Annotated in this window: 58 protein-coding genes and 1 pseudogene (2 of these 59 cut by a window edge); 19 read left to right on the forward strand and 40 right to left on the reverse strand. The window is 42.1% G+C overall.

Annotated elements, in window-relative coordinates; translation table 11 throughout:
- Together Len3610_RS14080 and Len3610_RS14085 are read right to left on the reverse strand one after the other, a co-directional pair.
- Window positions 1–62 carry the start of an L-threonine 3-dehydrogenase gene (locus tag Len3610_RS14080; RefSeq protein WP_176448516.1) on the reverse strand. Its footprint begins 871 nt before the window's first position, so 62 of the gene's 933 nt are visible here — the first part of the coding sequence; it begins with the start codon at window positions 60–62; the stop codon falls past the left edge of the window.
- A gap of 172 nt (window positions 63–234) precedes the next feature.
- Window positions 235–1,425, reverse strand: a complete 1,191-nt coding sequence (locus Len3610_RS14085) for a glycine C-acetyltransferase (RefSeq protein ID WP_176448517.1) — start codon at window positions 1,423–1,425, stop codon at window positions 235–237.
- 233 nt (window positions 1,426–1,658) lie between these two features.
- On the opposite strand from Len3610_RS14085, the gene Len3610_RS21150 reads away from it, so the two are divergent.
- Window positions 1,659–1,790, forward strand: a complete 132-nt coding sequence (locus Len3610_RS21150; protein ID WP_255259630.1) for a hypothetical protein — start codon at window positions 1,659–1,661, stop codon at window positions 1,788–1,790.
- A 52-nt stretch (window positions 1,791–1,842) separates the two neighbouring features.
- On the opposite strand, the gene Len3610_RS14090 is transcribed toward Len3610_RS21150, so the two are convergent.
- From Len3610_RS14090 to Len3610_RS14130, 9 genes are all read right to left on the reverse strand, one after another.
- On the reverse strand, window positions 1,843–2,646 hold the full coding sequence (locus Len3610_RS14090) for a 3D domain-containing protein (RefSeq protein ID WP_176448518.1): 804 nt from the start codon (window positions 2,644–2,646) through the stop codon (window positions 1,843–1,845).
- A gap of 255 nt (window positions 2,647–2,901) precedes the next feature.
- Window positions 2,902–3,522, reverse strand: coding sequence for an MFS transporter (locus tag Len3610_RS14095; protein WP_176448519.1), 621 nt, complete (start codon window positions 3,520–3,522; stop codon window positions 2,902–2,904).
- A 118-nt stretch (window positions 3,523–3,640) separates the two neighbouring features.
- On the reverse strand, window positions 3,641–4,543 hold the full coding sequence (opp4C, locus tag Len3610_RS14100; protein WP_176448520.1) for an oligopeptide ABC transporter permease: 903 nt from the start codon (window positions 4,541–4,543) through the stop codon (window positions 3,641–3,643).
- Window positions 4,544–4,560: 17 nt separating this feature from the next.
- Window positions 4,561–5,526: an oligopeptide ABC transporter permease gene (gene opp4B / locus Len3610_RS14105; RefSeq protein WP_176448521.1), complete on the reverse strand. Its 966-nt coding sequence runs from the start codon at window positions 5,524–5,526 to the stop codon at window positions 4,561–4,563.
- Between the two features lie 33 nt (window positions 5,527–5,559).
- Window positions 5,560–7,329: an oligopeptide ABC transporter substrate-binding protein gene (opp4A, locus tag Len3610_RS14110; RefSeq protein ID WP_176448522.1), complete on the reverse strand. Its 1,770-nt coding sequence runs from the start codon at window positions 7,327–7,329 to the stop codon at window positions 5,560–5,562.
- Between the two features lie 21 nt (window positions 7,330–7,350).
- Window positions 7,351–8,364 carry an ABC transporter ATP-binding protein gene (locus Len3610_RS14115; protein ID WP_176448523.1) on the reverse strand — a complete coding sequence of 338 codons (1,014 nt, stop codon included), beginning with the start codon at window positions 8,362–8,364 and terminating at the stop codon, window positions 7,351–7,353.
- Window positions 8,361–9,395, reverse strand: coding sequence for an ABC transporter ATP-binding protein (locus tag Len3610_RS14120; RefSeq protein ID WP_176448524.1), 1,035 nt, complete (start codon window positions 9,393–9,395; stop codon window positions 8,361–8,363). Before Len3610_RS14120 ends, Len3610_RS14115 begins: the two co-directional genes overlap by 4 nt.
- Window positions 9,396–9,656: 261 nt before the next feature.
- Window positions 9,657–11,273, reverse strand: coding sequence for a glutathione ABC transporter substrate-binding protein (locus Len3610_RS14125; RefSeq protein WP_176448525.1), 1,617 nt, complete (start codon window positions 11,271–11,273; stop codon window positions 9,657–9,659).
- Between the two features lie 208 nt (window positions 11,274–11,481).
- Window positions 11,482–13,083, reverse strand: a complete 1,602-nt coding sequence (locus tag Len3610_RS14130) for a glutathione ABC transporter substrate-binding protein (RefSeq protein WP_176448526.1) — start codon at window positions 13,081–13,083, stop codon at window positions 11,482–11,484.
- Window positions 13,084–13,748: 665 nt separating this feature from the next.
- On the opposite strand from Len3610_RS14130, the gene Len3610_RS14135 reads away from it, so the two are divergent.
- Genes Len3610_RS14135 through Len3610_RS14150 form a run of 4 tightly spaced genes read left to right on the forward strand, consistent with a single transcriptional unit; the run spans window position 13,749 to window position 17,584 of the window.
- The gene (locus Len3610_RS14135) at window positions 13,749–14,591 is read left to right on the forward strand and encodes an ABC transporter permease (protein WP_255259912.1); all 843 of its coding nucleotides are present in this window, start codon (window positions 13,749–13,751) and stop codon (window positions 14,589–14,591) included.
- Window positions 14,592–14,606: 15 nt separating this feature from the next.
- Window positions 14,607–15,527 (forward strand): ABC transporter permease, encoded by a 921-nt coding sequence (locus Len3610_RS14140; RefSeq protein ID WP_176448528.1) that lies wholly within the window; start codon window positions 14,607–14,609, stop codon window positions 15,525–15,527.
- 25 nt (window positions 15,528–15,552) lie between these two features.
- A complete protein-coding gene (locus Len3610_RS14145) occupies window positions 15,553–16,575 on the forward strand; it encodes an ABC transporter ATP-binding protein (protein ID WP_176449688.1) in 1,023 nt (340 codons plus the stop codon).
- Window positions 16,553–17,584 (forward strand): ABC transporter ATP-binding protein, encoded by a 1,032-nt coding sequence (locus Len3610_RS14150; protein ID WP_176448529.1) that lies wholly within the window; start codon window positions 16,553–16,555, stop codon window positions 17,582–17,584. The genes Len3610_RS14145 and Len3610_RS14150 overlap by 23 nt, the downstream gene beginning before the upstream one ends.
- A 91-nt stretch (window positions 17,585–17,675) precedes the next feature.
- On the opposite strand, the gene Len3610_RS14155 is transcribed toward Len3610_RS14150, so the two are convergent.
- The gene (locus Len3610_RS14155) at window positions 17,676–18,569 is read right to left on the reverse strand and encodes a DUF1002 domain-containing protein (RefSeq protein WP_176448530.1); all 894 of its coding nucleotides are present in this window, start codon (window positions 18,567–18,569) and stop codon (window positions 17,676–17,678) included.
- A 262-nt stretch (window positions 18,570–18,831) separates the two neighbouring features.
- Here Len3610_RS14155 and Len3610_RS14160 point away from each other — a divergent pair, with 262 nt between their 5' ends.
- Together Len3610_RS14160 and Len3610_RS14165 are read left to right on the forward strand one after the other, a co-directional pair.
- Window positions 18,832–20,049 (forward strand): MFS transporter, encoded by a 1,218-nt coding sequence (locus Len3610_RS14160; protein WP_176448531.1) that lies wholly within the window; start codon window positions 18,832–18,834, stop codon window positions 20,047–20,049.
- 101 nt (window positions 20,050–20,150) lie between these two features.
- On the forward strand, window positions 20,151–20,396 hold the full coding sequence (locus Len3610_RS14165; protein WP_176448532.1) for a YuzB family protein: 246 nt from the start codon (window positions 20,151–20,153) through the stop codon (window positions 20,394–20,396).
- 149 nt (window positions 20,397–20,545) lie between these two features.
- Here Len3610_RS14165 and Len3610_RS14170 read toward each other — a convergent pair.
- The 7 genes and pseudogenes from Len3610_RS14170 to Len3610_RS14200 form a co-directional block, all read right to left on the reverse strand.
- Window positions 20,546–21,710 (reverse strand): annotated as a pseudogene (locus tag Len3610_RS14170) (iron-containing alcohol dehydrogenase).
- 16 nt (window positions 21,711–21,726) lie between these two features.
- Complete coding sequence (locus Len3610_RS14175) at window positions 21,727–22,104, reverse strand: RidA family protein (protein WP_176449689.1); 378 nt, start codon at window positions 22,102–22,104, stop codon at window positions 21,727–21,729.
- A gap of 58 nt (window positions 22,105–22,162) precedes the next feature.
- The gene (locus Len3610_RS14180; protein WP_369693584.1) at window positions 22,163–22,783 is read right to left on the reverse strand and encodes a lysozyme family protein; all 621 of its coding nucleotides are present in this window, start codon (window positions 22,781–22,783) and stop codon (window positions 22,163–22,165) included.
- A gap of 89 nt (window positions 22,784–22,872) precedes the next feature.
- Window positions 22,873–24,216, reverse strand: coding sequence for an MATE family efflux transporter (locus Len3610_RS14185; RefSeq protein WP_176448533.1), 1,344 nt, complete (start codon window positions 24,214–24,216; stop codon window positions 22,873–22,875).
- A 261-nt stretch (window positions 24,217–24,477) separates the two neighbouring features.
- Window positions 24,478–26,655 carry a TRAP transporter permease gene (locus Len3610_RS14190; RefSeq protein ID WP_176448534.1) on the reverse strand — a complete coding sequence of 726 codons (2,178 nt, stop codon included), beginning with the start codon at window positions 26,653–26,655 and terminating at the stop codon, window positions 24,478–24,480.
- Window positions 26,656–26,689: 34 nt separating this feature from the next.
- The gene (locus Len3610_RS14195; RefSeq protein WP_176448535.1) at window positions 26,690–27,112 is read right to left on the reverse strand and encodes a DUF1850 domain-containing protein; all 423 of its coding nucleotides are present in this window, start codon (window positions 27,110–27,112) and stop codon (window positions 26,690–26,692) included.
- Window positions 27,113–27,224: 112 nt separating this feature from the next.
- Window positions 27,225–28,262, reverse strand: a complete 1,038-nt coding sequence (locus Len3610_RS14200) for a TAXI family TRAP transporter solute-binding subunit (RefSeq protein WP_255259631.1) — start codon at window positions 28,260–28,262, stop codon at window positions 27,225–27,227.
- 235 nt (window positions 28,263–28,497) lie between these two features.
- Here Len3610_RS14200 and Len3610_RS14205 point away from each other — a divergent pair, with 235 nt between their 5' ends.
- Window positions 28,498–29,790: a helix-turn-helix domain-containing protein gene (locus tag Len3610_RS14205; RefSeq protein WP_176448536.1), complete on the forward strand. Its 1,293-nt coding sequence runs from the start codon at window positions 28,498–28,500 to the stop codon at window positions 29,788–29,790.
- A 514-nt stretch (window positions 29,791–30,304) separates the two neighbouring features.
- Here the strand turns inward: Len3610_RS14205 and Len3610_RS14210 are convergent.
- The 6 genes from Len3610_RS14210 to Len3610_RS14235 all read right to left on the reverse strand — a co-directional run bounded on the left by Len3610_RS14210 (window position 30,305) and on the right by Len3610_RS14235 (window position 37,126).
- Window positions 30,305–31,093: a hypothetical protein gene (locus tag Len3610_RS14210; RefSeq protein ID WP_176448537.1), complete on the reverse strand. Its 789-nt coding sequence runs from the start codon at window positions 31,091–31,093 to the stop codon at window positions 30,305–30,307.
- A gap of 61 nt (window positions 31,094–31,154) precedes the next feature.
- Entirely contained in the window at window positions 31,155–31,877 is a 723-nt protein-coding gene (locus tag Len3610_RS14215) for a hypothetical protein (RefSeq protein ID WP_176448538.1), read from the reverse strand.
- A gap of 253 nt (window positions 31,878–32,130) precedes the next feature.
- Window positions 32,131–35,295: a DEAD/DEAH box helicase gene (locus Len3610_RS14220; protein ID WP_176448539.1), complete on the reverse strand. Its 3,165-nt coding sequence runs from the start codon at window positions 35,293–35,295 to the stop codon at window positions 32,131–32,133.
- A 327-nt stretch (window positions 35,296–35,622) separates the two neighbouring features.
- Complete coding sequence (locus Len3610_RS14225) at window positions 35,623–35,757, reverse strand: YvrJ family protein (RefSeq protein WP_176448540.1); 135 nt, start codon at window positions 35,755–35,757, stop codon at window positions 35,623–35,625.
- A gap of 93 nt (window positions 35,758–35,850) precedes the next feature.
- A complete protein-coding gene (locus Len3610_RS14230; RefSeq protein WP_176448541.1) occupies window positions 35,851–36,075 on the reverse strand; it encodes a DUF1659 domain-containing protein in 225 nt (74 codons plus the stop codon).
- Window positions 36,076–36,409: 334 nt separating this feature from the next.
- On the reverse strand, window positions 36,410–37,126 hold the full coding sequence (locus Len3610_RS14235) for a sulfite exporter TauE/SafE family protein (RefSeq protein WP_176448542.1): 717 nt from the start codon (window positions 37,124–37,126) through the stop codon (window positions 36,410–36,412).
- Between the two features lie 824 nt (window positions 37,127–37,950).
- On the opposite strand from Len3610_RS14235, the gene Len3610_RS14240 reads away from it, so the two are divergent.
- Complete coding sequence (locus Len3610_RS14240) at window positions 37,951–39,195, forward strand: hypothetical protein (RefSeq protein ID WP_176448543.1); 1,245 nt, start codon at window positions 37,951–37,953, stop codon at window positions 39,193–39,195.
- Between the two features lie 194 nt (window positions 39,196–39,389).
- Here Len3610_RS14240 and Len3610_RS14245 read toward each other — a convergent pair whose 3' ends face one another.
- Entirely contained in the window at window positions 39,390–39,569 is a 180-nt protein-coding gene (locus Len3610_RS14245; RefSeq protein ID WP_255259632.1) for an NAD(P)H-binding protein, read from the reverse strand.
- 221 nt (window positions 39,570–39,790) lie between these two features.
- Between Len3610_RS14245 and Len3610_RS14250 the strand changes: the two genes are divergently transcribed.
- The 3 genes from Len3610_RS14250 to Len3610_RS14260 all read left to right on the forward strand — a co-directional run bounded on the left by Len3610_RS14250 (window position 39,791) and on the right by Len3610_RS14260 (window position 43,363).
- On the forward strand, window positions 39,791–40,243 hold the full coding sequence (locus Len3610_RS14250; RefSeq protein WP_176448544.1) for a CBO0543 family protein: 453 nt from the start codon (window positions 39,791–39,793) through the stop codon (window positions 40,241–40,243).
- Between the two features lie 726 nt (window positions 40,244–40,969).
- Complete coding sequence (locus Len3610_RS14255) at window positions 40,970–41,833, forward strand: TetR/AcrR family transcriptional regulator (protein WP_255259913.1); 864 nt, start codon at window positions 40,970–40,972, stop codon at window positions 41,831–41,833.
- 120 nt (window positions 41,834–41,953) lie between these two features.
- A complete protein-coding gene (locus Len3610_RS14260) occupies window positions 41,954–43,363 on the forward strand; it encodes an MDR family MFS transporter (protein ID WP_176448546.1) in 1,410 nt (469 codons plus the stop codon).
- A gap of 105 nt (window positions 43,364–43,468) precedes the next feature.
- Here the strand turns inward: Len3610_RS14260 and Len3610_RS14265 are convergent, their stop codons facing one another.
- The 12 genes from Len3610_RS14265 to Len3610_RS14320 all read right to left on the reverse strand — a co-directional run bounded on the left by Len3610_RS14265 (window position 43,469) and on the right by Len3610_RS14320 (window position 51,325).
- The gene (locus Len3610_RS14265; RefSeq protein WP_176448547.1) at window positions 43,469–43,714 is read right to left on the reverse strand and encodes a DUF3923 family protein; all 246 of its coding nucleotides are present in this window, start codon (window positions 43,712–43,714) and stop codon (window positions 43,469–43,471) included.
- A 68-nt stretch (window positions 43,715–43,782) separates the two neighbouring features.
- Complete coding sequence (locus Len3610_RS14270; RefSeq protein WP_176449692.1) at window positions 43,783–44,304, reverse strand: GNAT family N-acetyltransferase; 522 nt, start codon at window positions 44,302–44,304, stop codon at window positions 43,783–43,785.
- A 150-nt stretch (window positions 44,305–44,454) separates the two neighbouring features.
- Window positions 44,455–44,850, reverse strand: coding sequence for a VOC family protein (locus Len3610_RS14275; protein WP_176448548.1), 396 nt, complete (start codon window positions 44,848–44,850; stop codon window positions 44,455–44,457).
- A gap of 76 nt (window positions 44,851–44,926) precedes the next feature.
- Window positions 44,927–45,268: a hypothetical protein gene (locus tag Len3610_RS14280; RefSeq protein WP_176448549.1), complete on the reverse strand. Its 342-nt coding sequence runs from the start codon at window positions 45,266–45,268 to the stop codon at window positions 44,927–44,929.
- A gap of 423 nt (window positions 45,269–45,691) precedes the next feature.
- The gene (gene fosM, locus Len3610_RS14285; protein ID WP_176448550.1) at window positions 45,692–46,114 is read right to left on the reverse strand and encodes a FosM family fosfomycin resistance protein; all 423 of its coding nucleotides are present in this window, start codon (window positions 46,112–46,114) and stop codon (window positions 45,692–45,694) included.
- An 85-nt stretch (window positions 46,115–46,199) separates the two neighbouring features.
- A complete protein-coding gene (locus Len3610_RS14290; protein ID WP_176448551.1) occupies window positions 46,200–46,841 on the reverse strand; it encodes a GNAT family N-acetyltransferase in 642 nt (213 codons plus the stop codon).
- 122 nt (window positions 46,842–46,963) lie between these two features.
- Window positions 46,964–47,314, reverse strand: coding sequence for a hypothetical protein (locus Len3610_RS14295; protein ID WP_176448552.1), 351 nt, complete (start codon window positions 47,312–47,314; stop codon window positions 46,964–46,966).
- A gap of 81 nt (window positions 47,315–47,395) precedes the next feature.
- On the reverse strand, window positions 47,396–47,653 hold the full coding sequence (locus Len3610_RS14300) for a hypothetical protein (RefSeq protein WP_176448553.1): 258 nt from the start codon (window positions 47,651–47,653) through the stop codon (window positions 47,396–47,398).
- A 144-nt stretch (window positions 47,654–47,797) separates the two neighbouring features.
- Window positions 47,798–48,103 carry a hypothetical protein gene (locus Len3610_RS14305; protein WP_176448554.1) on the reverse strand — a complete coding sequence of 102 codons (306 nt, stop codon included), beginning with the start codon at window positions 48,101–48,103 and terminating at the stop codon, window positions 47,798–47,800.
- A 145-nt stretch (window positions 48,104–48,248) separates the two neighbouring features.
- Window positions 48,249–48,722, reverse strand: a complete 474-nt coding sequence (locus tag Len3610_RS14310) for a GNAT family N-acetyltransferase (protein WP_038246276.1) — start codon at window positions 48,720–48,722, stop codon at window positions 48,249–48,251.
- 204 nt (window positions 48,723–48,926) lie between these two features.
- Window positions 48,927–50,213: a YopA family protein gene (locus Len3610_RS14315; protein WP_176448555.1), complete on the reverse strand. Its 1,287-nt coding sequence runs from the start codon at window positions 50,211–50,213 to the stop codon at window positions 48,927–48,929.
- A 518-nt stretch (window positions 50,214–50,731) separates the two neighbouring features.
- Window positions 50,732–51,325 (reverse strand): superoxide dismutase family protein, encoded by a 594-nt coding sequence (locus tag Len3610_RS14320; protein WP_176448556.1) that lies wholly within the window; start codon window positions 51,323–51,325, stop codon window positions 50,732–50,734.
- Window positions 51,326–51,447: 122 nt separating this feature from the next.
- On the opposite strand from Len3610_RS14320, the gene Len3610_RS14325 reads away from it, so the two are divergent.
- Window positions 51,448–51,825: a PH domain-containing protein gene (locus tag Len3610_RS14325; protein WP_176448557.1), complete on the forward strand. Its 378-nt coding sequence runs from the start codon at window positions 51,448–51,450 to the stop codon at window positions 51,823–51,825.
- Between the two features lie 101 nt (window positions 51,826–51,926).
- Here the strand turns inward: Len3610_RS14325 and Len3610_RS14330 are convergent, their stop codons facing one another.
- Window positions 51,927–52,439 carry a DoxX family protein gene (locus Len3610_RS14330; protein ID WP_176448558.1) on the reverse strand — a complete coding sequence of 171 codons (513 nt, stop codon included), beginning with the start codon at window positions 52,437–52,439 and terminating at the stop codon, window positions 51,927–51,929.
- Between the two features lie 189 nt (window positions 52,440–52,628).
- The gene (locus Len3610_RS21155; RefSeq protein ID WP_255259633.1) at window positions 52,629–52,763 is read right to left on the reverse strand and encodes a hypothetical protein; all 135 of its coding nucleotides are present in this window, start codon (window positions 52,761–52,763) and stop codon (window positions 52,629–52,631) included.
- A gap of 206 nt (window positions 52,764–52,969) precedes the next feature.
- Here Len3610_RS21155 and Len3610_RS14335 point away from each other — a divergent pair, with 206 nt between their 5' ends.
- The 6 genes in view from Len3610_RS14335 to Len3610_RS14360 are tightly spaced (at most 18 nt apart) and all read left to right on the forward strand, a layout consistent with a single transcriptional unit that may run on beyond the window.
- Entirely contained in the window at window positions 52,970–53,692 is a 723-nt protein-coding gene (locus Len3610_RS14335) for a hypothetical protein (RefSeq protein ID WP_176448559.1), read from the forward strand.
- A gap of 10 nt (window positions 53,693–53,702) precedes the next feature.
- Window positions 53,703–54,092: a GntR family transcriptional regulator gene (locus Len3610_RS14340; protein ID WP_176448560.1), complete on the forward strand. Its 390-nt coding sequence runs from the start codon at window positions 53,703–53,705 to the stop codon at window positions 54,090–54,092.
- A gap of 3 nt (window positions 54,093–54,095) precedes the next feature.
- Window positions 54,096–54,950 (forward strand): ATP-binding cassette domain-containing protein, encoded by an 855-nt coding sequence (locus Len3610_RS14345; protein ID WP_176448561.1) that lies wholly within the window; start codon window positions 54,096–54,098, stop codon window positions 54,948–54,950.
- An 18-nt stretch (window positions 54,951–54,968) separates the two neighbouring features.
- Window positions 54,969–55,874 (forward strand): M23 family metallopeptidase, encoded by a 906-nt coding sequence (locus Len3610_RS14350; protein WP_176448562.1) that lies wholly within the window; start codon window positions 54,969–54,971, stop codon window positions 55,872–55,874.
- Window positions 55,875–55,889: 15 nt separating this feature from the next.
- The gene (locus Len3610_RS14355) at window positions 55,890–56,816 is read left to right on the forward strand and encodes an ABC transporter ATP-binding protein (RefSeq protein WP_176448563.1); all 927 of its coding nucleotides are present in this window, start codon (window positions 55,890–55,892) and stop codon (window positions 56,814–56,816) included.
- Window positions 56,809–57,671, forward strand: partial view of an ABC transporter permease gene (locus Len3610_RS14360; RefSeq protein ID WP_369693585.1) — the 5' portion only. 148 nt of this gene lie beyond the right edge of the window; the window shows 863 of its 1,011 coding nt (coding positions 1–863); its start codon is at window positions 56,809–56,811; its stop codon lies beyond the right edge, outside the window. The genes Len3610_RS14355 and Len3610_RS14360 overlap by 8 nt, the downstream gene beginning before the upstream one ends.

Consider the following 57,671-nt stretch of genomic DNA (forward strand, 5'->3'; position numbering starts at 1 on the left):
AATTGACTGACAAGTTCCGAGCCGATTTGACCCATTGCACCTGTCACCAGAATTTTTCTCATAATCTTTTCCCCCAGCTAATCCTTTCAGTAATGATGTTTCGTCATGATGTAATCAGAGCGGCTGGCTTACCGGTTCATAATACTTTGATCAGATCATCCAAAGCGATAACCTAAGAGAGCAGGCTAATCCATCACTATTCCGGCCAGCCTGCTCGTTAAGCAGCAGCCAATATTAAATAAGCCCTAATTCCTTGCCGATTTTTTCATAGGCAGCGAGTGCATCATCCAGCATTTCTTTCGTATGTGCGGCTGTCGGCATATTGCGCACGCGTCCTGTTCCTCTTGGCACTGTTGGAAAAACGATTGATTTGGCGTAAATTCCTTCTTCATATAGGCGTTTACTGAAAGCTTGCGTATCTTTTTCATCGCCCAGTATACACGGCGTGATTGGCGTCTCACTATTTCCGATATCAAACCCGAGCTTCTGCAAACCATCTTTCAAATAATTGCTGTTCTCCCATAGCTTTTCATTGAGAACGGTGGATGCCATCAGGAGATCAACCGCTTTTGTACTCGCGACAGCGTCTGCCGGCGAAACTGCTGTGGAAAAAAGAAACGGACGGGAGCGGACTTTCAGCCAATCGATCAGTTCTGCTTTACCGGCAACATAGCCACCGATTACACCAATCGCTTTGGATAGCGTACCCATTTGAAAATCGATCTTTTCCTGCAGGCCGAAATGTTTCACGGTACCGGCACCTTTACCCAATACGCCTGAACCGTGGGCATCGTCAACATAGGTGATCAGGTCAAATTCTTCTGCAATTTCAACGATCTCCGGCAGTTTGGCGATATCCCCGTCCATGGAAAAGACACCATCCGTAATAACCATCACTTTATTGTACGCTCCGGACTCGATCGCCTCTTTAGCTTTCGCACGCAGATCATCCATGTCTGAATGGTTAAAGCGGATAATTTTTGCTCTGGAAAGACGGCTGCCGTCAATGATTGATGCATGGTTCAGTTCATCTGAAAGAATCGCATCATGTTTATCCATAACAGCAGAAATAGCTGCCATATTACAATTAAAACCGGATTGATAAGAAATAACAGCTTCCGTTCCTTTAAATTCTGCCAGTTTCCGCTCAAGCTCAAGGTGAAGGTCCATTGTTCCGTTGATGGTACGGACAGCGCCAGCCCCGACGCCATGTGAATCAACTGCCTCTTTGGCCACTTCCTTCAGTCGTTCATCGGTTGCCAGCCCCAAATAATTATTTGATGAAAGATTAACCAATTCTTTTCCATCGATGTTAATGACCGGGCCATTTGCACCTTGCACAGGATCAATTTCACTATAAAGCCCACGCTCTTTTAAATCCGATATATTCGCTTCCAAAAATGATTGCAGTGCTTTACTTGTCATGTCATGCATCCTCCTTTTATGTAAACGCTTTTATTAACTTATACTAGAAAAATTAACATATTCCATTAATGAGTTTAACACATCATTTAGCATTTCCCCACAAAAATAATCATGGTGCTATTATATCTAGTACTATAGTAAGATTTACCTATTATTTTACCACAAAAATCTATGGTCTATTTTCTTCTATTTTATTATAATTAATGTAGTTGATTACAGAGAGGAAAAAAATAATGAGGCAAATTTTAATGGCCATATTTTTTGTTTTGATAGCCTGTTTCAGTATTGTTGGTGTCGCACAAACTTTCGATCATACAGAAGATGTTGTTGAAGAAGAAGACAGTGATGCTGTTTTTGTAAACTAAATAATAAAGGGGAGACACCTCGTTAGATGCTCCCCTTTTTTGCTATCTTAAATTACTCAACAATTGTTACATCAACTGTACGGACGCCCCAGTCCATTGCTTCATCTTCTGTTGGAACATGGACGTCGATTTTGTCGCCATTAATTGCACCACCGACATCTGCTGCAGTTGCATAACCATAACCTTCAATATAAACTTCTGATCCTAATGGAATAACATCCGGATCCACTGCGATAACATTAGCGTCCGGGTTGGCATTCAGGTCAACACCTGTTGAGGTAATGCCTGAGCAGCCATCACAATCAGCCGTATAGGCTGTTGCCGTTACTGTCATCGTTTCACCATCAGGATTATCCTGGGATGATGATTGTTCCTGATTAGTATTTGATTCACCGCCAGTGTTGCTGGCTGTTTGTTCTGGTTCATTTGATTGATTGGACGAACTTTCGTTGGATGAACTTTCATTTGATGAGCTTTCCGATGTTGTTGTTTCATCCTGCTCAATGTTCACACCTTTTATTTCAAGTTCTTGTCCAATTGCAATTATATCTGATTTAATGTTATTCCAATCTTTCAAATCTGCTACAGACACATCGTATTCATCACCGATACCGATTAATGTATCACCTTTTTCAACTGTATATGTGTCGTTGATAAATAGTGTTTGTTTTGGCTGAATCGTGGTCGTGTTGAGTTCATTTATCTCAACGAGTTCATCTACTGTTGTATTATATTCGTCTGCGATACCCCACAGGTTGTCTCCTTTTTCGACTTCATATTCTGCAGCAGAAGCAGTGGTAAATGTAGCGCCAGCAATCATGGCACCAGTAGCAATTGAAGCTACCAATTTTTTCATAGGTAGTCCCCTCCTTTAAATTCTGCATTGCCCATCATACCACAGGGGTAAAGGCAGTGCAGTTACAAGACAATTAAGAGTCTATTACAAGGGTTACCAAACTACCGAAAAAATATTACAATTTTAATAGATTTATTTCATCCTGGTATTTTTCGCATATATTGTGACTTTTTGATTACCAAATTGAATTGAACTATACCTTGCAGATCGCCAGCCTTCTCAAGGGGGGATGTACTCATCATATGGAGCAGGAGGTCAGGTTCCACCCTCTTTTCCTTCCAGTCTTTGTTGCAATTCTACATTATTTTGTTCCAAAGCATTTCGAATCGGACGCTGATTACGGATCAGCTCACGATTATACCGATAAGAAAGGACTTCGCCGGACGTTGTTGTCAATTGCAGCTCCGATAGTGTCACTTCACTGTTATTCTCATTATAGTTTGAAACCGCCACAGCCTGTTCAATCTCTTCCCACTGATATAATGTTTCCTTCATAGCAAACAAATGATTGTGATAGCTTCCCTCTTCCGTCATATAGTAATAGTGATTAATGGTTATATATATCATAATAAGGGCAGGAATCGATGCAATGGCAGTTGCTGCTGTTGTTATAAGTTTTTTCCCTTCCCAATTTGACCGGTAGTACGCCAAAAGTCCGAACACTATTCCCACGTAAAGAATAGCTGCTCCACATAGGCTATAGCTCGACATGGGAGCCTGAAAGATCCAGCTGTTTTGCTGTTTCTGGTAATAAAAAACGTCCTGGAAAATGATCATGACAATAAATGGGGCAAATATACTCATAAAACACATGATAATGGCTATTGCTGTCAGCATCGGAACCGGATCCCGATTCTTTCCATTCTTTTTGAACATTGTGATCCCTCTATTACATTTAGTGAGAAATGGGCAATTTCCTAAAGATTGCCTGTATACATACATTGAAGCAACAAAAGGCCTGAGTTTAGACAAATCAACCTCAGACCTCTTTACATCATTTTTTCGTTTTAGGATTAAAGGCGTCCTTAAATCCTTCACCAATAAAGTTAATCGATAAAATGGTTAATGTGATCAATAAACCTGGTGGTATCCATATCCACCACATACTCTCAAATGTACCAGGATCACGGGCCGCCTGCAGCATATTGCCCCAGCTTGGCGTGCCAACCGGTACACCAAATCCAAGGTAACTCAATCCGGTTTCGGCCACAATCATCGCTGCCAATAACAATGTAGCCTGGACAATAATGGTTGACATGACATTTGGTAATATATGCTTTAACATGACTTTGGATGGTCGCGTACCGATTGATACAGCACTTAAAACATACTCATTTTCCTTCTCTGACATAACCTTGCTCCGAATCACCCTCGCAGCGCCTGTCCAGCTAAGGAAGCTGATAACCAGAATCAGCGCCAGTACGCCACTGTCAACGAAGATTGCTTGTAATACAATAACGAAAATCAGAAACGGAAAGTTCATCATGAAATCGGTAAATCTCATGAGGACACTATCAACCTTGCCGCCATAATACCCTGAAACCGTTCCTATTAATGTCGCAATTGAAACAATGATTGCTGTACAGGAAAAACCAATTAGTAACGACGTACGTCCGCCATAAAGCAACATGGTCACAATGTCTCTCCCTGCACCATCAGCCCCAAGCCAATGATCCGCAGAAGGTGGTGCTTCAACCAGCCTCGGGTTAATCCGGCTCGGATCAATATCGGATAATAGTGATGCTGACATTGATAATCCGGTCACAATGAACAGGAAAATAAGACTGACCATTGCGGGAATATTACGAATAAACTTTTTGCGGGCAATTCCCCATTGCGATAAACTTTTCTTTTTTGGAGGGGTTGGCTGTGCTGGTTGATTGGTTGTTGGTTCCATCTAATCTACCTCCTCCATTAATCCAGCCGTATCCTGGGATCAATTAACGCATAGAATATATCAGCTATTAAATTACCGATAAGCGTCATGACAGAAAGCAGCAAGGTGATTGCCATGACCACTGTATAATCCCGGTTATTAATCGAATCAACAAACAGCTGCCCTACTCCAGGGTACGTAAAAATCGTTTCAATAATAACAGAGCCGCCAATTATGCTGGCTAAATCAAAGCCTAAAAGTGTCACAATCGGGATAACAGAATTACGCAAAATATGCTTATTGTAAATTTGTCTGTCCGGTGTTCCTTTTGCACGTGCCGTACGGACAAAATCTTTTTGAGCACTTTCAATCATATCATTCCGTAAAAATTGGGTGTAGCTGGCGATTGGTAATAAACCCAGACATAAAGACGGCAAGATAGCATGTTCAACTTTACTGACAATATACGCCCAGCTTCCGGGGTCCAACCCTGACCCAATACTGCCTGTCGCCGGCAGCCAGCCTAACTGAAACGAAACAAAATAAATAAGCATTAAGGCTGCAACGAAACTCGGCATCGCCAGTGCCAGGTAATTCAATACCTGCACACCATAGTCGCCTAATGTGTGTGGATGACGACCTGCATATCTCCCCATTAAAAATGAAACTATGTACGTTATGACCATGGCCACCACTGCCAGCAGAATGGTATTGGGAATCCGTGACATAATTAATTCAGAGGCAGGCATTTTATGCACGAATGATTGTCCAAAATCCCCTTGTAAAAACCCGCCAATCCAGTCCAGATACTGTACATAAATCGGTTCATTATAACCGAGTTCTTCCCGCATGTCTTCAATATATTCCGGATCTGTATTTAATGGATCAATCCTCCCTGATAGGGCATCTCCCGGCATACTTTGTGCCAGGAAGAATACCACTACAGAGACAAGGAAAATAATGGGGATCATGATGGCTATTCTGCGCAATGTATAAATCAGCATATTATTTTCCCCTTATTTTAGAAAATTAAAGTCTTATTCTTCATCAGCGTCTGTTACCCACCATTCATGTGTATCCTGTTGAGAAGTAAAGGAGTTGGTGTGAACATTTTGCAGACGCTCATTGATGGCGTATACGTCCACTGGTGCGTATAGGAAAATATTCGGCAATTCATCGTTGACAATCTTCTGCCATTCGATATAAACCTCTTTACGATACTCCTGATCGAAAGCTTGGTCGCTTAGGCCTTCTTCTACTAGTTCATCCGCCTCTTCGTTTACCCAGCGGGCATAGTTCGAAATGTCCTCTTCCTTCCACAAGCCTGTTGGGTCCGGGTCGGAAGCGAGCCCCCATGCACCCATGAAGGTTTCAACAGATGGGTCGTCATTTTCCACAACATCATAGAATAAGTTAAACTCTTTTAGGCCACCATTTAATGATGCATTAATACCAACATCCTGCCAGTTTTGCAAAATGTATTGGGCACGCGGCTCGGAAATATCGGAACCTGACATCGAATCAAAGTTTACAGTAAATTCATTGCCGTCAGGATCTTCACGCCAGCCATCATCGTTAACGTCGACATAACCAGCCTCATCCAGCAGCTCTTCAGCCTTTTCCGGATCATAATTATACACTTCCAAATCATGCTCTTCCGGATCAGCATAAGCCCAGCTCACAGGCGGCATTGGTGCTTCGATTAATTCGCCCAGTCCGTTTGAGAACGACTCAAGAATTCCCTCACGATCAATGGCATAGGACATGGCTTTACGCAGCTGCTTGTTCTGGAATTTTTCATTATCCATGACGTTTACACCTGCTTCGGCATCCCAATGACCAAACTTAAAGCCGATATAGTTGAACCCGAGTGAAGGCTCTTCAACCGCCCGCACATTGTCAAGCTCCTGAATCTCGGGATATTGACTGCTTGGAGCTGCCATAATGTCCACTTCACCATTCTCAAGTGAACCTGCTGCCACGGAAGCATCGATGACCTGGTAAACGACACCATCCAAGTGTGGTTCACCCTGCCAGTAATCTTCATATTTTTCCATCTCAACCATTTCACCCGGTACAATGTTGGTCACCTGGAATGGTCCTGTACCAATCGGGTTTTTCCGTACCGCATCAGACTCTGGTAAATCAGCTACGTCGATGCCTTCATAATGGTGCTTAGGCATTGGATAGCTCCAAAGGTTCGACATCGTGTTTGGCGCAACATCATTCAATGTCAGAACGATTGTCTGCTCATCGACAATTTCAATACCGGAAATCTCATCCGCTTCACCTGCATTGTATTCCTCTACACCCTCAATCATGGAAACGTTGGCATAGCGCATCCCTTGATAATCCGGGTGTCCAATCACTTCATATGCATAAGCGATATCCTCAGAGGTTAGCGGCTCGCCGTCATGCCAGGTGATACCGTCCTTAATCGTAAATGTAACGGTATTGTTTTCTTCGTCCACTTCATAATCGGCCATACCCGGTTCAGGCTCGAGATCATCATTGGTTTCAACTAGGCTGTCTGATAAAAATCTAAGTATTTTTTCATCATCTTCACCTTCATAGAATCCCCACTCCAAAAGACCCTGGAAAGGCTGTGTAAATGCAAAAGTTACTTCACCGCCCTGTTTAGGCTCACCTGCTTCGGCATCGCCATCAGAGCCTTCTGTTTCTTCTGTTCCATCTGCGCCTTCATCGCCACTTTCTTCATCGCCGGATGTATTATCCGCACAAGCGGCCAGGACCAGTGTCAGCGAAAATACTAGTAATAAAAGCACCCAAATTTTCTTTCTCACCATTTACTCCCCCTTAATGTTTAATTACTCATCGTCATACAATAGACATGCGACCTGGTGATCGGGCCTCACCTCCTTCAATTGAGGGACAATTTCCTTGCATTTGTCCATCGCCATTGGACATCTGGTATGGAACACACAGCCACTGGGCGGGTTTTGTGGACTCGGCACATCCCCTTTTAAAATAATCCGTTCCTTTTTATTTAATGGATCAGGCTCAGGTATGGCTGATGTCAACGCTTGTGTATAAGGGTGCAGCGGTTCCCTGTAAATGGCATCATTATCACCAACTTCCACCATATTACCCAAATACATGACACCGATCCGATCACTCATGTGTTTGACAACGCTTAAGTCATGGGCAATAAATAAATAGGTCAAATCAAATTCATCCTGCAGCTCTTTCAAAAGATTAAGCACCTGTGATTGAATGGACACATCCAATGCACTGACAGGCTCATCAGCGACAACCAATTTCGGGTTCAGTGCCAGTGCTCTTGCAATTCCGATCCGCTGCCGCTGCCCTCCGGAAAACTCATGCGGGTATTTATAATAATCCTCTTCCCGAAGGCCGACGCGTTTTAATAACTGTTCAACTTCAGGTTTAAGTTGTTTATGGGACTTATGGCTATAATTACGGATTGGTTCATCCACCAAATGTCCCACCATCATTTTTGGATTCAATGATGCATACGGGTCCTGAAACACCATCTGATAATCCTGTCTTGCTTTACGGAGTGCTGCGCCGCGCAAATTGGTAATATTTTCGCCTTCAAAAATGATTTGGCCGTCAGTTGCACTCGTCAGTCTTAAAATCGTGCGGCCCGCCGTGGATTTTCCACAGCCTGATTCACCAACAAGACCAAATGTTTCGCCTTTCCTGAGTTTCAGGGAGATATCATCAACTGCCTTAATGTCGCCTACTTTCCGCCTGAAAAAACCAGCATGAACAGGATAGTATTTTTTCAGATTGTTAACTTCGAGAAGTGTTTCTTTCTGTGTCAAATCCTTTTTCTTTTCTTCTGCTGCCTGGCTCATACCTTTTCTTCCTCCTTAACACGTGATGCAAGGTCCGGATAACACGCATCGTATAACAGACATCTTGCATATTGTCCGTTTGCTACTTCCGCAAGTTGGGGCGTTACAACCGGACAATCCCCAAAAGCTTTCGGGCATCTGTCAGCAAAGCGGCAGCCTGTTTCAGGCATATTTTCCAATGATGGCACGACACCTTCAATGGTATTCAGCTTGTCGGTTGTCTGATCCATTTTAGGAATGCTCGCCAGCAACGACTCCGTATATGGGTGTTTCGGCGCTGTAAACAGTTCAACAACACCTGCCTTTTCGACTACCTGACCGGCGTACATGACAATGACCTTATCAGCCATTTCGGCGACAACCCCTAAGTCATGCGTAATCAGCATAATGGCCATATTCACTTTATCCTGTATATCCTTCAAAAGCTCCAATATTTGCGCCTGAATGGTGACATCCAATGCTGTTGTCGGTTCATCCGCAATCAATAATTTGGGATTAAGCGCGATCGCCATGGCAATCATGACACGCTGTCGCATCCCTCCGGATAACTGGTGCGGGTATTCCTCCATGACCTTTTCAGGACGTGATATCCCCACCTGGTCCAATAAGTCGATTGCTTTACTGTCTGCTTCTTGTTTCGACAATTGCTCATGATTAAACAAGACCTCCCGCATCTGCCATCCGATTGTAAAAACCGGATTCAAGGCTGTCATAGGCTCCTGGAAAATCATGGCGACATCTTTGCCGCGTATTTGATTCATTTCTTTTTCAGACTTTTTGACTAGATCTTCACCATTAAAGATGACTTCTCCCGCTGAAATCCTGGAATTTGCCTTAGGGAGAAGCTGCATAACAGACAATGACATGACACTTTTACCACAGCCCGATTCACCGACAACGCACACAACTTCTTTTGAATTAACATTAAAATTTACATCAACTACTGCATTGTGTAACTCGCCGTCAATTAAAAACCCTGTATGTAAATTATTTATATCCAACACGCTATTTTCATGATGTTCCTGCTGCAAAACGAATCCCCCTTTAACTGTATGGAGTGGAAATATTACTAATTATCAGTTTATAATACGTATTACTTTTGAACTAACTAAAGTGAAATATATCTGTAATTTGTCTGTAATTCTTAAACTTTATAATATATTATTTCAAAATGTTTAACAAGCCCTTTTATTATTTCTCTTGACAATTTTAAAATAATTTGTAGAAAAAACAGACCCGTTTGGACTGTACCAATTCGGGCCTGTTGATCACGCCTTTCTTTAGGTTAAAAATTACTCTTCAATGTAAGCATCTTTAATTTGATAAATACCTTGTGCGTCAATACCGAAGTCTTGAACGGACTCATCTACACCAAGCAAATATTCCTGGTGGTGGATATACAGCATCGGTGCCAACTCGACAAGCAGTTCCTGCGCTTCTGAGTAAAGTTCCTGGCGTTCTTCGGGATCAGTTGAGCGACGCGCTTCGTCCAGAACTTCATCTAGCTCATCGTTTGACAGGAATGAACGGTTACCAGGCGTACCATGTTGTGACGAATGGAATAATGGATACATACCATAGTCGGCATCAGATGTAACAGTCGACCAGCCAAGAATGAACATGTCATGCTCGCCGTTGGATGTTCTTTCGAGGTATGCACCCCACTCAAGCTCTTCAATCTCAACAGTAATACCAATGTCCTCCAGCTGTGACTGAACGGCTACAGCCGTGTCTACACGCTGTTCCTGATCATTTGTCCAGATCGTTGTTTCAAAACCATCTTCATACCCGGCTTCAGCCAACAATTCCTGTGCCTGTTCCGGATCATGCTCGATACCGCTGACCGATTCATCATAACCGAACACTGGTGGTGCCAATGGCCCCTCAGCAGGGATTCCTACACCATTGTAAACACCCTCGATGATTTCTTCTTTATTAATCGCCATGGAAATTGCCTGACGGACGCGTTCATCATCAAATGGTTCTTTTTGTACGTTGAAACCAATGTAAGACAAGCCTACACTTGGTTCCTGCAATAGACTCGCATTTGGCATACCTTCTACTCGTGATATATTATCCGGCCCAATTGCATCAGCTACATCCGATTCACCGGTTTCCAGTTCAGCAATACGTGTGCTTTGCTCAGACACAACTTTGAAAGTTGCCGAATCAAGGTTTGCCGGTTCTCCCCAATAGTCGTCATTACGGGTTAAAACCACACTATCGCCGGGTGTCCATTCTTCAAATACAAAAGGACCTGTTCCAACCGGGTTTTGGTTAATGTACGTATCTACATCGCCGCCTTCTTCCATTTGCGCATAGTCCTCTTCAATGATATTCGGACTCATAATGCCTGTGCCGCTATGTGCAAGATTCCTCAGCAGCGGTGCATATGGATATTCAAGATTGATGCGAACCGTATAGTCGTCCTGTACTTCTACACTTTCTACTGCTTCTAATAAAAACGCATATGGTGAACCAATGTCTTCATCCATTATACGATCAAAGTTCGTTTTAACCACTTCTGCCGTTAATTCCGCGCCATCGTGGAACATGACACCTTCACGCAAATAGAAATCCCATGTTGTTTCATCCACCTGTTCCCAGTCTTCAGCTAAGCCTGGGACGACCTCCTGATTTTCATCCAGATCGGTCAATGTTTCGTAAATATTTTCCCGAACATTACTGGATGGGACATCATTATTTCCATGCGCTGATAACGATACAACGTCCGATGGAATAGCGATGCTCAAGTCACCACCGGAACCTGACTCGCCGCCTTCTTCGGCCGAGTCTCCTCCCTCGTCACTTGTGTCCTCTTCCGGCTCACCGTCACCGGCACAGGCTGCCAGTACCAAGGTAAGCATTAATAGAAGCGAAAATAGCCATAATAGCTTTTTTGACCTCATGTTCTCTAGATACCCCCTGATGTTTTATTGATTATATATGAAGCTATAATCACTTTAAATATAAATCAAATTTTACAAAATATCAAGAATCTTTTTACGTGAGATTAATAAAAGTTTTCAATTATTAACATTAAGAGACGGATCCGACAGGTTTTTACCCTTTCGGATCCGTCTCCCTTAGTGTATTTGTTACCGGTTTGTGAAATCCTTACTGTTCAATATAAGCATCTTTAATTTGATAGTGTCCCTGAACGTCGATACCGAAGTCTTTGACGGAATCGTCCACACCAAGCAGGAATTCCTTGTGATGCACGTATATCATGGGTGCCTGTTCCACGAGCAGTTCCTGTGCCTGTGAGTATAGCTCCTGGCGTGCTTCAGGGTCTGTCTCCTGACGGGCTTGTTCAAGAAGTTCGTCAAGTTCCTGATTGTCTATAAATGAGCGGTTCCCCGGATCACCTTGTTGTGACGAATGGAACAGCGGGTACATGCCATAGTCAGCATCTGCTGTCGAGTTGGACCAACCCAGCACAAACATATCATGCTCACCATTCGCTGTTCTTTCCAGATAGGCCCCCCATTCAAGCTCTTCAATCTCCACGTCAATACCAATATCCGCCAGTTGTGATTGGACAGTTACGGCTGTGTCCACACGCTGTTCGCTGTCATTTGTCCAGATTGTCGTTTCAAAACCATCCTCATACCCGGCTTCAGCAAGCAGCTCCTGTGCCTGCTCGGGATCATATTCCAACCCTTCAACTGAATCATCATACCCAAAAACTGATGGTGCCAATGGCCTCGGAGCAGGGGTCCCAACACCATTGTATACACCCTCAATGATTTCGTCTTTATCAACAGCCATGGAAACCGCCTGACGGACCCGTTTATCATCAAACGGCTCTTTTTGGGTATTAAATCCGATATAAGACAGGGATATACTCGGTTCCTGCAATAAATTGGCATTTGCCATACCTTCCACTCGTGATATGTTATCAGGGCCAACAGCGGCAGCCACGTCTGATGTGCCCGTTTCCAGCTCAGCAAGACGTGTGCTTTGCTCTTCAACAACCTTAAACGTTGCCGAGCCCAGTTTGGCATTCTCTCCCCAGTAATCTTCATAACGCGTTACGACCACACTTTCCCCAGGTGTCCACTCTTCAAATTTAAAGGGACCGGTTCCGACCGGATTCTGGTTGATGTGTGCATCCACATCGCCGCCTTCTTCCATTTGGGCATAATCCTCTTCAATGACATTTGGACTCATAATTGATGTACCATTATGGGCCAAGTGAGCCAAAAGCGGTGAATAAGGGTATTTCAAATTAAATCGGACCGTATAATCGTCCTGGACTTCCACGCTTTCAACAGCTTCCACCAAAAATGCACGCGGCGAACCAATAGCCTCATCCATCAAACGGTCAAAATTCATTTTAACCACGTCTGCAGTCAATTCGGCGCCATCATGGAATGTTACACCCTCACGTAAATGGAAATCCCAGGTCGTACCATCCACTTCTTCCCATTCTTCTGCAAGTCCGGGCCCTATTTCCCCATTTTCATCCATTACGGTTAAGGTTTCATAAATATTTTCGTGCACATTACTGGACGGAATATCGTTCGCGCCATGTGGTGATAGCGTGACAACATCAGAGCCAATCGCAATGGTTAAGTCACCGCCTGAGGCTGAACCGGCATCAGCTCCTGTCTCGTTTGCACCCTCATCCCGTTCACCATCACCGGCACAAGCCGACAGTCCCAATGTAATGACAAGCAAAAATGAAAAAACCCATATGAACTTTCCTGATTTCATAGTTTTAATACCTCCTGTTGTGTTTAATTTGAAAAAGAATATGATTGAGAAAGTTTATATTTCAACAAAGTATCCTAAATTTCGACAAATTGCAAGAGTTTTTGTATAAAATTAAAATAATTAATTGATGAAACTGTCATATGGCGAGTTATACCATTCTATCATTTGTAATTGATATGAAATCCCCCTTCTGAGATAGTCATAAGACATAGGAAACTAATTCCTTTTACCTAAAATTATTTAAAAAATTATCCTAAAGGTTCTTCCAACCCCTGCATTGCGTATGGTATAATCTTTTTCTATAAAAGGAACTTTAATTGCCATATCTCTATAACGCCATTTCACACATATTCGATCGTATTGGTATTAAACCTCACTAGGATAATATACTTATAATTAAGCAGACTAATAATGACTTGTTATTCGACACCATTCAGCATTTTTCGGGGTATGGCGACATCGTATGTCAGAAAACAAAAAAATTTGATGAACTGGGACGCTTATTGTAATATGTAAGAACATTACTGTTTTTTTAAGTAGTCCATCTACCTTTTAAAAATTCAGATTCTTATCAAATTTATTTTACTTTAGAATAAGGGGGTAACAACATGAGCGCAGAGCCAGCGAGAGAGTCTAACAACAAACCTGAGAAGGTAGATAGTCCTATGAAAAGGTCTATGAAAGAGTTCTATTATAAATTATCTAAAAACAAAAGCGCATTAGTCGGCGGTTATCTGATTATCATTCTAATCATTATTGCGATTGTCGGGCCGTTTTTAACGACCTTTGATCCAGTTGAGCCGGATTATGGTGCCAAGCTTGAGGGACCATCAGCCGAGCATTGGTTTGGAACGGATAACCACGGAAGGGATATTTTCACCAGAATTATTCACGGGCTTTCGATAACGATGACCATCGGTTTCTTTTCCACACTATTGGGTGGTGTCACAGGTGTCCTGGTTGGTATTGTATCCGGATACTATGGCGGAAAAGTTGATGCGGTTATTATGCGTCTGATGGATATCTTACTGGCTTTCCCGGGAATTCTCCTGGCACTTGCTTTAGTCAGTATACTCGGGGCCAATACGCAAAACGTGATTCTTGCAGTAGCCATTTCGGCGATACCAACTTTTGCACGGATTGTCCGGGGATCGACGCTGGCAACGAAAAACCTGGAATACATTGATGCTATGAAAGCATTGGGCGCATCGGATGCCAGAATTATATTTAAACATATTTTACCAAACATCTCGTCACCAATTATTGTTCAGGCAAGTCTGTACATCGCGACTGCTGTACTGTCTGCAAGTGGCCTGTCCTTTCTGGGAATGGGTGCACAGCCGCCGTCACCTGAACTGGGTGCCATATTAAGTGATGGACGTGATTATATGTGGGATGCCGGCCATATCGCTCTATTCCCGGGTTTGGTAATTATGCTGATTGTGCTGGCATTTAATGTACTGGGTGATGGAATGCGGGATGCACTAGATCCCAAAATGAACAAATAGAAAGTAGGTGCAAACATGTTTCAGTTTATAGTCCGTCGAATATTACAGACCATTCCTGTTCTGATAGGTGTTACAATTCTGGTATTTTCTTTGATGCACCTGACGCCCGGTAATCCTGCCCATATTATTGCCGGTGAAGGCGTGCCCAAAGAAACAGTAGAGCAAATTGAAGAACGGCTCGGATTAAATGACCCGATTCCAACGCAATATTTTAATTTTGTAACAGATGCCGCGATGCTGGAATTCGGAAACTCCTGGCGAACAAGTCTGCCGGTAACAGATGAGCTGTGGCCGAAATTCTGGGTCACATTTGAATTAGCGTTATACAGTACGATCTTTAGTATATTCATGGGGCTGATTGCAGGTATCGTTTCTGCCGTCAGACAATATACATTTTCAGATATTGCTATCATGCTGGTCGCTTTATTCGGGTTATCGATGCCGAACTTCTGGCTGGGACTTATGTTAATGCAATGGTTCTCCATCAATTTGGGCTGGCTGCCGCCAACCGGCTGGGGAACACCTGAACAAGTCATTATGCCGGTTGTCACTTTAGGAACAATGGGAGCAGCCGTCATTGCACGGATGACACGTTCCAGTATGCTGGACGTCCTGACCCAGGATTATATCAGGACAGCCAGGGCCAAAGGATTAAAAGAAAAAGTAGTCGTTTACCGTCATGCATTGAAAAATGCGCTAATCCCGGTCGTAACGGTTGTTGGACTGCAATTTGGCGGTTTGCTTGCCGGATCTGTCCTGACCGAATCCGTATTTGCGATTAACGGGATGGGTAAATTAATCATTGACCGAATCCTGGCAAGGGATTTCCCTGTTGTTCAGGCGGCCGTACTGGTTATAGCTGTCGTATTCGTTTTTGTTAACATGATCGTCGATATTTCATATAAATTCCTGAACAAGCGTGTTGATCTGGATTAATAGATTTCAGAAAGAGGTGAGCATGATGAGTGAACAAAACATCCTAGAAATAAACGAATTGAGAACCTCGTTTCTTACTGATGAACTTGAAGTAAAGGCAGTGGACGGTGTTTCCTTTGAATTGCCCAAGGGCAAGACCCTCGGGATTGTCGGTGAATCCGGATCGGGAAAAAGTATTACGGCACTGTCTATTCTCCAATTGCTCGAAAGGCCGGGCAAAATCGTAGGCGGGGAAATAAATTTTAAAGGAAAAGATCTTACAAAAGCGAGTAATAAAGAAATTCGTGACATTCGCGGAAATGAAATCTCCATGATATTCCAGGAACCGATGACGTCACTCAATCCTGTTTATACGATTGGACAGCAAATACGCGAAACATTAAAGGTTCACGAAGGTCTAGGCAAGGAAAAAGGCACGAAACGAGGCATTGAACTTTTGGAGCTTGTCGGTATCCCTTCGCCTGAAGAACGTATCAAGCAATACCCGCATGAATTATCCGGCGGTATGCGCCAGCGTGTCATGATTGCAATGGCCCTGGCCTGTAACCCTGATTTATTGGTCGCCGACGAACCAACCACCGCACTGGATGTAACCATTCAAGCGCAAATACTTGAGCTGATCAATAATTTGCAGAAAGATTTGGGCATGTCCGTTATCATGATCACACACGACCTTGGTGTCGTCGCCGAAACCTGTGATTATGTCGCCGTCATGTATGGTGGTAAGGTCGTTGAATTTCAAGACGTCAAATCGCTGTTCAAAAACCCGAAACACCCTTATACAGTGGGTTTGATGAAGGCTATTCCGCGGCACGATACCGATGTGGATGAACTTGAACCAATCAGAGGGACTGTTCCGAGTCCTAAAGATATGCCAAAAGGCTGCCGGTTCGCACCAAGATGCCCATTTGCAACAGATCTTTGCCATGAAGAATTACCAACGCTTGATAAGCAAGAGGATGGCGGCGAGGTCCGCTGCTGGATTTATACTGACCGTTGGAACGGTGATCCGGAGGTGAATTTGCATGAGCCAGAAAGAACTTCTTAAAATTAATAATCTGAAACAATACTTCCCTATTAAAGGTGGATTTCTGGGAAGAACCGTTGACCACGTTAAAGCAGTGGATGACGTATCGTTTGAAATATACGAAGGTGAAACATTGAGTCTCGTGGGTGAATCAGGTTGCGGTAAATCAACAACGGGACGGGCGATTCTTCGTCTTGACGATCCGACTGATGGTACCATTGAGTTTGATGGCGAAGATCTGCTATCACTTAATAAAAGCCAAATGCGAAAAAGACGCAAAGATCTTCAGGTTATTTTCCAGGATCCATATGCTTCTTTAAACCCGCGGCAAACAGTCGGAAAAATTCTAACAGAAGCAATGGAAATCCAAAAGGCTGTACCAAAAGATAAACAGCGTGAGCGGGCGATTGAATTACTGGAAACGGTCGGTCTGAACGCTGAACAAATCGATCGCTATCCACATGAGTTTTCAGGTGGTCAGCGCCAGCGGATTGGCATTGCACGTGCCCTGGCAGTCAATCCGAAGCTCATCATTTGTGACGAAGCGGTCTCTGCACTGGATGTTTCCGTCCAGGCGCAAGTATTAAACTTATTGAAGAAGCTGCAAAAGCAATTTAACTTAACTTTCTTATTCATTGCCCATGATCTCGGTGTGGTACGGCATATTTCTGATCGGATTATTGTGATGTATTTGGGTAACGTTGTCGAAGTTGCAGATAAGAAAACGCTGTTTGAAAATCCACAGCACCCGTACACGAAATCCTTATTATCAGCCATTCCGACACCCGATCCGGAAAATAAAAAAGAACGGATTGTATTACAAGGCGATGTCCCTTCGCCTATCTCACCGCCATCCGGATGTCGTTTCCATACGAGATGCCCTTTTGCGACTGAGGTTTGTAAAACAAAAGTACCGGAACTGCGGAACCTTGATCATATGAACGAAGGACACCGTGCCGCATGTCACCACATTGAAAAGATTAAATCAGGTGAAATGCAGCCTAGTTACGATCAGCATGCCAAGGTCTGATTAATAAAGCTAGAAACAAAAAGCTGCCGCATTCTTTTGGAAGAGATGCGGCAGCTTTATTTTTAAGTTCTAAACTATTTTAGAAAGGCCATCAATTCAATACACCCTCAAAGAAATTGCCAATCATGCTGAACAAATTACTGAAAAAATCTTCTACTTGATTCCAAAAGCCTTCATCATTTACCAGGTCCTGAACTTTTGAGGCGATATCCTCAAGCTGATTTCTGACCTGGTCAAAATCAATATTCAAATCACGCATACGATCAAATAAATCGGTAAGCATTTGCCTATCTTCTTCACTCAGTGATATCTCCAGATTGTTCAGCTGTTCCTCGACAATCTGCTCAATATCTTCTTTCGTAGCAGGATTTTGGTCAGCTATTGCCTGTTTGATTTCAGTCAACAGTTCACTGACTCTCTCCTGATCCAATCCTTCATTGTCAGCCAGATCGGTTGCAACATCAAGTTCATCATTCGCCAGTTGCATTCGTTCCTTATCAAGCTGTTCACCTTCTGCATCATAAGCTTTATAAATCCCGGTCAGCGCAGAAGTACCTGTTACTTGGGCCGGCGCTGCCACATAAACGGTTGCATTTTCCACACCAGCTGTCAGGAGTGCGTTTGCATACATTTCAGTGGTAACTTCGGTAATATTATCGGGGGTCACGATATCAATCGATAAACCGTTGCCTTCCTCTTCCTGAACAATTTTGGCTGAGGAATACATATTCGAGTTTGGATCACCATCAATATAATTCGCCAGATCCTCTCCGGTGACAGTATATTCTTCAACCGATTCAGGGTCAGTTACCTCAAGCAATTCTGCCACTTGTTGTTTTTGCGAATCAGATAAGGCATCCCCATATACAACGACTGGAGCGCCCTCATTTGCACCATCACTTGTAGCGTATGCCGGTACCGTAAAACTGAATATCGTAAGTGCCAATATCAGGAAGGTGACAATTGATTTCAGATAACGTTTCATTATTGTTGCTCCTTTACAAAATTGATTGCTTGTCCAATATATATCTACGTGTTATTAAGATTCATTATACCTGTTTATGATCGTTTTGAATAGATTTTTTTGTGTGTTAATGTGGCAATTTGGATAAAATAACGTTGTGAGCATTAAACTTTAAGTTTATTCTGATCTCCTATATCATTTATTTAGAGTAACGAAGTATTTTAGAAGGAAGGGACTTATAATCTCCAACGTAAGTCAGAATGTTAAACGAAATGTCATCATTATGTGGATTGCGAATTTCTTTGTTGGTGGGAGCCTAACAATGGTGCTTCCATTTATTTCTTTATACATCGAGGAATTCGGAAACTTTTCGGATGCATACGTCCAAAACTGGTCTGGCTGGATTTTTGGTATCACATTTGGTACGGCTTTTATTTTTTCACCTATATGGGGCCGAATCGGTGATAAATACGGACGAAAAAATATATTAATCCTGTCCTCTATCGGAATGGGCTTGTCTGTTTTATTAATGGGCTTTGCCAATTCCGTGTGGGAACTCTTTTTCCTGCGGCTGTTCATGGGGATATTTACCGGCTTTATTCCGATGTCGCAAGCGCTCATTTCCACACAAACCCCCAAAGAAATCGCCGGCCGGGTATTAGGGACACTGCAAACCGGCAGTGTGACCGGGAACCTGATGGGACCGCTGCTTGGCGGCGTTCTGGCTGATACGTTCGGCTATTCAGCGACATTCAAGTGGGTTTCCATCACCATTTTTCTTTCCGGGCTGCTTGTGATGTTCGGGATACAGGAAGTTCTGTACAAAAGTGAAGAAAACATTGAGGGACAATCCACTTACACGAGCAAAGAAGTCATCCTGCATATTATCGGCCATCCCGTTCTGCTTGTTGTCATGCTCATATCGGCACTCGTGCAGATTGCGCACTTCAGTATTCAGCCTATTCTTTCATTGTATGTGGCTGAGATCCATGGACCCGTCAACATAGCTTTCTTCTCCGGTATGGCATTCTCAGCAGCAGGTCTCGGCAATTTGTTGATGGCGAGACGCTGGGGCCGATTAGGCGATCGGATCGGTTACATTAAAATATTAATTTTCCTGTTATTCATGGCCGGGATCGTTTACTTCCCGGGAGCATTTGTCACCAACATTTGGCAGCTCATCATTTTGCGTTTCCTGCTGGGTATTTCCATCGGGGGTATAATTCCGGTGCGCATAGCCTACCTCAGACAGGAAGCGCCACTTGCGATGCAGGGTGAAGTTCTTGGATACAATACGAGCCTAAGATTCCTGGGCAATGTTATCGGCCCCGCCCTTGGTGGCACTTTGTCCGGCTTCTTTGGCTTTTCAGCCGTCTTTTTCGTCACCAGCGCCTTACTGATTATAAGTGGCGCCATAATGCTCGGCACCTGGTATAAACATGAATATGCCGGAAAAAAACGGAAACATGATTTTATAGGGGTCAGTCCCCCACCACGTTAATGCGTTAAAGCGGTGGGGGACTGACCCCCTTCACAGAAGTGTGAATATGGTATAAAATAATAGTGCATAATATATATTAAATTAGAAAGAAAGTGATAGCTATGGGCGCAATCGTTGTTGAGGTCTGTGACGGAAATGCAATCACTTCTTTGGATATAGAAGGTATTATCGAAAGTGAATTTCCAGAGGTAGCCGTACTGATGAATGAATGTTTAGCTATTTGCGGCTTGTGCAGGGTCAGGCCTTATGCACTTGTGAACAATCGCCGCGTTTACGGCAAGACCCCTGAAGAATGTTTGGACAAAATTCGCGAAGCCATAAAAGAAGAACTGGCCGTTTATCAGTAAAGTGAAACTTCATTCAGCAGAGTGCTTTTCTCTGCTGAATGTTAGTTGAACAGAATCGGGCATTTATGGGCAGTTCTTTTTTATAAAGTACAGTCGACAAAATCTTTATTTCATTATTGCCCGGGAAATAATTTGTCGTAAATGAGCAATCAAAGGCTCGCTTTCAAGATGTTAACCGAATCCTGATAACTTTTTAAAGTTTCCATACTCAGGACGGGCAATCACTGTTTTATCAGCCATTTCCTCAATCGTGCTGTCATCAATATCATAGTCGCCAAGTGTGGCAGGGGCACCAATTGAAATCCAGAAGTCACGCAGTTTTTCAATCCCATCCCGTGCAGCCTCATCATCACTTTTGCCTGCCGTATCAACATCAAAGAGACGCTCTGCCAGCTGTTTGAACCGCCCTGCATTTTGTTCATCCAGCACATAATTCATCCAGTTTGGAAAAATAATCGCAAGGCCGCCGCCATGTGGAATATCATGAACAGCTGAAACGGCATGCTCCAAATTATGCGTTGCCCAATCACCACGGTAGCCCATATTCAGCATATCGTTCAACGCCAATGTGCCGCTCAGCATAATCGTCTCACGGTATTCATAGTTTTCCAGGTCATCAAGCAGTTTGGGAGCTGTTTCCATGACCGTTCGCAAAATTGACTCACAGAACCGGTCCTGCACTGGTGTGTTTTTTGTCTGGTGGAAGTAATGCTCCAGCACATGTGACATGATGTCCACCATGCCGTAAACTGTCTGTTCACGCGGAACCGAAAATGTGTGTACCGGATCCAATATTGAAAATTTCGGATGTGTATAGGGTGAACCCCAGCCATGTTTTTCTTTCGTCTCCCAATTGGTGATTACCGAACCTCGGTTCATTTCCGATCCGGTCGCAGAAATGGTCAATACTGTACCGAATGGCAGTGCGTCTGTTGCTTGTTCCTTTTTCGTCACGATATCCCAAATGTCGACATCAGTCGTTGCTCCGGTGGCAATCGCTTTTGTTGCATCAATCGTGCTCCCGCCGCCGACCGCAAGTAAGAAGTCAACGCCCTCGCGTTTGCAAATGTCAATCCCCTTCCTCACGGTGGAAACACGCGGGTTCGGCTCAACCCCGGGAAGTTCGTGTACCTCTGCACCGATGTCATTCAACTTACTCAGCACATTATCATAGACACCGTTTCGTTTAATGCTGCCGCCACCATAGACAAGCAGCACCTTTTTTCCGTATCTGGCAACTTCTTCAGGCAGTTTTTCCAGCTGCCCTTTGCCAAAAATCAGTTTGACCGGATTGTAATATGTAAAGTTTTCCATCATGACACCTCTTTCATCAATTGGTATAAACAACAGCATCCATTTCAATCAATACATTTTTCGGTAATTGACTGACTTCAACAGTCGCTCGTGCCGGATACGGCTTTGACAAATAACTGCCGTAAATGTCATTGACTGTCGCAAAATCATCCATTGATGCTATATAAATGGTGAATTTGACCACATGTGAAAAATCTCTGCCTGCTTCTGTCAAGATTGCCTGCAAATTTTGCATCACCTGCTTTGTCTGCTCTTCTATTCCTTCGACAACATCACCTGTTTCCGGGTTAATGCCAATTTGGCCGGACACATAAATGAAGTCACCTGCCTCGATTGCTTGTGAATAAGGGCCAATTGCAGCCGGTGCTTTTTCTGTATGGATTTCTTTTCGCATCATCATACCTCCCATTTTTGGATTTATCTTCATCATACCATTTCACCGTCTTGTTGTACTACTTTCCCGCAACAGTATGCATGTAGTCAATCACATCGCGGACATAATAAATATCGCCGTAACACGCATCAATTTCCTGAGCCTCTTCACGTGGGCAGCGGAACTTTGCTTGGTCATCAGCCGAAGCATACATTTCCTGGGAAAAGTCAATCGCCGCTTCTTGCGTATATTTTCCCGAATTGGCCTGGACGTAATCAATAAACCCTGCACCAAAATTGTACGATTGAATGGCCAACCTTATATCACCATCAGCTTCCTCCAGAACTCCGGAGAAATGCTTCACGCCCTGTTTTATGGAAAGCTCAGGATCTTCAATACAGCCACGCGACCCGCAATAACTTTCGGATGATTGCATGGGATCATTACCATTCCCTCCGGATTCCTGCATCATAATCGCCAGGAGAACGTCAACATGGTTCTCAACATCATATTCCGCCGCATATTTTTCCACAAGCGGTTCATAGTTTAAAACGTGTTCACTGATGACCGGATTTGTTGGATCGGTCGTTTCCTGGTGTTCTTTCAATGAAACAATGGAAAGCACGAAAAACAGGCCGACCAGAACGGCCGCAATAATGGTTGTTTGCTTGATAGCTTGTTTCGTTTTTCGCTTCATCATATCCCTCTACCTTTCTTATTAAATATCAAACCGCCTGCTATTAAACCGGCAAAGAGCAGTCGCAAATATAGTTTCATAGATTTCCGCTCCTATTTCCCTCTGACAAACAGTTCCTTCTGGTGCCACTTCCCAAACCGGTAATACATAAATGCCGCGAAACTGCTGAGTAAAAAGCTTGCTCCCATTCCAAGTGCGATGCCTGTGTCGCCGAACCAATCGGAAAAGAGGTATGTCAAAGGAAAACGCAGCACCCAGAAAGAAATGATATTCAAAACCAGAACTTGATACATCGACCCCGCAGCGCGAACAATGCCGTTCAAAATAAAATTAATCCCCAGAAACGGATAACATAAGGCAACAATTTGTAAGTAAGTTGTCCCGAATGCGACAGCTTCCTCATCCTCGATAAACAGCCGGACACCAAACTCAGCGAATAATACAACGACAAGGCCTATCAGCAGCATAATTGAAAAGTTGTAAAGCACGCCATACTTGGCAATCTTTTTCACACGCGGCCAATCACTGACCCCGATGTTTTGCCCGGCCATGCTATTAACCGCAGTTCCGAGAGCGTGGGCAGGCAGCATTAAAATTCGGTCAAGCCGCTGTGCTGCACCAAAACCGGCAACAACACCGCTGCCGAAAACAGTGACAACACTCATGATCGCTGCTGACCCGGCCGAAATAACCGCCATCTGTAAGCCGGACGGGATACCCAGATTCAATATCAGACCAACTTCCTGCCTGGAAGGGATTGATGGTGTACGAAATGGCGCAAGTTTTTTCCACCCAACATAAATGATGCCGTACAGAAAAGCGCTGCCCTGTGCGACAATGGTTGCAAACGCAGCTCCATTAATGCCAAGTCCGAGCCCTGCAATAAACAGCGGATTCAGAATGATATTGAGTAGAACAGCCATCATAACAAACCGGAGCGGCGTCCTGCTGTCCCCAAGTGCCCGCAAAACGGTACTGATAAAGTTGTAACCCAATAAAAACAGGATTCCGAGAAAATTGATCTGTAAATAGGTCTGCGCGTCGTCAAGCATATTTTCCGGTGTGCCCATGAGCTGCAGCAGCTCCTCAGCCAGTGCGTAACCGATTGTGCTCAGCACCAATGCAATAATCGTTAAAATAACGACAAATGCATTCAAATAACGTTTCAACCCGGATTCATTATCTTTTCCTTTTTGCTGGGATAAGATTGTCAGAGCGGCATTATTCAATCCAAGCACGAAGGAAAGAATTGTAAAAATGATTGTGCTCGAAATTGCTACCGCCCCAAGTGCATATGCACCAAGCAAATTGCCAACCCACAGACTATCGGCAAACTGATATGACGTCTGCAATAAATTCGTCAGCATCAGTGGTCCGGAAAATATAATTAAATGCTTCAATATATTTCCCTGTGTAAAATCATGCTGTTTTGCCATCAGTTTTCGCCTTTCCCTCTGCCATTCACCAAAACTCCATTTTCCTATTATTAATCTAATACCATTGTAGCATGGAATGTTGCGTTCTTCCTTTTATAATTTCAATCATTACTTTAATCCGTCTGCTGCGTACCGGACAGCCGTAAATACTGCCGATTTAGAGAAGGTGTCGCGCGAAATAATGATGGAGTTGCGCGTATACTTTATTAACTTTTAAAAAAGAGCTATTTCACAGCAAATGCTGCAAAATAGCCCTATAACTTACGCGTTTTCCTGAACAGGCTGCGCACCGGATTTATCATGTCGATTCTTTTTCCACCATTGATAAACGATAATCACAGCAAACAATCCAACGCCGATCAAATCCGACCAAAGTGTATGATTAAGCAGCACAACAGCTGCCGCTACAGCCAGGATTCGCTCAATCCAGCCGAATTTTGTAAATAAATAACTTTGAATGAACGTTGACCAGGCAATAATACCGACGAATGCCGTTATGACACTCAGCGTGATTTGCATCCATGTCGCTGTGTCATCCTGCAAAATCAGCATCGGGTTAAACACAAAGGCAAATGGAAGCAATAAAGCACCCATATCAAATTTGAAACCCTGCACACCCGTTCTTACCGGATCCGCCTTGGCAATTCCAGCCGTCGCATAAGCAGGCAGGTTAATTGGCGGTGTATCATCAGCCAAAATACCATAATAAAAGACGAATAAATGGGCTGCCAATACTGGAATGTCAAGCTGGACCAATGCAGGTGCCATCACTGCTGCCAGTACAATATAGGTAGCTGTTGTCGGCAGCCCTATCCCCATGATAATACAGGCAATCATGGTAAATATTAATACAAGCAGAATCTCGTTATTCGCCAAGTCCAGGATAAGACCTGAGAAAATCGGCCCCAGACCGGTCATTGTTACAACACCGGTCAAAATACCGGCCGTCGCACAGGCTACCACAACACTCAAAGCATTTTTGGCACCAAGCTCCAGCGCAGTGATAAATTCCCGTAACCCGAACTTCTCTTGTTTTTCACCTTTCACTTTTTTGCCCATCGCATACCAGATTAAGGCGAACAGCAAACTGCCGATTGCCACAAATGTCACATACTGATTCAGCCCAAACAACAAGTGCGCTGCATAGGCTGCCCCGGTAAACAGCAATGAAACGAGAAAACCGGCTCCTAAGTGCTTCTGCATACGGTAGGAGAACAACGCTATCGTAATCGTCCCGACAATAGCCATGAATGAAGCCATAATTGGTGTCAGCCGCATGATTAGCAGCACGATGATTGCCACAATCGGCAGCAGTAAATAGCCACGGCCAGCGAAAATCTGCAATGGTGACACAAGATCCTTTCTCGGGATTCCCACCAGATTATATTTACTTGCCTCAAGATGCACCATGAACAATATGGCCGTATAGCTGAGTATCGCAGGAATAGCTGCTGATGCTGCGATTTCCAGATAGGATATGCCGGTAAAATCTGCCATAATAAACGCAGCTGCACCCATGACAGGCGGCAGCAATTGACCACTGGAAGAAGCAGCGACCTCGACACCGCCTGCAACTTTCGGCCTGAATCCGGTCTTTTTCATTAATGGAATCGTAAACGTCCCGGTTGTCACAGCATTCGCCACTGAACTTCCCGAGATCGAACCCATCATACCGGAAGAAACCACCGCAGCCTTGGCAGGACCACCCTTGAACGATCCAACAAGTGACATGGCCAGATCAATAAACATCTTCCCGGCGCCTGTCACTTCCAAAAAAGCCCCAAACAAAATGAAAATAAAGACATATTGCGCCGAAACGGTAAGCGGTGTACCAAATATCCCTTCATTGGACAAGTACATAAACTCGGCGATTTCATTCCACGTAAACCCAAAGTGGTTCAGTGCATCAGGCAAAATCGCTCGTGCACCAAGAAAATCAGGCAAATACATGTCACCAAGCCACGCATACAGCATGAAAACCGTGGCCAATATGACAAGCGGTTTGCCGACGACGCGTCGTGTTGCTTCCAAAACGAGAAGCAAGGCAATGAAAGACATCGTCGTATCCAAAGCATTCGGATTACCAACCTTTCCGACTAAAACGTCAGAAATCATGATAATATAAACACCAGTTGATGCACCGAGCAGTGCAAGCACCGTATCATACCAAGGGACTTTCCTCTGTCCGAGGTTCTTTTTATATGGAAAGATCAAAAATACGAGGGTTAAGGCAAAAGCCAGATGTAATGCAGTCAACTGACGGTTCGGCAGCATATCAATACCGGCTGAATATAAATGAAATAATGAAAAAGAAACAGCCACAATTAATACGAACATTGCCATCCTGCCGAACAGTTTCCGGTCACTGCCCTCCAGCTCGTCCAGTTTCTCATTCATTTCTTCCTGACTGACGTTTGTATCCAGGTTTGAATCAGCCATCAAGAGCCCCCCTTCCTGTTTATCATGATAGTCGTTATTCTATAAGCTTTGTCCATAAATATGTGAGCCTGTTTTCCTGTTCAATCACAAGTGAAAATGTTCTCCCGACAAACGGCTCACGCGATATATCCCATGTTTGTCCATCAATTGTTATAGTTTGTTCGGCAATACTGACAGGGTGAAAAAGCACTTCCTGAAACAGCTTGTCTATATTATCGATTACGTAAAACCCATCTTCCATACGATCAGTGGAACCAGACGGCGGTTCTGTTTCAATCCCGGCCCCGAAGCTGCAATTCCAGCTTTCCATTAAAACCATCTCATAGTCGCCGTTCACTTCATACTTTTCTATAATCGGGCATTTGACAACTGAATGAAGGTAACGTGATGAAAACGTTGTATCGGCATTTACCCGCTCAGCTATCAGCACATCGCCATTGTCCGCTTTTGCGTACATGACATGAACATCTGATCGAAGCCAATAAATGCCGAATATGATTATTAAAATCATTAAGAGTAAGACAAGCCTGCGTTTAAGCAGGCTCCTGAATCTATTGAAGGGTGACGAATTATTCGACAGAGACACCTTCTTCTTCATAATAGCGGGCAGCACCCGGATGAAGATCAATCGACATACCTTCTGTTGCGGTCTCCAATGTTATATCTGTACCGCGTGAATGTGCTGACTCCAGTTCCTCACGGTTTTCAAACATGGCTTTTGTCATGTTATAAACCGCATCTTCCGGCAGCTCCGAATCCACAACCATTATGGCCATGACAGCAACCGTCGTGATATCCTCCTGTTGACCGTAATCGGAATAAGTATCAGCAGAAATGGTCTTCTCCGTGTAATACGAGTATTCCGAAGTGAGGCTCTCAATGACGTCATCCGGAATCGACAGCACTTGGACATCCTGATTGGCACCCAATTCCTGAATCGCACTTGTTGGCGCACCACCAACGATAAACGCTGCGTCAATTGTACCATTCTGCATGCCCTGAGAAGCATCACCAAAGCCCATATACTCAGCTGTCAAATCATCATACGTGAGCCCGGCTGCTTCCAAAACCTGATTGGCGTTTGCTTCAGTTCCACTGCCCTGGTCCCCGACAGCCACATTTTTGCCTTCCAGATCTTCAATTGAATTGATATCACTGTCTGCCGTTGTCACAAGCTGAAGGTCTTCCGGATACAGTGATACCATACCGGCCATGTTATCCACCGTATTGCCTTCAAAGTCCGCAAGTGTTTCGCCATTCACGGCGTAGTAAGCGATATCATTCTGAATCAGAGCTAACTGGTAATCACCACTCGCCATTTCCTGAGCGTTCGTGACCGATGCTCCTGTCGATACGGCGCGTGCCTGTGACACACCTTCCACATCACCGAAAATCTGCTGTGCCATCGCAACACCCAGTGGATAATACGTACCGCTTGTTCCACCAGTGCCAAGGGTTACACTGACCTCTTCACCTGAAGCGTCATCGCCGCCATCATCACTGCCTCCATCATCGGTCTCCCCTTCTCCGTTTTGTGCACTGCCGCATCCCGCAAGTACCAAAAGCATAATAATAAGTAAAAACCCCGTAAGTTTCAGACTCTTCACATAATTACCCCCTTTTATTAAATTATAAAAGCCACTTTTAATTTAAACCGTTTTCACATTATATGTCAAGCTTTAAAAGTTTATGAGAATACTATTTTATTCGTTTTGAAACCTTAAGACTTCACTATTTTACTTCTTGACAATATTATGAAAATTCCGTACTATAATAGTAACGAATTTTGTCGTTAAATAAGTCGATCACTCTATAACAAAATCCAGGACAGGAGGAATAATCGTGCAAGTCAAAATTGCTGTGTTTGCCAGGAAAGATATCATAAATCGACTTAACAGCTTCATTAATGAAACGGAAGATATTGAGATATACCCCTTTGCCTTTAATGAGGCAGAGGAAACCGCGGAATTAGTGGAAAAAGCCTTTATGTGTGATATTTATTTATTTGCGGGCCCATTACCGTATCTATATGCAAAAAAAATCATAGATAAAAAAAGACTTCCTGCTGTTCAGGTGGATTTTGATCCATATATGATCCTGACGTCACTCTATCAATTAAAACATTATGACGACCAAAAATTGAGCCGCCTTTCCATTGATATACAGGACAGCACACATATAGACGAGGTATTCTTTGAGATTGATAATAACAAGGATGATATTTATACGTACAGCTATGGAAGCGATAACACCATTAATATCAGACAGATTGCTGACTATCATCAATTACTCTATGACGGAAAAAAGGTTGATTATGTCCTGACCTCCATTCATGAAGTCGAACAGATTCTAAGAGAAAGGGGGGTACCGGCCAGTTGCATGCACATTCCCAAACTGAATCTTATGCATGCGATTGAAAAAGCCAAATCGATTGCCGCAATCAACCAATCACAAAGCGCACAAATTGTTGCCGGGTATGTCCGCATTAAAAACTTTGATGCCATCAAATCGGAACAAGGCGATTTCTATACACAGGAACTGCAGTTGAAATTACACCGGATTTTACAGGATTACGCTCAGAGAACACATGCATCCGTCCTGTCTGACAATAATAACCAATTTGTTTTGTTTGGGACACGCGGCATACTGGACCATATTACCAATCATTATCGTGATTTTCCATTACTTAAGACGATTGAACACGAATTGAATACACCCGTTGATATCGGATTCGGCCTTGGATTGACAGCAAAACAGGCCGAAAACAATGCCAAACTCGCACTAAGAGCAAGCGATGATAAAGACGAAGGAACATGTTATATCGTGAATGAACGGCGTGACATGATCGGACCGCTCGGTGTCAAAAAAGAATTCAACCCATCCGCGCTATATCGTTCACTCATACATGAGGCCAAATTAAATAACGAATTATCCTATAATTTTATCGATTTCATTGAAGTACGGAACAACGAACCATTTTCATCCAATGATATCGCCAAATATTATGGGGTCACAAAGCGGAGTGCCGAACGAACCATTAAAAAGCTGATGGCAGGAAACGTTATTAAAGCAAGTGGGGAAGAAAAGCCATATGTGAAAGGGCGGCCGCGAAAATTGTTCAAGCTAAACCAATAACACCTGCGTAAAGTACCACCTGAAGAAATTCAATCTGCTCTGGCTTCAAACATAAAATGACTGCCCCCCTGCTTTTATGCATACTTTCGGGGCAGTCCTTTCATGGTCATTGCGATCGATTATTAAATAGATAATTCAAAACTTCATCATAGATAGGAACTGAATCGGTAATAAGAAATACGGGCAAGATCATTATTGTGAATATAACAGCAATGTTCGCTACAATAAATTTAGCGGTTCCTTTGAAAAGACGTTTCATATTACCACCTTTCAATACGCCGTTAACCGTATGCTGATACTCCCACAGCTAAAGCAGTGGGGTTCTGAATCCATTGTCCTTCTTCCGGCCGGCAGCCACAGACACATTTGCATGTGCTCGACATTTAGGGTTGTCCAGGAATACTGGGACCATTTCCTTCAGAACTTTCACGGCCAAAGCAACCTCTGTTGCCATTAACGACCGCATCTTTGACTTTCACAAGCCCGGTGGTATCACACCGCCATATGTGTTGCATTAGTTTTTGACACTGATTCCCGAATTTAAAATCATTCTTTTGCCGTTTACAATAGCCCGTATTGCCTGGTCATGCAAGTTTTTAAACAATGGAAAGGTTTCCTTACATTTGCTTCGATCTGGTCTGGTTCCTGACTTATTGGCATTCATCAATAAGAAGGCTGAATATAAATCACGCTGCAGCTTCGTATTGTCATCAATCACATGCCAGCGCTGTGACAACAGCTTTTTGCTGTATATATTTTTAACATGGCAGTACTGGCTGGCTTTGAACTTCTGAGTATTCACTTCTGCAAAGGTGCCGCCCAAGCGTTTCACCTTCTCTCGCAGTATGGTGATAAACATGGCAGGTGCCCGATTGCCGAGTGTTTTCCCAAAACGTTTTTTGCGTACATATTTTCCTGTTTTCCCGGATCTTTCAGTATTCTGCTTTCGTTTTTGCAGGGCTTTAAAATGCATGGTTTCCGTATAAAAGTAATCGCCAAGCGTGAGAAGTTCGTTTGCTAAAGTACGGTGGGATAATTTTCGAATCACTGCTTGTTTGCGATGCAATTCTTTTAATCTTACACGATACTTCCGATAATGATTGGAAAATATCCAGGTTTTCTTTCCTTGTTTGATCGTGCCATCTCTATTGAAATTTTGCGGGTTCATCGCGCGCCTTGAACGATCCATTTTGCGTTGAACCAATCGAATATCACGTGATATTTCTTGAACCTGTTCCGCTAAATTGAATAAGGCAGCTTTTGTTAATGATGACACAGCCAGGGTTGATGTGCCAATATCCAATCCAACGTTTCCCTTTCCAAGCATTCTGTTTTTGGATGGCGGATACCCGCTGATAACCAAATCAGCAAAATAGCGTATGCACCCTCTTATTTCTTTTTGAACAATCCGAACAAATTTTACCGTATCGGTCTTGTACCGTTTTCTCTTTTCCGTCTGATATGATTGTATAGGAGAAGGGTGTTTGTTGATCTAAATGGTGAAGAACCTCAGAAGCATAGGCATCATGCTTTCTGATTCTCAGTGGTGTTGTCAAATCCTTATAAACGAGAAATCCATCTATAAATCGCCAGCCTGTCGTGTTCGTTTTCCCTTCAAAACTCTCCATGTCCCCTTTTCGAACAAAGCGGACATGCTTAGCCTTGCCCAATAGTTTTTTACTGAATGTCAGCCAGGCGCGAGAGGCTATTTTTTGTGCAACAGCTGCATTCACTTTATTATGGAAGTGCTTACGAATAGGCTTTACCCACGTGTGTGAAGCAAACTCGGTCAGTCCATATTTTTTTCGTAAAAGATGAAGCTTTTGATTGATCATTTTCTTTTCATCAATAAGCGAGGCATCATGGTCATCTTTTGCCAATTTCTTATTGACGCCATGCAGTTGGCGGATTAACCGCTTATATGTCTTTTCCCGTTTCATTTGTTTTTCACGTTTCAAGTATTCACCAAGAACGGTATTATATATGACCCGGCAAATTTCCAATTCATCAGTGATGGCAGCAAACATTCTTGTGTTATAGTCTAATTCAAGGGTTAACACAAACGTTGGGGATGTTGTTTTGGTCAATGTGAGCACCCCTTCTAAAGGGAACGTATGTTTTATTTTATTATACCTTACCACCTATCAGAAGACAAGGAATATTTTTATAATATCGTTATTTTTTTCAGATTTTTTCAGATACTTAAAGCACCACAAACCCCTTTTTTTGTGGTGCTCCGTATCTGACCTCACTTTCATCCCATGTCTAAAGACGATGGGCTTTCGCGTTCAGTGAATTCTGTAATATTTTCTCACAATTCTGTAAACCCGTATAATAGCATCATATACTCAACAACTCGCGCACGTCATCCTCACTTAGACTTGACAGCATCGTCTCACCTGGCTGGATAACCTGATCAATCAGCTCACGTTTTTTCTGCTGCAGTTCATAAATTTTTTCCTCTATCGTCCCTTCTGTCACAAGGCGGATCACCTGGACGACGTTTTTCTGTCCGAACCGGTGCGCACGTCCTGTTGCCTGGTCTTCAACGGCCGGATTCCACCATAAATCATACAGAATAACGGTATCTGCACCAGTTAAATTCAACCCGGTACCACCGGCTTTTAAGGAAACAAGAAATACACTTTTCTCGCCATGATTGAACCGCTCACTCATTTGGACACGTTCTTCCGATCCGGTCTGTCCATGCAGATAAAAATAGTCAATGCCCTGTTCCTGCAGTTTTTCAATAATAATTTCATGCATACTGGTAAACTGTGAGAAAATCAGCATTCGTTTGCCGTTTGCCACCGCATTCTTCACAGTGTCCATCAGCTGATTCAGTTTGCCTGATTCACCTTCGTAATTTTCCACGAAAACGGACGGATGACAGCAAATCTGACGCAGGCGTGTCAGTCCCGCCAAAATTTTCATCCGGTTCTGCTGAAAGCCGCTCTCTTTCATCGATTGTGCCGCTTCTTGCTGCAGCTGACGCCAATAGCCAACGTACAAGTCCTTTTGATCTTTCGTCAGCTCCGAAACGTGTACCGATTCGATTTTTTCAGGGAGCTCGGTCAGGACATCCTGTTTCAACCGGCGTAAAATAAACGGCCTGGTCATCGATGCGATTTTGTCATGCTCCAGTTGTTTAAATTTACGCTGGTTCGGCATTAACCCTGGCAGAATCACTTGAAAAATCGCCCACAATTCATCAATGGAATTTTCAATCGGTGTACCGCTCAGGGCAAACCGTCTCCCGGCTTTCAGCTGACGGATTGCCTGGGAGGTTTTTGTGGCATAGTTTTTAATATATTGCGCTTCATCGAGGATCAGTGTCTGAAACGTCTTCTCCCGGTAATGTTCAATATCCTGGCGCAATGTCGCATAGGACGTAATCCAAACATCCCTGTCACCGTATTGTTCAATCATATTCGCACGTTCTGCGGGCGATCCGGTTAGAATCCCGACCTGCAAATCCGGCGCAAATTTTTCGAATTCATTTTTCCAGTTATACAAGACTGAGGACGGCGCTACAATCAGATGCGGTGTATCACCTGACTCGGAAAGAATATAGGCGATGCTCTGCAATGTTTTCCCGAGCCCCATATCATCCGCCAGAATACCGCCAAGATGGTAGTTGCTCAATGACTTAAACCATTGATAGCCTGTCAGCTGGTAATTCCTCAAGTCTGCCTGCAGGTTTTCCGGCAATGGATAAACTTGCTCTTCCGGAGATTGCAATTGACTCAGCAGCTGCCGGAATGCCGGATCATACTGCTTAGACGTATCGATCAACTCATCCACATGCGTCCCCCGGTAAACGGGCATCTGCACATTCCCATCCTGCAAGTCCTCCTGATGGATATCCATATCATCAAAAAACTGTTTCACTGAGGCAAATTCATCACCCTCCAATGACAAAAACGCCCCATCCTTCAGGCGATAGAACCGTTTCTTTTCCATCACCGCATTGAGAACCTGGTTTATTTCATCATCATCGATTCCATCAATATTGAAACCAATGTCCAGCAAATTGGATGACGATTCCAGCTGGACGCTCGTGCTCGGTGATGGTTGATGATCCATGAAGAATTGACGAATCTCATCTGTCATAAACAGTTCAAGATATTTATCAAGCACCGGCAGGACCTTGAATAAAAATTCATATAACGTTTCTTCATCGATTTCAATATATAGTTCCCTGCCATTGTAATGGAAATTCGCATGTTCAATCAGGTTCATAATCTGCTGTTCTTTTTCAACATCCCGAATGACGATTGTATCATCATCCTGCGCGCGTCCATTGAATGGATCAATCCCATGGTCGCCATAATGATAACTCAGATGCCCGACAACCCAATTGTCCCGCAGTTCCAGGTACAGCTTGGCCTGGAGCGGGAGCTGAATGATTTCATTCGCCACATTTTCTGAAATCTGCACGTCACCTATCTTTTCCAATGATGGAATAACCCGGGAAATAAAGTCATCCTTCTTTTCCGGTGTGACCGGCAGTTGTTTACTTTGGGCGCTGGCAGCCGTGATATGTTCAATAACGGGCAACTGGTCTTTTTCCGGAAAATAGAAAATACCGTGTGCAAACAATAGACCGTAATGCTTAAAATACGTGACGGAATTGATATCCCCCAGCCGTAATGACAGTTCACCGGTCTCCGTTTCAGTCAAGTCAAAATAAAACGGCAGTTCGTCTTCCATGATGGTGACATCCTGGAATTCCTCCTCAGACGTTTTGACGGTGAAGTCTCGCTCTGTCAGCATTTGCAGCAGTTGCTTTGCGGTTAATGGCGGAATGACGACAGATCGTTCCGAAGCATCCATATACCGATAGATTCCTCTGTCAAAATAGATTTTCTCATTGTTTAAAATAGAATACAGCAGCTCCAAAATTTGCAAATCCTGCTCATGAAAATAATGAATCTCCGGATTGTATGTGAATGTTTTCGTAAAATAATGTTCATTGCCGGTAAAAACATCTTCCAAAAAATCCTGAACATTCTTGACAACAAGAGGGCGGTTTTCGCCGACTTTCAATTCCAGCAGCAAATTTCGCTCATATCCCCATCTGCAGTAATATTCAACATGCAGTGGTATTTTCTGTAATGTGACTTCTGATGCCGGCTGATACGTTTCCAATGAGGCGATCGAGTTCAGAAGCCAGTCGGTCGTACGATAATCTCTGGACATTTTAACCGGATTATCAATCGGGCTATTGCTGATTTCAAGCAAAACCGCCGCAATATGCTTACACGGGCCAAACGTATCAAATGCCGGACAGTTGCAGGAAACCTCAAACGACCCACTCGATTGTTCGGCCGTATTGATCTCCACAAAATAGTCTTCTGTCCCATGTACAACAGCAGACCAGATTTTAAAATTCCGATCATATACCAGATCACTGACAAGATTGCGATTATAATATTGCAAGCCGCGCTGGTAGACGGCGGCTGAAAACATCTTTTGTATATTTAAGTCCTGAATGTTTTTCAAAACGCATTTACCCTACTTTCTGTCATCGCTTTATCCCGCATGTAACTGGCAGTAGGACCCCACAACTTTAAAGACATGTTGGGGCAACTGCCAGTAAATGTCCGATTCGGCTCAACTAACATCCAGCGAAGAAAACCACTTCGCTGGATGAAGTTTCGCTTTAACTATTATTGTACAACGACATGACATACTTGTGAACTGTCATCTATTAATAGGATAGGATAATTGAGTAGATTGTAAACATTTCTATGACAATCATTTGATAGTCATAGTATTTGCCCCATCCGGAAAAACTCCAGCATATGCTGAAGTTGTCCATTATTAGAGTTATTTCATTTTTTCCGGAAGTGCGTGGATAGATTCGATCAGGTCGTTCAATTTGCCTTCAATCCGGTGCAGCAAATAAAATGTCACCATGATTGGAAAACCAACCTCCGTCACAAAAGATACCCAGGTTTCCACTGACATGACCTCCTCCGAGTTGGATTTTTTATTAGGACGCTCACTCAATCCCGAATACGACTCGACCGTTTTTCATGAGTATGCATGCCAGCATTAATCCTGTGTGATTTCGTAGTCATCTTTACGTTCGACATTGTAAAGCGGCCGCTCCTGAAGTCCGGCAACAGCTGTTGCGATCGCATACAATTGATCTGCTGTTGCATCCGGCTTCACATTGTTGAAACTTTTTGATTTAAAAATTGTATCGCCTGTCATCAAATCATCCCCATCATCCAATATTAACGTCAATCGTGAATTGACTTTATGTGCTACAGCCATATTGACCACCTCCTTTCACCCCTACAATCGAAACTAAAGTGGAAAAGGGGGCGTGATAAGGTAAATTTTTTATTAAATTTATGTCACTTTTTTCATACTGGATACGATTATAGGAGTGAGAGGACTAACTTTTTCACTTTTTGGCTTTTTTGATGTAAATTAGCGAATTTGGATTTTGATGTGATCTTCGGCGTTTCTGGATTTTGATGAGAACTTTGGCGAATTTGACGTGAACTTTGGCGTTTTTGAAATCAACTTTGGCGTTTTTGACGTCAACTTTGGCGAAAACACTGAGAAGTTTGGCGTTTTGCGCTCTCCACCTATAATAGAGCGGCTAAATTTGCTGCAAAAACAGGTACACACCAGTGAAAAACAACAGTATATACGTTAATTTGCGGAACAGTTCCTGATTAATCCACCGAAAAAGAATTTGTCCCAGAAACAGCCCAACGATAACAAATGGCAAGCCTGCCGCGCTCGATTTCCAAATCTCTGCTGATGTCCCGGCAAACACAATCTGGATAATCAAACTGATCGCATAAATCCACAAATAAAATGCCAATGTTGTACCGCGCAATTTTTCCTTAATGGTGTCAGTACCGGAAAAGTACAGCAATAACGGGGGGCCGGGCATGCCGATACTCGTTGTGAACGCACCCGAAAGCCCGCCTGCTGCCAGATCGCGTTTTTGCGACCCGCGAATCCGGAAGTTCAGTGTCAGCAGTACCGTCAGAACCAGGATCAGCACACTGACGCCAAGCTTCAGCAGTGTCATATCAAGCATCAAAAATGTGATAATACCGACCGGCAAACCAGCCAGACTTCCCATTATAAAACGCTTTAAAACGCCGATCTCGATATCTTGCCTGATTTTCATAATGAGTGATGCTGAAATGACGAGTGATAATATCAGATTAATCTGGATGGCCTCCCGTGGTTCAAACAGCAACAGGAGAAATGGTGTGGCCATAATTGAAAAGCCAAAGCCCGTACTCGTCTGCAAAAGAGAAGCAACCAGTATAATAACGGTAAATAAAACAATTGACTCCAAGCGAACACCTGCTCAAATTTAATATGTTATTTTCCAGTATAACAGACAACCTTAAAGCCCTGGAAGCTTTGTCCTAACGGTTTATCCAGCGGGAACAAACAAGAAAAAACAACACGATTCAAAATCGAAATCGTTCTCTCTGACGTTTCGACTGGTTTCCCCCTTCGTTTGGTCCGTGATAAGCGTTCTCTCTGACGTTTCGCCCGGTTTTCCCTTCGTTTGGTCAGTGATAAGCGTTCTCTCTGACGTTTCGGCTGGTTTTTCCCTTCATTTCGTCAGTGATAAGCGCTCTCTCCGACGTTTCGGCTGGTTTTTCCCTTCGTTTTGTCAGTGATAAGCGTTCTCTCTGACGTTTCGACCGATTTTCCCCTTCGTTTTGGTCGTGATAAGCGCTCTCTCTGACGTTTCGACTGGTTTCCCCCTTCGTTTTGTCCGTGATAAGCGTTCTCTCTGACGTTTCGGCTGGTTTTTCCCTTCGTTTTATCAGTGATAAGCGTCTCTCTGACGTTTCGACCGATTTTCCCCTTCGTTTCGTCCGTGATAAGCGCTCTCTCTGACGTTTCGGCTGGTTTTTCCCTTCATTTGGTCAGTGATAAGCGCTCTCTCTGACGTTTCAGGGGGCTTCATTGCCAGTTTTGTCCATAAGAACATGGTCTCAGCCATACTAAACAGATAGATTCCCCAAAATAAGAATGAATTCCAAGGGAGGCTGTAAATTAATTTATTATACTTTCCAAACGATAATCCCAATACCTTTTTTTCTATACATGAAAGTAATCGAAAATGTTACAATGCACAAGATTAACTTAAATAGGGGGGAAGCAATGAAGATGGCAAGGCTTTTTTTAATTGGATTATTATTTCTGGCTGCTTGTTCGGCCGATGGGATAGACGGTACCACTTATGGTTTCGAACAAGACCAGCATGATAAAAGGGAATGGGTACTGCCAAATTCTTATCAAATTACGATGGATGGATCATTTGAAATGGTTTCAAAATATGAAAGCGGAACATCTGCAGAGCATATGTACTTTTGGCATGAGCCTTCAGTTAGTGAATATCCGTTTGAACTTGAGACAACGCAAGAAGACCTCGAAAAACACGTACCAACCCTGGAGGTTAAACCAATCAATAAATATGCCTATAATCTGATGTATGCCAGTGATCCTGACTACTTTACCGATGATTTTACAGATGAGGAAGTCCAGGAGATCAGGGATGACATCAAGCAAACGGGTGAAGAGGAATCGGGGGAGCAAGTCGAAGCTATTAAAGACAGACTAATAGAGAGGGACGAAACGGACCCAAGCGTTTATACCAATGAAGAATATGATATAGAGCCTTTTACATATATGATTAAAAGCGAAGGAGACCAAGACGTCAATCGTTACCAATTCGTTGGGGAAGCCGAGGAAGACTATCTTATAGCTGCATTATCGGTTCCAGGCACAGAGAATGAAGAGCTGGTTGAGAACATGTTTGCCTCTCTTCAGACGATCACGTATAACGAAGATGAATTTGAGGATAATCCTGTGTTGGATGAACCGACACATTTGTCCTATGAGCCACTAGAGAATCTTAAAGGCAGTTATCCAAGAGCAGGCTATTCCTTTGAAATTCCAGAAGCCGCGACATTCAGGCATTCTTTCCCAGTGTACCATCCATATCGTTATACATTTGGCACACTTTACGAGGAAGACATTGAAAAAGAGCACTTTACGTTAAGGAGTTCCGAATTAGTCATTCGAGTCGAAAAAGAAGAGAATGCCAGAAACCGGGAAAAAGAAATGCGAAATAAATCGCTTGATGATTTTGTTGCATTTCAGCATGACCACGCGCGGTCGATCACCTACTTGCATGATGATGATGACTTTAATACAGGTGTATTCACCACCGCTATACGCGTCGAATTTGACGGCTATGAAGAGTACTGGTTTTTAAAGGAAGTTGACGGACATGTGTACGAAATCACGTTTGATATCGCCTTTGAAGCTCTTGAGTATGATGAATTGCTTGACAGTTATTTAAATGTTGTACGGTCGTTTGAACTGACGGGCGTAGAGGAATGAGCGACAGTTATGCATTACTGGTGAAACGGTGATGCGCTTTGCTTATTCAAGTAACCTCGCGGAAGAGCTGAAGAAATAAAAATTTTCATGGAGGGTCTGCATTTACGTAGGGGGTAATGAATTTTGTGGCTCATTAAGGGATATTTTCCAGGTTATTTATTATTTGGTGGTGCTGTAGGCGGGTATTTTGGCTATTATCTTCCGAATAAAAGTGAATCCCCTTCAATTATGCGTACACGGTCAGACCCAAGTTTTCCCAGTCTGTCTACGTTACGCAGATATAGCGTCAAATGTACATCGGCTTCGTTCAGGAATAAATCGATGGCATAACGTGCAATTTGCCCGTTAGCACCAAGAATTAGTACATGCGTCATATGCTTCCTTTCAGAATCGGGTAATTCTTATTCTAACTCATCCTAACATATCCCGGTCAACAACCTTGTCCAATTCTGCTGGACAGCGTTTATTCAAGATAACGCTCTGATTAAGTAGATGCTGGCGCTATCCCTTATTAGAGAAAAGCGCCCGATTATTTAAAGAACGAAAATGAGGGATAGTAATATAAGCACTCTGGAAAAAGGAGGTACTGACCCCAATGGATAAAGTAATTTTGTGGTTTTCTTTGATACTTGGTATTGCACTTTTTATCTTTAGTTTAAGAAAACAGCCTATAAAAAATTGGCTGCTTTCCTTTCTTCTGACCGCTTATTTTGCAAACATTATAGGTAAAATCGTTGTAGACTTAAATTTGATCAAATATCCCAAACTAAGCAATAATTTTGATACAGGTAACCTTTACGAGATCTTTTTGTTTCCGGTTATTGGAATTTACTTTTATCAAACGTCCTATCGTTCAAATTTGTCGGGTATCATTTTCCAATGTGCCCTGTACACATTAGGTTTAACCATTTCTGAAATTATTTTATTAAAATACACCCATCTTATTGAGTTTGTAAACTGGCACTGGACATATACACCTTTAAGTATTTTTTGCTTTATGCTTGCTATTCGTCTTCTTTTGGAGCTAATAAACCGAAAAAACGAATAATCAAATACTTTCTTATTCCGCAAAATGGCCGTATTGCGGCACATATTTATTCGGTTATCGCAGCCCGATTGGTGAATAGTGGTGAATAAAAAAACTGTAAAATCAAGTACCTCTTACCTATTCTTTAATATTTAGCATTTTGAAGGAGAATAGTAGCAAGACCGATTCCAAATAGTATGCCACCAGTTACTAAAAAGTTATTTGTATTTGCTGTTACTTTAAATTCGTATGTCAAATTGTCAGCATAATCATATTTTGCCAGCCAACCATCTGCTAAGGAAGCTCCCAAATTATTGCTGGAGAAAATTAATATTAGTCCAATAACTCCTAACACTGAACCAAAAATATTAATTTATTAAATGTATCATTCCGCATACTATACCTCCCACTGGTGCTCTTTATTAACCTCTTTGTTTCGTTAGTTCAATACGCCTTACTCCGTTAAATGGCCCTATTCGGGAACTATTTTTTCCGCTTAAATAAAAACTCGATGGTTGACGTAAAACCACCCAGTCAATTACAATATATTTAGTTTTTGACCGTATAGTCATTTATGACCAAATAGTCATATGATGAACAACGAAATTTAGGATGTTAAAATCCAAAAATAAACGGAAAAATATGCGTTGTCTATAATGTATTTAACCAACTATTCGAATCCAAGGCATAAATACTTCGTGTTACATAAGAGGTGCGTGCGGAATGACGAGGAAGAAAGAAGAAATTATGCAGTCGGCTATCCATCTTTTTTCGGAAAAAGGATATTTCGCCACATCCGTTCAGGAAATTGCTGATGACTGCAAAATTTCAAAGGGATCATTGTATAACATTTTTAATTCTAAAGAAGAACTTTTGATCCAAGTCATTGAACACAATCAAAATAAAGTCTTACAAAAGGCTGTGAACATCAGTCTTGAATCCTTTTCGTCCCCAAAAGAAAAGCTCATCAAAAAAATTGCTGTACAATTTGACGGCATTCGTGATAATAGGAATTTTATGACGATGCTGCTTCGGGCAATGCCCCCTCATGACAATCCAAGAATTCCATGGCTTATGAAAAAAATCAGAGTGACAATGATGAATTGGTATAAGGACTGCCTGATGGAAGCCTATGGAAGCCGGGTGGAACCCTATATCTGGGATCTTGTCATCATGTTTCAGGGGGCATTGAGGGAATATACGACTTTGGCCATTCATGAAAATAAGGACATTGATTTTCAAGTTGCTGCCCGCTTTGTCGTAGAACGATTTGATACAATGATCCACCACACATCGGACGTTGAACCCATCTTAACTTCTCAAGAAATGGAAGAATACGAAGCGTTTGAACCGGACCAACAATATGAATCGCCCCAGGAACAAATCCAAAAACTTTTGGAAGAACTTCGTGGGAAGATTGAACGATTATCAATGCCTAGAGAAATCCAACAAGAATCAATATCTGCCGTTCAATCTTTACAAGAAGAGATTAATGAAAACGAACCAAGGAGATTTCTCATTAAAGCCCTATTGTTGTACTTGACGGAAATCAAGGAATGCCACCCCTTGGTTCATCGCATTGAGACCGTTTTGCAGGCAACATACTACTAAATAAAAAAGTCTGAATATGGCTCATGAAATAACGCAAACAGGCCAAAATTTCTATAGGAAAGAATTAGGAATCTCGATTGCATCTGCAATGAAATTTTACTGCAAGGAAGATGGTATGTCATGTCAAACACAGAAACGTTTAATTGGAAAAAATATGTCCCGCTTTTTGCGGTGTTATTATCAGGCGCTTTCATTACCATTTTAAATCAGACACTTCTTGGTACTGCGCTCCCACCCATCATGCAAGATCTCAATTTAAGTGAGAGTACAGCACAATGGCTGCAATCCGTTTTTATGCTCGTAAACGGGATTATGATTCCAGTTACGGCTTTTTTAATTGAAAAATTCACTACACGAAAGCTATTTCTAACTGCAATGGGATTGTTCGCCACAGGAACCCTTGTTGCTGCGATTTCACCGAATTTTACATTCTTAATGGCCGGGCGTGTATTACAAGCATCAGGAGCTGGCATTATGATGCCACTCATGCAAACCATTTTGTTTCTTACCTTTCCAGTACACAGAAGAGGTACAGCGATGGGACTGTTCGGACTTGTTATCGCATTCGCCCCGGCCATCGGTCCGAGTCTTTCGGGCTTTCTCGTTGATCACTTCCCGTGGCGCAGTGTGTTTTATGTTATACTGCCAATCGCCGTTTTAGATATTATAGCGGCTTACTTCTTACTCAGAAATGTAACGGAACAAAAGAACCCAAGCTTGGATATACTATCCGTCATTCTTTCGACAATTGGATTTGGCGGACTTTTATACGGATTCAGCACCGCTGGTAACGCGGGATGGCTCAGCCTTCAAGTCATATTATCCATTGTGATCGGCATCGTTTCTCTCTACCTGTTCATTACAAGACAATTGAAACTGAAAGAGCCACTTCTCGAATTCAGGGTGTTCAAACATGGCACTTTTACTTTGGCGACTGGGCTTGGGATGGTCGTCTTCGCTGCGATGATTGGAACAAATGTCATTCTGCCGTTATACATGCAGAATATGATTGGATTCTCAGCACTTAAATCCGGACTTGTGTTGTTACCCGGAGCAATTATTATGGGCTTTTCGAACCCGATCACCGGTTATCTTTTTGATAAATTCGGGGGGAAATGGCTTGCTCGGGGAGGCCTTTTGCTATTAGCGTTGACAACTTTCGCATTCACGAATTTATCCATGGATACAAGCTTCACATATCTGGCAACCATGAATGGTATTCGCATGATTTCCATCGCAATGGTCATGATGCCTATGACAACCTTAGCCTTGAATCAGTTGCCGGACCAACTGATTCCGCACGGGACAGCGATGAATAACACATTCCGTCAAATTGCCGGTTCGATCGGTACGGCAGTTCTTGTTACCATCATGTCTACAGCTGCCATACCAGATGAGACAGTATCGGGGCTTATTCATGGCGTGAATGTTTCCTTTATCGCAGCGGGAATCGCAGCTATTTTGGGATTCATACTTTCTTTTAAACTTAAAGAAGACGTAAAACCGGGAGATCGTTTATCTAAAGATTAACTTAAACGACTACCTGCTAAAGCAGGTGGTCGTTTAATTCTTCAACAATTATTCCAGATTAGCGCCCGTTTTTGGCAAATTAAATATACTTATAAATACTTTTACTTACTGTTGAATACTGGATTTTTTGTTATTGTTTATTACTAAGTTAATAATTAGCCATATAACCTGAATTATTGCCGGGAACAAAAATGCAAACAATAAAACAATAAATGATAGTAGTTTAGTCTCGGGCGTTTGAACAGCACCTGAACCATCTACTTCTCTCGTCCAAACAAAAACTGTACCCACAACAAAAAGTATCATCCAGAAGATACTTACTATCCACCAGAAAATCCACGATAACTTCAATTAATTTTCCCTCCCTCTGGCAACACTTATTCCAGAAAGGCGCCCGTTTATTTAAAAAAGGACACATTTTATTTAAGTTCAATCCAGTATCTTTTTAGGATATTATTCTGCTCGTCAATAAAATCCTTATCGCTTATCCCGCCGTTATTTAATATAACCTTTTTTGACGGTGCATTAGTTGAATTACATACTAAAAGCACCTTTTCCAAATTCAATTCCTTTGATTTTTCCAAGGCCAATGAGAGGATTTGAGTCGCATATCCATTTTTTCTTTTTGAAGGTCTAATACCGTACCCGATATGACCGCCAGCTTTAAACAAAGGTTCTGTTAGGCGGTGACGAATATTTACGACACCGATCATTTCGTTATTATCTATTAACCAATATGTGGAGCTTTCTGGTATCCAATTTTCTGGTGGTTCTGTTCCCTTTTCGCAATTAGATAAATAGTCCAGCATTGATTGAAAGTCTTCTGGATTCCTTTTAATTACGAAAGGTATCATTTCCTCTCTGCTTTCTTTCCACTCTTGGTAAAAATCAATATATTTCTTTTTTAAATCCATTGCTGGGTGTGCTAAAAACATATCGATTTCTCCCTTATCTTAAACGATTTGGAGTAATTGCCTCATATGCCATTAAATAGTTCTTATGTATGGGAAGGGCGCCAAGTCTTATTCCGGAATGGCGCCCGATAAAGGAACATTGTCCGTTAATACTTTTTTACTAAAAGGCAATACTGTTCACGGTGCAACAAGCTCTACTTTTATTCTGTCAGGGTCCTCGAAATAAAGGGCATAATGGTCTTCACCCCCGGCAAATGGGTGCTTATCTTTATAGAGAATATTAATTCCTTTATTATTTAGTGTTTCAGTCATTTCATCGACCTGTTGCCGTGAATCTGCGTGAAATGCTAAATGATTAAGACCAACCCGACACCTATGATATGGAACATCCCGAAACCTTTCCTCAGTTTGCACAAAGACGATATAGGTGTCGCCTAATTTCCAACTTTGTCCACCATCCCATTTCTGAAAAGCATTGTATCCGAGTTCTTCAAGGAACCAGCCCCAAAATTCAGCTGACCTTTTCGAATCCGAGACGTATATCTCAATATGGTGAAGTAATCCCTTGGTCAAGAAACAAGCCCCCCTTTATGTTCGAAAGTAATCATCCTAAAGATAGCACATTCTTATTCGATTTGCACCAGATAATTTAATATTCCAATTGACGCAAGTACAGGTGAATTTCATCTTCATTCAATTTTTTAACGTTGTATTTGCGGATCTTGCTGTCAATTTTCTTTTGTTGCTTACTGCCTTTGCTAAAGAAATTGTTAATATGAAAAAATATTCCTCCCAAAATGCCAGCCCATCCACGGAATCCTAGTTGAAAGGCCATTTCTTCTGTTTCCGTAGGCGGCAATTGAGTATTTTTCTCGAACTCTTTTTTATAGTCTTCCTGAATTATAATATAATCTTCTTTGTTCTTTAACGCGGAAAGCAAATCCTTGGGGTTAGCAACTATAAAGCAATCATCAACTTGTTTATATTCCAACAAATTCACTCCTTTCAATGAAACAGTATATCGTGATTCAATATTAGCATAATTCTTTCGATAAATGACCAATATCAATGAAGCCATTATGGCGGCTCTTATTCAAGAAGTGCGCCCTTTAACGGAACAATTAATTATTCTTTTTAACCTGCTCGCTCACAGCGTCTAATTTCTTTTCAATTCTATCCATCTGCTTAGATCGTTTTGAAAGTGAGCGAAAAGCTGACACAATCAAGACAATAATTACTATCCAAAAAACAAGAAACACTAACTGGAATGCCACATCTCCCAGATGCCATCCTCCAATAGAAGATAACAGATAAATAATAAATACCTCCCTCAAAAATTAAATGGCCCATTTTTGCAAGATAAGACGCCAATCCTTATTCCAGATAGGCGCCCGGTGATGGAATAAAGAGAATTTTAATCATAAAACTCCATATGCGATTTCTCTTGCCTATAATAATCTAATCGATCTTGTAGAGTACCAGTATGGAATTCAAACTTATGGCCATCCGGATCAGCGAAGTAAATAGACTTCTTATCCCTTTCATTTCTCGGACGACCGGATAAAATATTTACATTCAAATCCTTTAATTTCTGGTATATGCTATCAAATTCTGTCTCATCTATTGAAAAAGCTATATGGGTGTATGATTGGGTTATTTCATTACGAGGAATATCCTTCTCTACATTAAGCGCCAGCCACATACCGTTCATATCGAAATATGCAGTATTTCTCCCTTTAACAAGCAGTCTTGCATCAAATACGTTTTGATAAAACTCAATGGATTTTTCTAAATCAGAAACCGAAAATAAAAAATGATTGAGCCCCTTTATAGACACTTACATCACCTCAAATATGCTTTTGTTGCCTATTCAGAAAGTACGCTATCTTATTCGATTACTGCGCCGTTTGCGGAAATTCTAATTAAAATTCATTTATGTTTGTACTGCAAACGGCGTCTAGGAAAAACTGAGGTGCACGGGTAATCTTTAGCTTTTCAAAATCTGATCGTGGCATATATCTCTGCAATACAGGCAAGCACTCATCTAAATCATTTTGCCTGTTGCCTATTACAGAGTCTGACAATAAGCAAAACCCGAAATCAGAATATAGTTTAATTGCTCGGTAACTTTCTGGCTGAGTATGCAGAAATATCGGATATTCATCTTCTGGTAAGCTCTTCATAACAATTGAAAGTAGCGCCTTACCTATACCTTCCCCCTCATAACCTTTCAAGACCTTAAACCAATGCAAAGTCCATATCGAGTTGTAAGATTTCCATAAAAAACAAGTTCCTATAGGCTGATCATCCTGATCACAGACAAACATACATCGCTGGAAAAACAAATCTCCTTTTGGTAAATATATATCGTTAAAATACTCTGTCATAAAGTCGTAGTATTTCGTTGCTAATTCAGGCGTATCAAAGTGCAATGCCTTCCAAATATCTAACTCATTTTTTCTGCAATAACGTACATGAACACCCCTCGGTAATTCTCTTGTGGCATCGTTATCTAATTTACGGCACATCATAAATAAATTCTTATCTGGTATTTGTTCTTCCATGCTATAGTCAGTCCCTTTTTACACAACTGTTATTCCAGAAAATGGCCTTTATATGCGATACTGACGCTAACCCTTATTAGGCGAAAACGCCCGTTTGGTGAATAACGATTTTATACACACTCTTAAGCATTCTTAATTATTGAATCCTTTAATTTAAAAAATGGGTAAATTGCAATTAAGGCACAAAATATTACAACGAAAATTGAACTGAGGATTATGTTTGGGAAACTGATAAAATCAAACCAAGCCCTGCTGATAAAAAATAATGCAATCAGTGCAATTATATAAGGGGTAATCATAAAGACATAAAGTCCGGTACCCTTTCCAAAATTAAATATCCTGCTCCATTTAGTTTCATCCCGATTTAAACATTTCCCAGTAACCCATATAATTAAAAATAATATTCCAGTATATATCAAAGCACTAACGAATTGTAAACCTAATAATGACCCCAGGAATATTGCGATATTCATTGCACTCCCTGACCTTTCATTTTAAAACCCAAAGCTTTTCATTCTTGATTTGCGGATACGTCCGTTTCCTGTAGATCAACACTATCTTACTGAGTCAACAATTTTTTTCGCATCTATCAATGACAAACCATATTTCTCTCTTAATGATTTAACAGTCTTTACTTCAGTTGAAGTTTTTAATATTTCATTTGCTTCATTTTTAATATCTTCATATGCCCCGGTATTCTCCAGAAGCTTGGCGTTTTCTCTTTTTAAAATACTGTTTTCACGTATTAAAGTAAAGCACCAACACACAAGTGCAATTATTATTAATAACGAGATAATATCTGACCGCGGCATTTTCAATATCCCCTTTAACTATTGGTTTTGATAAACGACCTATTTAAAATTTTAACATAGTCCTAATCCGGAAACTTGCCCATTCTCATAAGAAGAGAAAGCAATTCTTATTCCAGAATGGCGCCTTTTCTGGAAGATAACTATTTACGAATAACTTTCTCCTTTCTTGCTATAAATTTCATAAGCAAAATATCCAAATAATAAACCTATTCCAGCTCCTAAACCAATTGTAGATAGTAAGGAAATTGGTAAAAATATGCTAAGAAGTGCAGCAACAGTACAACCAATCATCATTCCAAGTGGTATTAAACTGTCTAATAAATTTTGAGCGCCTTTTGATTTTTTCTTACCCAGGGTGCCTTTCTTATATTTATGTTTCATTCTTATAACTACAAATACTGCAATCCCACCCACTATTACAACAGGTAGTAAAATAAGCGCAATTTCCAAAGCTAAGGCCTCCCTTCTTTCGCTTTTTAATTGATCCAATTTCAACATAATTTATTCCGTTAAATGGCCCTTTTCAGGCAAATGCTTATTCAATAACTGCGCCCTATAAAGGAATAAACACAATAAACACTATAGTTGAATTTCTTTAGTTAAGGGTGAGAATAAACTCTTCAACATCCTTACCACGCGCGTTTGCATACCCGCTATCTTCACCCGAAATCATGAACCCACATCTTTTTAAAACCTTTATGGATCCAGTATTGTCTTTTGCAGCGCGAGCATAAAGTGGACGAATTGAAACCTGTTTTAGAAATTCTTGTAAAGCGTTGGTTGCGATTCCCTTACCCCAGTATTCCTTTCCAATCCAATAGGTTACTTCTGGTTCTCCGAACTGCTCGAAGTGTACAATATGGCCAACGACGGTGTTCTCGACAATGATAGTTTGCTTAATAATATTCTTATTCGTAAGTATTTTGTTCCAGTGTTCAGCGAAGCTATTCCAATCATTAGGGTCCTTACTTGTAAAGGCGGCCATTTGGTTTGCCTCACTGTCCCGTTGATGCTTAAAAAAAATAGGAAGGTCATCCTCATTCACATTCCGAAGCACTAAATTGCTCATTAAACTCACCCTCTGTCGTTTACTTTATTCTAGCAAACGTACGTTCCCTAAGCAATATATTTTATCGTGTAAAACCACCTTGATATGCTTAGTACCAATTCATTTCCTTGTTCAACAAAATGGCCCAATTCAGGATTCTTACTGCAGAAGCGCCCGATGATAGAACTATTGTTAATTCCTTTATTGTGATTAACGCAAATGTTCCTATTTTTTCCAGGGCAAGGAATCATAAATACCTTCCCATGATGGAAAATTTAGTCGATTGGAAAATACGTTTCCATATCCAATTAAATATAATAAGAGCATCTCCGTATAATACAATCCCAGTTGATTAATTAGGAATTTTTCGGAAGCAGAATAACTATCTATATTTTGATTACGCTTGGGGTGAGTTATGTGATTTCTATACTTCACCAGTAAGTGTGGACCAGAACCAAAATGTTGACTAAACATAGAATAATCCCCGGTTAATCGTGTATCAACAGATATTTCATCCAATATCCTTTGTAAGTTTGCTTGGAAGCTATTGCTTTTAAATTCGTTGTTACTGATGATTTTGGTTGATTGCTGAGTTAATAATACGTAAGATAATTTTTCTAAGGCTATTTGTGCATTGACAGCCCTATTTTCTATAAACGTTGAATTTAATGCTTCTACATACCAATGGATAGTTTCTTTAATTACCCTCTTTGTGAAATTATCCTCAAACTTTGCTGAAATATTATAAAAAAGATCTTTGAGAACTTTCCCCTGTTGTTTAGGAAACCAGTTTGGCACTTTACGATAAGAACTCATTAAAGGTACAGCAAAGTTACGATAAACAATATCGTTTCCCTTTATGCCAATCTTTATTGGCATACCTATATGTCTTCCTGCACAAAGACAAAAAACCCAGACAAATATTTCTTCTATCTTAGAAGCTTCACTCTTTCTAAACTTGATACCATCCTTTTTCTTTATTTCAATAACATGAGTAATATTATGTCCATCACTATCTTCTAATTTAGAAAAAATATTTTTATCTTTAAAGTCATGGCGCATATGGAGTTTTATATCCCAATCTTCATAATCGATGGTAATTCCACCTCGAAAACAAAAATTGTCTCTATAAATTGAATCTCCTATATATTTAACAAAACTATTTACGTGTGAATAGTAACTTTCCACATATGGATCTTCATCATTTTCTATTTGGTAAAGGACTTGCCCTTTCACTAGATAATCATTCTGCACTAAGTCTAAACTTACTCTGGTAGGTAGCATTCCAGGAACGAGTAGGGTAATATTTTTTTCTTCTATAATATTACTAATTATTACCTCTTCAGATTCTCCAACAAATCTAATAGAAGGCTTTGGTTTAAAAGAAAAAGAAATAGTCCCATTCAGATGACAATATTTATTTTTACTTTCTAAGTCAAAATCCCCTTCGTATATAGTAACTTCATCCTCAATTCCGAAAAACAAGGAATCAATAGCTTTAAGGGTACTCATACAACTCCTCCCAACAAAAATCATTAATGTATCACTAATAAGAACTAATTCCAAGAAAGTTTAAAATGTTTCTTATTCCGCTAACTGGCCCGATTGTTGAAATACCTTTGAAGCCTACAATGTTTAAATTAAGACCATTCGTTACAATCTTTAATTTTATTTTAACACAAATATTCAGAATACCTGGATGAATTTTTCAAAATGCATCTCTATTTACATAATATACGCTAAAATAGCATTTAAATTAAAAGGTCTTTTAGCAAAGCAATTTTGACTCGTTTCATCAATACTTTTAGGGCAATGACAATATTTGTTGTCACTTTGTTATTTATTGTGCTAATACGAATGATAAAATATCAATTTTTCCGTAAAAACGTTACTATGCCAATAAAAATAGCGTGCTAAATCTTATGTGACTTAGTACGCTAATAAATAATTGTGTAATTTTATATTTCGCCACCGTAAGTATACTACTCAGACATTTTCCTGGGCCTTGCTTTACTGTTTGAAAACTAAATTCATTCACTTATAACCCCGCATGCTATCCGCTCACCGGCATCACCTGATGGCTGTGATTCGTAGTCATCGGCACCGGAATGTATTATCAATGCTGTCCCGCCTTCTTTCAGCAATGAATGATTTTCACCTTTTTCCAGGGTGACCATCTCGGCTAGTGCATCTGCAAACACATTCCCGTCCTGGTCAACCTCTATATTTGGCAAATCACCTGCGTGCGGGCCTTCCGGATGTTCAAAGCCATGTCCCGCATCGGTCGGGTTAAAGTGTCCACCGGCTGATTCGAAGTCCGGCGCTTCACAGATACCATTTTCATGAATGTGAAAGCCGTGCGTTCCAGGCGGCAGATCAGAACCTTCCAACGTAACTTTCACGCCGTTATAAACAGGTCTAATGATAACATTCCCGACTGTTTCCTTATCCCCATCATACAATGTGACGTCAATTTTATCCGTTTCGTCATTCAGGCTGCCGGATGTTTCGATACCGGGCTCCGTACCATGATTTCGGGTTTCTTCCATATCGTCTTCTGTATCTGTACAGCCGCCCAGCAGCACGGTAAATATCAGCCCGGAAAACAGCATCCATTTTGTCATATATGTGAATCCCCTTTCCAATATTGGATAATTTTTCAAAACTAGTATGGGCAATACTGGAAAACTTATACATGAGCTAACCGATTTGATATAATAAAGAAAATGATATGGAGAGTGATCAAATGGGTATTTTCGATGGCATGATGGGGAATGCATCCGAAGCTGATACAAAAGAAGTGGAAAAAGAACTCAACGAATTATTATCACCAGCAGAAAACGTGGAACATGCCTATAAACTGATCCGGGATCTGATGGTGTTTACGAACAAACGCCTGATCTTGGTTGACAAACAAGGCGTTACCGGCAAAAAAATTGAATATCATTCCATTCCATACAAAAGTATTACACATTTTGCTGTGGAGACGGCCGGAACATTCGACTTGGAAGCCGAGCTTATGATTTGGATCTCTGGAAGTTCGGAACCTGTACAAAAAACATTTAATAAGCAGCTGAATATTTATAAAGTACAGAGTGTGCTGGCTGATTACGTATCGGAGTGAGTATAGGCTACGGGTGCCAAAACAAGCTAATCATTGACTAAAAATCCGATGAACATTTAAAAGCTGATCCCCGCCATGGGAGATCAGCTTTTTTAGGGTAACTACGCTGCAGCAACTGTACGGTTTTTACGTTTTTGTCGTGGATTGTGATTTTTAAGAAATGGAATTACCCAGCGATCCAATCCATAACGCCCCGCATTATAGCCGGCAACCATCAAGAATACAGTCATTAACACCATTTGTGCGTTCGTACTGACAGTACCGCTGAATAAAAATGCGAAATTCATCGTGATACCCATTAATGCTGCAAAGTTAGTGAAAATGCCAAGTATAAGTGCTGCACCTACCAGCAGTTCACCCCACATGACCATGAAGCTGAAAAGTTCTGCATTCGGCAGTGCGACCGCTTCGAGAAAAGCAGCCCACCATCCTTGAACAGCCGGATTTTCTCCCCCCGCACTGGCAATGGCTCCTTGCATAAATCCGCTGGCATCAAATTCGCCACTCGTTATTTTCCCAAATCCCGATGTCAGCCATTGATAGCCAATATAGACCCTTAAAAAAGCCAATACCCCAGCAATAATTCTATTATGACGCAGAAAATCTAAAATCATTGTCCCCATCTCCTTTAATATATTTACTATTGTTCACTATTTCACAATTAATTTTAAAGATATATCTTTATTATGCTTACAGAATACCATGATTAACTCGCTTAAGGAATATATTTGTTCATCATTTCACATTTATGTAAAAAAGTTATGGCGGAAATATGGACAATGATATTTCCCGCCATTTCAAGATTAATCTTCTATTTTACTCCGGCTCAAAACATTCATAACGGCAACAAACATAGCCGCAAAGAACGTAAATACGACTTCTCCACCTAAACGTCCGAGCACAAGTAATAAGGCAAATGGTATTATGACCGCTAACACCAGACTAACGTTTTTGTGACAGTTTCAGCCTAAAAAGTGTGAACTTCAGCCGGAATTGTGACAGCTTCAGCCAAACCCAAAATATCCTTCCCTCATTTTACACCTTTTCAATATTTTTTCCAGAAGCACTTGACTTTTCAGACATCACACATATACTGTATATATAGATATACACAATATAACACTATTAACATGAGGTGATTTTCATGGCTGATTGGAAAGAGGCATGGCGGCTGGCCAAATTTGAAATTAAGGCATCTAAATGGACTTTTCCTCCTCCATTTATACTTATTATTCTTGTCGGAATGGGGATTGCCAGCTCGATGGGTGAATACCTTAACAACGGGGTTGTCGTTCAGGATTTAGTCTTCACGTTAATATTCACCTTCATGCCCGCCTGGATCAGACCTAAGGATTTTCAAATGAAAGCTATTAACGAAACCATGGTGGCTGGCCCTTCTGTCATGATGCTGAAAATGATTCCTGTCCAAGAAGATGTGCTGATCAAGAGCAGATTTTTCGTTTATTACGTGCTGGCAATGCCGCTTCAAGTGATTTTTCTGATCATGCTTTATCCCATAACCCCGGCATTATGGGACGTTCTGGCTCTTGGTGGATACATTGCTTTTTCGGTCATTTGGCTGGCGTTCAGTATTTATTTTGGGAGCATTTTCCCTGCCAGTGAAGCAGGTGACACAACCAAAAAATTTTTTGACGTCTGGTACTCGGTGATTTTTTTGATCTGTTATCTCGGTATACTGACTGCCATTCATCTCATAACCGGGCAAGGGATCCTATACTGGACCATTATCGCTGCACAGAAGTGGCCGCTCCTGTCTTCTGTGATTTCCATTTTGCTGGCATTCGTCGGTGTTAAATACTGGGCACATTATATGAAAAAACATATGCGCAAAATGGATTACCTGTAAGGGGGATTCTATGAAACTGCCAATTGAATTATCAAAAGACTCCCGTGAACCAATTTATCATCAAATCGAAAATCAATTGAAGGCACTGATCGCCGGGGGTCAGCTCGCTGCAGGCACCTCCCTCCCCTCGATACGGGCACTCTCAAAGGAGCTGGAGGTGAGTATCATTACAACGAGGCGCGCCTACCAAAATTTGGAGAATAATGGATTTATCCGGACAGCTCAGGGCAAAGGAACGTTTGTAGCCGAGATTGCAGCTGCAACCAAACAGCAAGTGAAACATGATGCCGTATATCAGACAATGGAAGATGCTGTTGAAACAGCCCTTCGCTATGACTACTCGACAGATCAAGTTGAAGAGATTTTCCATAACATCATAAACACACGGAAAGGGGACTAATTGATGGAAGCTTTTGCCGAAATCTCAGAACTTAAAAAGCAAATAGATGATTTCCGTCTTGGACCGATCGATTTGACGATTGAGCCGGGAACCATTAACGCACTTGTCGGGAATAACGGCTCAGGAAAAAGCACGCTTATAAAACTGATGATGGATCTCGCCACGCCAGACAGCGGACATATAAAAATATTCCGTACACGCACTGATACAAGTGACGAAACATGGAAAACGAAGGTAGCTTACCTGCCCCAGACACCAATTGGTTATAACCCTTATACAGGCAAAGATCTGAAGGCAATCACCGCCCCGATGTATCCGGACTGGGATGATGAGGTGTTTGCAGAAATCGCAGGCAAGTTCCATCTTCCACTCGATAAGAAGTATGGTAAACTATCACAAGGTATGCAGCAAAAACTCAGCCTGGCGTTGACAATTCCAAGAAATGCACCAATTTTGATTCTGGATGAGCCAACGTCGTTTATGGATATCCCCTCCAAGGAACTGCTTATGGATATTTTAACCAGATGGATGGATCAGGGAGAGCGCACAATTATCATGGCCAGCCATCAAGCTGCCGATATTATGAAACTTACGGACTATTTATTCGTATTACAAGATGGAAGAATGAATGGCGTTTTTGAGAAGGACACTTTAGTCAGCAGCTATAAACAGTACTGGCTCAGCACGCCACTGCCAAACACGACCGTACCGGGTGAGATCACACGGGAAAATCAGCACATCATTTCCAATCAGCCGGAACAGACAGAGGCTTTCTTCCGGGAGAATCATTTGCCTGTTACCAATCGGGCGGCACTGGATCTTGAGGAAATTATCGGATTACTGCTGAGACAACCTTAACGAGAGGAGAGGTGAGCCATGATATTGCCTATTTTACAAGTGATCGTCATTCATATTGTTTTACCCGCCTATTTCATCTATGAACTGTGGCGGATCAAAACGAAAAACAGACTTGATTGGATCATCATCCTGCTGTTTAACATAACATTTATAACCTGGCTGTTTCTTTCCGGCAGCTGGGACTGGATAGGATACTATTTCAAATACATATGGCCTGTTTTGCTGATCCCGGCAATTTATTTTTCCTGGCAAAAGACAAAAGACCTGCCGTTTCGAACGACACTAAAAACCGGCCAAAAGTTTTCCCGGGGCATTTATATTTTTCTGCTGCTCGTCTTCGGCCTATATAATCTCAATATTTTCAGCGGTTATACAACGAGTGATGACCCGATTAACCTTTCGTTTCCATTACAGGAAGGGACCTATTATGTCGGGCATGGGGGCAGTTCCACACAGCTCAATTATCATAATGCCTATGAGCCTCAAGCATACGCCATCGATATTGTCGCCTTAAACAGCTTCGGCTTCCGGGCGAATGGGTTATATCCGAAAGAGCTCAACCAATATACGATTCATGGCGACACCTTGTTCGCGCCATGTGCCGGTGAGATTACGGAGATGAGAGACGGGCTGCCTGATATGATACCGCCGGAAATGAATCCGGAACAGCCGGAGGGAAATTATGTCGGGCTCGGCTGTCAGGGAACGGAAGCGGTTGTCTATATCGCGCATATGCAGGAAGACAGTGTCGCTGTTGATGAAGGCGACACGGTTCAGGCAGGACAGCCGATTGGCACCGTCGGGAATTCCGGCAATACGTCAGAACCGCACTTGCACATTCATGCCGAGAAAGATGGCGTCGGGATACCGATCGAATTCAATGGGGAATTTTTAACACGAAACGATTTGGTTCGTACAAATTAGAGAGGTGAATGATACATGGAAACCATGCTGACCGTCGACAATTTAGGAAAAAAATTTAAAGACAAACAGGCCATTCAGGATATCTCCTTTGATGTTCAAAAAGGTGAAATCATGGCGATTTTAGGACCGAATGGCGCGGGCAAGTCAACGACCATTCGCAATATTATGGGCATCATGTACCCTGATGACGGATCCATCTCCTTTCGGGGACATGAGGAAATACCACGGCATAAAATCGGCTATTTACCGGAAGAACGCGGGCTGTACCAAAACGTTAAAGTGATGGATATCCTGCTTTATTTGGCTGAGCTAAAGGACTATCCGCTTAAAAAGGCCAAGGAACGCGCACTTAGTTATTTAAAAAAATTTGACCTCGAAGGACTGGAAAACAGTTCAGTTGAGGAATTATCCAAAGGGATGGGGCAAAAGGTTCAATTTATCTCCTCCATCATTCATGAACCGGAGCTGTTAATTTTGGATGAGCCTTTTTCCGGACTTGATCCGGTGAGTCAGGATTTATTTAAAACAGAAATACGCAAGCTGGCGGAAAACGGCACTGCTATTCTGCTGTCATCACATCAGATGAACCTGGTTGAGGAGCTGTGTGACCGTCTGTTCATGATGCATAACGGCCAGCGGATCATTTATGGTGATATGGATGATGTCAAAGAAAGATACGCCAATTTCAAATGTACCATACACGGAAAAAATGAACGTCAGGAATTGGAGCATCTGCCGGACGTTGAGCGTGTGGAACAGGGTGACAATACATTTGTCCTCTATCTCGCCAAAGACGTCCATGCCGTCAACTGGCTCAAAACTTTGCCGGATCACCTGAACGTTCAGGAATTATCGATTGACCGCATATCCTTGCACGAAATTTTCATCGATATCGCAACGGACGGGAATATTGTACAGAGAGAAGGTGCTGCTCATGCGTAATGCAATGAAAGTCGGCAAATGGGAAGTTAAGCGTAATTTGAAAAATAAATCATTTTTAATCGGCTTATTTTTGACGCCTGTGCTATTTTTAGGTTTTATGTTTCTGGGAAGTCTTTTTGGCGATTCAGATGATGGCGGTGAAACGACACAGGTTTTCATCCAGGATCAGCTGGGGATTTTCAGCAGCTTGGAGGAAACGATAGAGGCAACTGAGCTTGACTGGGAAATGCAAACCACTGATGTCAATGAAGATGACGTACAAAACCAGCTCGGCGAAAGCGAAAACGCTGCCTACATTTTCCTTGATGAACGTGCATTGGAAGATGGTGTCATACCCATTTATACGAGTGACGAAATCGGGATGGGCTTTATGAATCAAGTGCAAGTTTTATCCACACCGGTTAAAGCACTCCAGATGCAACAGCTTGGATTATCAGAGGAGGAGCTTGCTGCTGTTTCCATGGACATTCAATTTGAGGAAACAACGTCAGAGGAATTAGCGGCCGCTGACGATGCAGAAACGACTGAGAGCGGCGGCTTTCTTGGCGAAGACCCATTTGAGCGCGTCATTCCGGGAGCATTTGCCGGTATTATCCTGCTGTCCATCATTTTTTCCGGAATGTATATTTTCCAGAGTGCATCCAACGAGAAGAAAGATAAAATTGCTGAGATCATTTTATCCTCGGTTACCCCGGGTGAATTGATGCAGGGGAAAATTATCGGCTACTTTGTACTGGGCATGATTCAAGCTGGTGTATTCCTCGTGTTTGCCGTCCCGATCAGTATATGGCAATTGGATGATGTACCAATACTGGAGTACTTACTCGTGCCCGAATTGATCTTGCTGGTGGTGAT

The sequence above is a fragment of the Lentibacillus sp. CBA3610 genome, assembly GCF_013373365.1.
Classification (GTDB): domain Bacteria; phylum Bacillota; class Bacilli; order Bacillales; family Amphibacillaceae; genus Lentibacillus.

Bases quoted from the DNA above. Each gene is read 5' to 3' on its own strand.
- Len3610_RS14085 (WP_176448517.1), bottom strand. From the start codon at position 1,425: ATGACAAGTAAAGCACTGCAATCATTTTTGGAAGCGAATATATCGGAT.
- Len3610_RS21150 (WP_255259630.1), top strand. From the start codon at position 1,659: ATGAGGCAAATTTTAATGGCCATATTTTTTGTTTTGATAGCCTGTTTC.
- Len3610_RS14090 (WP_176448518.1), bottom strand. From the start codon at position 2,646: ATGAAAAAATTGGTAGCTTCAATTGCTACTGGTGCCATGATTGCTGGC.
- Len3610_RS14095 (WP_176448519.1), bottom strand. From the start codon at position 3,522: ATGTTCAAAAAGAATGGAAAGAATCGGGATCCGGTTCCGATGCTGACA.
- opp4C (WP_176448520.1), bottom strand. From the start codon at position 4,543: ATGGAACCAACAACCAATCAACCAGCACAGCCAACCCCTCCAAAAAAG.
- opp4B (WP_176448521.1), bottom strand. From the start codon at position 5,526: ATGCTGATTTATACATTGCGCAGAATAGCCATCATGATCCCCATTATT.
- opp4A (WP_176448522.1), bottom strand. From the start codon at position 7,329: ATGGTGAGAAAGAAAATTTGGGTGCTTTTATTACTAGTATTTTCGCTG.
- Len3610_RS14115 (WP_176448523.1), bottom strand. From the start codon at position 8,364: ATGAGCCAGGCAGCAGAAGAAAAGAAAAAGGATTTGACACAGAAAGAA.
- Len3610_RS14125 (WP_176448525.1), bottom strand. From the start codon at position 11,273: ATGAGGTCAAAAAAGCTATTATGGCTATTTTCGCTTCTATTAATGCTT.
- Len3610_RS14130 (WP_176448526.1), bottom strand. From the start codon at position 13,083: ATGAAATCAGGAAAGTTCATATGGGTTTTTTCATTTTTGCTTGTCATT.
- Len3610_RS14135 (WP_255259912.1), top strand. From the start codon at position 13,749: ATGAAAAGGTCTATGAAAGAGTTCTATTATAAATTATCTAAAAACAAA.
- Len3610_RS14140 (WP_176448528.1), top strand. From the start codon at position 14,607: ATGTTTCAGTTTATAGTCCGTCGAATATTACAGACCATTCCTGTTCTG.
- Len3610_RS14145 (WP_176449688.1), top strand. From the start codon at position 15,553: ATGAGTGAACAAAACATCCTAGAAATAAACGAATTGAGAACCTCGTTT.
- Len3610_RS14150 (WP_176448529.1), top strand. From the start codon at position 16,553: ATGAGCCAGAAAGAACTTCTTAAAATTAATAATCTGAAACAATACTTC.
- Len3610_RS14155 (WP_176448530.1), bottom strand. From the start codon at position 18,569: ATGAAACGTTATCTGAAATCAATTGTCACCTTCCTGATATTGGCACTT.
- Len3610_RS14160 (WP_176448531.1), top strand. From the start codon at position 18,832: ATGTGGATTGCGAATTTCTTTGTTGGTGGGAGCCTAACAATGGTGCTT.
- Len3610_RS14165 (WP_176448532.1), top strand. From the start codon at position 20,151: ATGGGCGCAATCGTTGTTGAGGTCTGTGACGGAAATGCAATCACTTCT.
- Len3610_RS14175 (WP_176449689.1), bottom strand. From the start codon at position 22,104: ATGCGAAAAGAAATCCATACAGAAAAAGCACCGGCTGCAATTGGCCCT.
- Len3610_RS14180 (WP_369693584.1), bottom strand. From the start codon at position 22,783: ATGATGAAGCGAAAAACGAAACAAGCTATCAAGCAAACAACCATTATT.
- Len3610_RS14185 (WP_176448533.1), bottom strand. From the start codon at position 24,216: ATGGCAAAACAGCATGATTTTACACAGGGAAATATATTGAAGCATTTA.
- Len3610_RS14190 (WP_176448534.1), bottom strand. From the start codon at position 26,655: ATGGCTGATTCAAACCTGGATACAAACGTCAGTCAGGAAGAAATGAAT.
- Len3610_RS14195 (WP_176448535.1), bottom strand. From the start codon at position 27,112: ATGTACGCAAAAGCGGACAATGGCGATGTGCTGATAGCTGAGCGGGTA.
- Len3610_RS14230 (WP_176448541.1), bottom strand. From the start codon at position 36,075: ATGGCTGTAGCACATAAAGTCAATTCACGATTGACGTTAATATTGGAT.
- Len3610_RS14240 (WP_176448543.1), top strand. From the start codon at position 37,951: ATGAAGATGGCAAGGCTTTTTTTAATTGGATTATTATTTCTGGCTGCT.
- Len3610_RS14245 (WP_255259632.1), bottom strand. From the start codon at position 39,569: ATGACGCATGTACTAATTCTTGGTGCTAACGGGCAAATTGCACGTTAT.
- Len3610_RS14250 (WP_176448544.1), top strand. From the start codon at position 39,791: ATGGATAAAGTAATTTTGTGGTTTTCTTTGATACTTGGTATTGCACTT.
- Len3610_RS14255 (WP_255259913.1), top strand. From the start codon at position 40,970: ATGCAGTCGGCTATCCATCTTTTTTCGGAAAAAGGATATTTCGCCACA.
- Len3610_RS14260 (WP_176448546.1), top strand. From the start codon at position 41,954: ATGTCAAACACAGAAACGTTTAATTGGAAAAAATATGTCCCGCTTTTT.
- Len3610_RS14290 (WP_176448551.1), bottom strand. From the start codon at position 46,841: ATGGAAGAACAAATACCAGATAAGAATTTATTTATGATGTGCCGTAAA.
- Len3610_RS14295 (WP_176448552.1), bottom strand. From the start codon at position 47,314: ATGAATATCGCAATATTCCTGGGGTCATTATTAGGTTTACAATTCGTT.
- Len3610_RS14300 (WP_176448553.1), bottom strand. From the start codon at position 47,653: ATGCCGCGGTCAGATATTATCTCGTTATTAATAATAATTGCACTTGTG.
- Len3610_RS14310 (WP_038246276.1), bottom strand. From the start codon at position 48,722: ATGAGCAATTTAGTGCTTCGGAATGTGAATGAGGATGACCTTCCTATT.
- Len3610_RS14315 (WP_176448555.1), bottom strand. From the start codon at position 50,213: ATGAGTACCCTTAAAGCTATTGATTCCTTGTTTTTCGGAATTGAGGAT.
- Len3610_RS14320 (WP_176448556.1), bottom strand. From the start codon at position 51,325: ATGACAAAATGGATGCTGTTTTCCGGGCTGATATTTACCGTGCTGCTG.
- Len3610_RS14325 (WP_176448557.1), top strand. From the start codon at position 51,448: ATGGGTATTTTCGATGGCATGATGGGGAATGCATCCGAAGCTGATACA.
- Len3610_RS14330 (WP_176448558.1), bottom strand. From the start codon at position 52,439: ATGATTTTAGATTTTCTGCGTCATAATAGAATTATTGCTGGGGTATTG.
- Len3610_RS14335 (WP_176448559.1), top strand. From the start codon at position 52,970: ATGGCTGATTGGAAAGAGGCATGGCGGCTGGCCAAATTTGAAATTAAG.
- Len3610_RS14340 (WP_176448560.1), top strand. From the start codon at position 53,703: ATGAAACTGCCAATTGAATTATCAAAAGACTCCCGTGAACCAATTTAT.
- Len3610_RS14345 (WP_176448561.1), top strand. From the start codon at position 54,096: ATGGAAGCTTTTGCCGAAATCTCAGAACTTAAAAAGCAAATAGATGAT.
- Len3610_RS14350 (WP_176448562.1), top strand. From the start codon at position 54,969: ATGATATTGCCTATTTTACAAGTGATCGTCATTCATATTGTTTTACCC.
- Len3610_RS14355 (WP_176448563.1), top strand. From the start codon at position 55,890: ATGGAAACCATGCTGACCGTCGACAATTTAGGAAAAAAATTTAAAGAC.